Raw genomic sequence first — 57671 nt, 5'->3', positions numbered from 1 at the left:
GGACAAGGTAGAAGCGCTTATGGCTACGAAGAATTTTGGTACGACACTTACCTGATGTGGGAAATGCTTGTTTATGAGAAAGGATATTCCGATGAAAATGTATTTGTGCTTTTTGCAGGTGGACAGGATTTTACCAAACCTAATATGTGGAGTAGATATACTGCGGCAGCACACGGACTGTATCACATTACTGACTTTTCTGCTACAAACTCGAATGTGAATGACGTATTTAACGGATTGGCCAATGGATCAGGCGGTTTTCCGCAAGTAACAGAAGATGATTTTTTGTTTGTATGGACATTTGACCATGGTGGACCCGGACCCGGACAAACAGGACCTGTTTATCTATGTTTGCTTAATAATACTCATATGTGGGATTATGAGTTTGCTGCACTGACCGATCAAATACCTGCTTACAAAAAGGTATTTTGGATGCAGCAATGCCGCTCGGGTGGGTTTTATGATGACCTTGAAGCAATGAATACCGTTTTTAATTCAGCCTGCCAACCTCTTGAATATGCCTACCCTGCTGATAATGTTGATATTAACGATAATCCTGTTGATGAATGGGAACAAGTCAATGGTGAATATTACCGGCATGGTGAGTTTGATTTCCACAATTATTCAGCATCTGTTGGGGAATCGCCTGCATTTGTAAATAATTATAACGGGCAACCATATTCTGAAGCAGATGAAAACAATGATTATTACATATCTGTTCTGGAAAGTTACAATTGGGAAGAAACACATGAATCTATTGATGTTGGTGGAATTTATCCTGGTGAAGACCCATTATATTCTGACCTTGGTAATATCGGAGGAAATACATCCTTGGTATATCCTACGCTGTTGCACACTGATGTAACTACGAATATCAATTATCGCGGATTGATTGGTATTTCAAAAGACATCCATGTAACCACCGGAAAACAGCTTACTTTTAATAACAATGCTGATATTTATTTACTGAATAATGCAAAACTAATAGTTGATCCTGGAGCAAATCTTATCATTGAGGATGATGTCATGTTTCTAGGCAATAATAACAGCAGTATTCAAATCAACGGCAACATTCAAATCGGACAAGGAGTCACATTTGACATTGGCAATTTGATATTAAACAACCAAAACGCGACGGTTACTTTCAACAATGTATCATTCAATAATGGACAACTTATTAATTATTGTGAGGCTCTTGATATTGAAAACTCCACTATCAGCTATACCTATATCGGATCGCACAGGGGCTTTGTCAACCTGGAAAACTCAACTTTCGACCACGTATGGACTTATTTCACAAATACAGTAAATCCTAAACCGTTTTATAGTCTGTCGATCACAGATTGCATCTTTAAAAATGAGGCTCATCCGGGGATAAACATTGACGAATATGGCTGGTATTACATCAACAACAATCAAATATACAACTGCAACGGTGGTGGTATCTCACTTTTCAATAGTGGTCATGGCCCTTCCGGTAATCAGAATATATTATTTAACGATATTTATAATAATGCTTCCAGCGGGATCTCCATATACAACTCCACAGCATCCGTGTCGGGCAATTATATTCATGATAATCAATTCGGCGTAAAATTCTTTAACAACAGCCGTGTCGCCTTTTATGGAAATCCAAACGCTTCGTCATATGATGAAATGAACCTTGTCATGGATAACAGTTCTTACGAAGTGTATTCATCAGGGTATAGCTTCCCCTGGTATTTCAGGTATAATGCCATCATTGATGAAGACAATCTGGGAAATCCAACTGATCCGATGGTTTATTACCAGTGGGCATCGGGCGATCCAATTCCAAAGGACATCAGATACAACTGCTGGGGCAATAATTTCGATTATCACGAAGATCTTTACCCCGATGTTTATTTAGTAAATCCCATATGGTGCCCGGGTGGTGATAACCAGCATGTTCCAGATGCTGCCGAAGATATGCACACAAGCGCCGTCGGTCAGTTTGAAGCAGGTAATTACACTGACGCAAAAAATCTTTTTGAAATGCTCATTCAGCAATATCCTGAATCAGAATATGCCCAGAGTGCAATGAAAGAGCTTTTCAGACTTGAACAATTAGTCAGTAACGATTACAACGGTTTAAAACAATATTACAGAACAAACGATACGATACTTGCAGATACGGCATTGACTAAACTGGGCGATTTCCTTGCAAACAAATGTGATGTAAAACTTGAAAACTGGCAAACAGCCATAGACTGGTATGAAAACATCATTCAAAATCCGGAAACCATGGAAGACAGCATTTTTGCAATTATCGACCTGGGATATACCTATTTTTTAATGGAAAATAGTGGGTCAAGGTACTCATATACAGGAACCATGCCTGAGCATAAACCAAAATCGATGTCTGAATTCAGAATAAAACGCGATGAATTGCTTGCACTGTTGCCAGGTAGCAATCAATTTGAAACACCTAAACAGAATTTAGAAAATCTCAAACCTGGTGAATTGATGCAAAACGTTCCCAATCCGTTTTCAACATCGACTTCTATATATTACAGAATATCTGAACCTGGTAATGTGGTTATAAGAGTATACGACTGTCTTGGAAAAGAGCAAAACTCGATTCGGCAACTAGATATGAACGAAGGCATACACAAGATTGAACTTAATGTAACAGAATTACCTGTAGGTATTTATTACTACTCATTGGAAATAAATGGGAAAATGACAAGCACAAAGAAAATGGTTATTATGAAATAGCCGGATTGAAGATCTAAAATTAAAGCATATTGATTTGAACTATATTGAGAATTGGCTTTACGGGGGAAATACCAGATTATAACATTCTGATTTGATGGTTTTATACCAGATGCTGGTAAAGATATTTTTTATTGATCTGTCTTACAGGGTACCAGACGGCACCCAGGCCAATGATGAAAACGGTCATAAAAGCACACAGTAAATCGATTCATTGCATCTTGAAAGGATAGACGTCAATAATCATTTTGCGACTCATAGCATGTAGCAGTCCCATTTTTTATTTTGTTCATAATTTTTTTGAATAAAAGCATTTAAAATGTTGCATTTCAATGGTATATGTACTATATTCGTGGTACCCAAATCTTATCTGAGATAAGTTGTCTTACCTAATCGTATTGTACGAATTACAATACTTAATGTGTGGAGTGATGATATGGATTATTATCTGGTAATGGATCCCTTATTGGAGAGGGAAATTACTTTATAGAATTAGATAAATAATCGTGGATTGATGATTTTACAGAAAAACTCGCATAGATACTTTATAGAACATAACCAATATAATTGATGCAAAATTTGATCTTGCTAATAACCGGAATATTTATCAGCCTATTTGCTCAATCACAAACAATTTTGCTAAGCGACACAAACTGGTTCAGAAAGGGTCCATTTTGTGCTCATATACAATCCTTGGCAATGGCACCATCAAATCCAGATGTCATTTATCTGGGAACATATTCTGTCGGTCTTTACAAAACAAACAACGGGGGCGAAACATGGACATACTGCTCAACAGAAAACCTTCCTGCGTATAAAGATACACTTAGTTACTCTCCGACTTTGCCTTGCTGGTGGTATGGCGATTATTATCCAATTGATGCTATTGCCATTCACCCACAAGATGCAAATCATTTATGGATAAGTACGTTGGAGAGAGGTTTATTTGAAAGCACAAACGGTGGCAATAGCTGGCAAAAAGCAAATGAAACATTGCCTGATACATTGGCTGTAAATTTTATTAACATAAACCCCCAAAATCCTGATGATATTTTCCTGGGAACTGGTATGTATTTTACACCCGGTTCTCTTCAAAACGGTGGATTATACAGAACTTTAGATGGTGGAAATACATGGAACCTTATCGAAAGTTTACCTCATGGAAACACATATAATATTACTGACATTAAAAGAGATCCGACTGATAATGAACATTTAATTATTGGAATAGGCAGTGCAGGTGAAGCTGGTTTTTCATGGGGAATAATGGAAAGTTTTGATGATGGCAATAGCTGGCAAGAAGTAATGTATGATTTTCCTGTTTACGACATAAGCATTAATCCCGGAAACACTCAAAATATTTGGGGGGTAGTTTATACAGGATATTTAGACTGGTGGTTGGAGTTTTCTGATGACGGCGGACAAAACTGGAGCCTTTACGAAGGATTTGAAGACCCTTACAAATGGGTAACAAGTATGTATGCCGATGCAGATTTTAATTTATATATTGAAAGACACACCGAAAAACCTGATTATACATTCAGTATTTTGAAAAGTACGGATAATGGGGCTTCATGGTTTGAAGTTGATAAGCTTTCCGATAAACTTTCTGAAATTACGCGCACAATCAATTTGAGAAATACCTGTCAGGCAGAAACTTCAAATACCAACAATATTTATTTTGGCACTTATTACGGTGTTTTTCACTCTGAAAATGGTGGTATTACAACGCAATCACAAAATACAAATCTGATGAATTCATACATTTTGGATTTGGAAGTTCATCCAAACAATAGTGATATTGTATATGCTGCAGGTGCTCAGGGATTATGGAAAAGTTTTGGTTCTTGCCGTAGCTGGGAAAGAGTAGTCATTGATCCGGTTTTTTTTACTAAATTCAATCCTCTACAGCCAGATACTATATATTATGGTGGTCGCGATCCTATGCGAAGTTATGATGGTGGCATTACTTTTCAAAGCATCAGGCATAATATAGTTGGGACACCATTTGATATTGCAATACATCCTGTGTCCACTAATATAGTTTATCTTACATCGTGTGTTGACGCGTTCGTGCATCCTCTCTATAAATCAACAGATTATGGTGATAGCTGGACACTTGTTTTTGTCAGCCACAACGATGAAAGTTATACAGACATTTTGATCGATCCTTTACATCCAGATACTGTTTATTTTGGAAGACACAGAAGCCTTAACGGCGGACTAACATGGGAAGAAGATGCACTCGAATTAAGAATTGACGGAATACATCCGCAGAATTCAAATACTTTATTTGGTTCAAGCATGCAAGGAGATGATATACAAATATCTTATGATTGGGGAAGTAACTTTCAATTAATGGACGAATACTTATCCGGTCAATTTCCATATCAAAATATCAGAAATTTTACAATTGCAAAAGACAATCCTGAATATTTATTTTACTGCACTGGAAATGACGGTATTCATTACAGCAATAACTCAGGAAACAACTGGCAGAAATTTGAGGGTTTATATGAAAATCGCACCACGGAAATAATCCCTATCATTAATGAAAACAAATTCTATATAGCTACACATGGCGATGGTGTATGGGTGTATGATACAACTTATACTAATGCTATTGACGACAACCTCCTGGAGGTGAAAGATGATAATTGTTTATTTGTTTCACCCAACCCCTTTACTAATCATACAAGCATCATTTTCAATATGAAATGTTCCGGTTCTGCAAATATCTCAATTTATAATTTGCAGGGGAAATTAATAAATACATTAATAAATGAATATAAAATGAAAGGTAAGTATAGAATAATATGGAATGGTAAAGGCTTAAACGAAAAGGAGGTTATGCCTGGTCTTTATCTCATACGCATGCAGTCAGGTAGGAGCATTCATTCTCATAAAGTAATTTTATTAAAATAGGATTCATTATAAACCAGGTTGATTTCCGGTAAAAAGGGAGTTGATCACCATGAGCAAAAATAAACAAAACTGGCGATCACTCCCAGACACCGGAAACAGCCACAAATTTAAAAATTATGTGGTACAAAAAACTTTAATTCACAAAACACAGTGGCATTCGATCAATAGTTATGCATTCATTATAGAAGATTTATCAAACCTAATTGAAAAGACACTTAACAGGGTTTTGGTGTATGAAAAATCAATAGATTATTGAATGATAATAAAGATCTAAACGAGTTCTTTAACCTCAAATGATAATTTTATCATATTAACATATAAAAACACAAGAAGATGAAAAAATCAATAATAATCTATTTGATGCTGTTTATATTTTTTTTTGTAAAAACTACATTTTCACAAGACTATTGGGAAATTGTTGATACTCCTGATACGGCAGGAATATGTTGTATCCACATTAACAATAACGGGCATATTTATATAGGTGGTTTTGGCCACGGAAATAATATGGGAGGTATTCACCGTTCAATAGATGGAAGTGAAACGTGGGAGTTTTTCAATATAAAAACAAATGTTCCTGTCTATACAATAAAAGAAAATTCACTTGGTCAAATGTTCGCTGGTCTTAGTTTCGGCATATATAAATCATTAGATGGGGGAGAAACATGGTATGAAACACAAATGCCCTTTAGCGTTACAGCTAATATTGTTAGTGTGGAACTGCTTAATGATAGCATTCTCTTTGCGGGAGGACATGCAACTCCTTATATCTTTCGATCGGTAGATTATGGCGAGAGCTGGGATACGGTTTATTGTTTTCCCGGAGGCTCTGGTGAAGAATATGCAAATTGTTTTGCATTTTCGCCTGAAGGTGTAGTATATGCAGGTACCGATAATGATTTTGTTGATAATGAACGGGGTGTTTACAGGTCATATGACTGTGGAGAAACATGGGAATTCGTTGACATGGAAGGTGAAGGATTATTGTCGTTATCATTTGACAACAATGGGGTGTTATGGGCAGGGACAATATATAACGGACTATTTAAGTACGATGAACAAACACAGGAATGGGAATCAGTTGTATACGGCCGTTCAGTTAACGATATTCTGGTTAACAAAAAAAATGATATTTTTTTAGCATGCCTTTCTTATCCTTCTAATACAGGCGGTGTAATGGTTTCTTATGACAACGGGCAAAGTTTTGAGTATATCAATTCGGGTCTGGGCTGGCAAGCTGAAAAATTAGCCATTGATATAAGCGGTTTTATATATACTTGTTTTAGTGTACTCAATCATCCTGATACGTTATATAAGAGCGTTGAATCAACAACTGGTATTAATAAGGATATTCTTAATATTAACACTATCGCTGCACAATGCTTTCCCAATCCTTTCAAGGATAAAACATGTATCGACCTTTCAGTTTTTTACCCTAACTATGGTTGTATTAGAGTAAGTATTTATAACTCAGCAGGTATTTTGGTAAAATATGAAAAGTGCATACGTTCAGATTATTATTTATTCAATGGTCATGGGAAAGAAACAGGGGTATATTATTATAATATAATATCTGGAGATAAATATTATACAGGGAAAATGCTGTTGATAGAATAGTGAAATTAAAAATTAAGACAGAACATTTTAGTGATTAACCAAATTCTTTAAACAATGAAGACATTCACTTACGTAAAAACAGTTATCGGCTTAATTATGTTGTTGCTTATTAAGCAAGCAGGTTTATGCCAGGAAATGAATTTTCAGGGATTTATTGTTGACGATGAAGCGCAGCAGTTATTGAACTCCTTACCCGAATTGCAATTGTCGGAAATTTCACAGGGAATTAATCTACCTATTGAGGTTTTAAATAATGAACAACCTTACTTCCCTACTATTATTATGAATCAGCAAGGATCAGGTATGTGTGCTTCGGCTTCCGGAGTATATTACGCATTTGCATATGAAATGAACCGGGCAAGAAATGTTCCATGGAATAATACCTATAATAGTTATGATCCTAATTTTACATGGAACTTTGATAATGGAGGAAGCTTTACGGGCGGTTCCTGGTTTCCGATTAAACATCTCAAAAACATTGGCGCTGTGAATGAAGAAGTGTGGGGTGGCCTTAATATGCTGGATTATTCACGATGGATGAGCGGATACGATAAATATTATTTGACCCATTTTAACAAGCTTGACGAATCATACCAGTTCAAGGTTGATAATCCAGATGGACTTGATCTGCTAAAGCATTGGCTTTATGATCATAACGCAGGCTCTAATGTTGGGGGAGTGGCCTTAATGGCATGTCACTTTGGCGGACAAGAAGGTAGCTTGCCTCCAGAAAGTGCTCATTCTTCTGATAAGGTAAAATTAAGTTTTGACTATTGGAACCACGGGGTTACAATTGTGGGCTATTGCGATGATGTAAAATACGATTTCAATGGTGACGGTCAGTTTATTAATGGGCAAACTATGTCAGAATGGGAAATTGGGGCACTTAAAATAGTGGATAGCAATGGGCCAAGTTCCGGAACAAATGGTTTCTGGTGGGTTCCTTATCGATTACTTGTAGGTAACGGAATGATGAACCAGAACAAGGTTATTGTTTACGAAGTATTACCCAATTATAGTCCTGAAATAGTGATTAAAATGAAAATTGTTCATACTAAACGTGATAACCTGAACATCTGGCACGGCTGGGGTACCGATGCCAATGATAATTCCATGAACGATTATATTATTTCTCCAATAATATATGCAGGAGGGCCAAATCCTATGCAAGGTATTGGAAAAGATCCATGGATAGAGTTTTCACTTGATTTTGGCCCTGAGTTTATGCAGGAAGATTTTGGTAAAATATTTGTTTGGGTACAAAACCTATCCAATCCGCCTGGCATACTTGAGTCTTGGTCGATAATAGATTACCGTTGGGGCGAGGAGTTTGAATTATATTATCCCGAAACAAACATAGTGCTGGGATATAATACGATGAATACCTTCGGACTACCTTATGATTTAATTCCTTCTACCATAGAAGAAGATTTAAGTTTCAATTCGGATATGGTTTCACGTTTCACATCAACTGTATCAAACAATTCAACCTTAACTATTGAAGACGGTGTAAATATTGATATGTACAATAGCCAAATTGTTATCGAAATAGGTTCTACTTTAATTATCGGGGATAATGTTACAATTACTGGAAAAACAGGGCAAAATGAAATTGTTATTAACGGCAATGTTCAAATAGGCCAGAATGTTACATTTGACATTGGCAATTTGATATTAAATAACCAAAACGCGACGGTTACTTTCGACAATGTATCATTCAATAATGGACAACTTATTAATTATTGTGAGGCTCTTGATATTGAAAACTCCACTATCAGCTATACCTATATCGGATCGCACAGGGGTTTTGTCAACCTGGAAAACTCCACTTTCGACCATGTATGGACATATTTCACAAATACAGTAAATCCCGTACCGTTCTATAGTCTGTCGATCACAGACTGCATCTTTCAAAATGAGGCTCATCCGGGGATAAACATTGACGAATATGACTGGTTTTACATTAACAACAATCAAATATACAACTGCAACGGTGGTGGTATCTCACTTTTCAATAGCGGTCGTGGCCCTTCCGGTAATCAGAATATATTATTCAATGATATTTATAATAATGCTTCCAGCGGGATCTCCATATACAACTCCACAGCATCCGTGTCGGGCAACTATATTCATGATAATCAATTCGGCGTAAAATTCTTTAACAACAGCCGTGTCGCCTTCTACGGTAATCCAAATGCGTCATCATATGATGAAATGAACCTTGTCATGGATAACAGTTCTTACGAAGTGTATTCATCAGGGTATAGCTTCCCCTGGTATTTCAGATATAATGCCATCATTGATGAAGACAATCTGGGAAATCCAGGCGATCCGATGGTGTATTACCAGTGGGCATCGGGCGACCCAATTCCAAAGGACATCAGATACAACTGCTGGGGCAATAATTTCGATTATCACGAAGATCTTTACCCCGATGTTTATTTAGTAAACCCCATATGGTGCCCGGGTGGCGATAACCAGCATGTTCCAGATGCTGCCGAAGATATGCACACAAGCGCTGTCAGTCAGTTTGAAGCAGGTAATTATACTGATGCAAAAAATCTTTTTGAAATGCTCATTCAGCAATATCCTGAATCAGACTATGCCCAAAGTGCAATGAAAGAGCTTTTCAGGCTTGAAAAATTAACCGGTGACGACTATAACAGTTTAAAACAATATTACAGAACGAACGATACAATACTTGCAGATACGGCATTGACTAAACTGGGCGATTTCCTTGCAAACAAATGCGATGTAAAACTTGAAAACTGGGAGACTGCGATAGACTGGTATGAAAACATCATTCAAAATCCGGAGACCCTTGAAGATAGCATTTTTGCAATTATCGACCTGGGATATACCTATTTTTTGATAGAAAACAGTGGGTCAAGGTACTCATTTACAGGAACCATGCCTGAGCATAAACCGAAATCGATGTCTGAATTCGGAATAAAACGTGATGAATTGCTTGCACTGTTGCCATGTAGCAATCAATTTGAAATACCTAAACAGAATTTAGAAAATCTCAAACCTGGTGAATTGATGCAAAACGTTCCCAATCCTTTTTCGACATCGACCTCTATATATTACAGAATATCTGAACCTGGTAATGTGGTTATAAGAGTATACGACTGTCTTGGAAAAGAGCAAAACTCGATTCAGCAAATAGATATGAACGAAGGCATACACAAGATTGAACTTAATGTTTCAGGATTACCTGTGGGTATTTATTATTACTCATTGGAAATAAATGGAAAAATATCAGGTACAAAGAAAATGGTTGTTATGCACTGATTGAATTGCACATTATTATTAAAAAATCTTAAATGAAAAAGGGATGACATCTCAAACGAGATGTCATCCCTTTAATTTTGAATATATTTATTTCAAATGGTTCTGTTTAAGAATATTGTAGAATAATATTTCGTAATACAATTAAAATCAATGCTATAAATCATTTACTTTACTTATCCCTTTGCGCTGTATGCCCTTGGGGTTACAGAACCTACATTATCTTAAAACAGAACCTTTCAAATCAATAGGATTTTTTACTATTTTATCACAAGATTCTTCGTACTCTCATATTTTAAATTTATCAGGATGATCAGACTCATATTATCAGGGTTAATTTTAATTCTTTCATTCAGTTTATCTGCCCAGAATAACTTGATTGTTGAGAATGAAAATGACAATGGACCCGGATCGCTTAGATACCTGATCGATCAGGCCAATGATGGTGATACCATTACTTTTATAGATGTGGTAGATACCGTGCGGTTGACATCAGGGGAATTATTAATAAACAAATCATTAAGCATTATTGGTGGTACAGAAAAGGTCTGTATCATAAGAGATGTAAATCTCACCTTTCTGTATTTCAGAATCATGCATATTGTTTCATCCGGAGGGGACAAGACAGTGTATCTATGTAATTTACAAATTCTTTATGGACATACGCCGGATGCACAAGATATTGACCCCGGTGGGGGGCTTTATATTGAAACTGATCACGTAGTATTAAAGAAATGCCTTATTGGATATAATCATGCTGGTGATTATGTATTTAACGGGGGTCCTTGGAATGAACCCTGTGGCAGAAGCGGTCACGGCGGTGGAATTTACAATAAGGGAAATGTCTCATTATTCGACTGTGAATTATTTGAAAATTACGCAGGTGAGGGAAGATTTGGATATGATGAAAATGGAGAGGGTTGGAGTGCTTGTGCCGGAGGTTATGGAGGTGGAATATTTAATGAAGGCTATGCTTCATTATGGAATTGCCTGATAAGAAATAATTATGCTGGTAAAGGGGGAAATTCAAGTGGCGGGTATCACTCTTACTGCTTTGGTGCTAAAGGTGGAGTAGGAGGTGGAATCTTTAATAAAGGAGAACTGTATGTCGATTATTCGGTTTTTCAGGAAAATCATGCAGGTAATGGTGGTGATGCAAGTGGTGACCATTTCTCATATGGAGCTGATGGAGGCGGCGGAGGCTCATTGTATAATGTAGGAAATTGCGTATTAATTCTCTCAAATATTTTCAATAATCAGTCAGGTGAAGGAGGAACATGGATTGGATCTCCTCTTTATGGACGCGAAAGTGGAGATGGCGGTGATGGCGGAGCAATATACAATTCAGGCAGGTTATCGGCTATTAATTGTTTGATCCATAACAATATGACAGAAGTCGGAGGACCTTATGACGGAAATCCGGGAGACGGTGGTGGATTTTATTGTGTCGACAGCATCACTGAATTAGTGAATTGTACCATCGCCCATAACACCTGCGGTACTGTTAATAATAACTCTGCACTTAATGAAAAGAGCAACGGAAGTGGTGGTGGCCTTGTAGTAGCTAATGCTGTTGTCAATTTAACCAATACGATTATAGCCGGCAATTTAAGTGACAGTGTGCCGGATGGGGATGACCTCTATGGTTCAGTAAATGCTAATTATTCGTTAGTACAAAATTTAACTTATGGTAACCTTAACGGGATTCTCAATATCACAGGAGTAGATCCTGACTATATCAATGATTCCAGTGATTTCCATCTTGATATCCAAAGTATTGCCATTAATGCAGGTACGTGGGATACAACAGGTCTCAATATTCCTGCTTATGACCTTGATTCCTTGCCACGAATTGTTAATCATTGGATCGATATAGGAGCTTATGAGTGCCAGGATACAATTAATAATGGTGGATTATCTTTTTATCCTGAATACGTTGTATTTGACGGCTTCGGTCCTTCTGAACTTTTTATCGACAGCCTTTATCTTTTTAATACAAGTACGGATACACTAACTATTTTTTCAATAAGTACTGATCATCCTTTTTTTATTAAAAGAAAAGGTCAGGTGAATTGGGAAAATACGATAGAGCCTTTCAAACTTGATCCTTTTGATTATGACACCATTTATATCAGATTTCTTCCATCCGACACCGGCTATTTTGAAGGGACTTTGATAATTCAGAGCGATAATCCATACTCTGCTTATCAGTCTGCTTCCCTTTTGGGTAATTATTACAGCTGTTTCCAATTGTCAGGCACTATCACTCATGATACAACCTTTAAAAGTTTATGTGTCTTCATCACAGGAGATGTTACTGTTCCGGAAGGTGTAACTCTTGTTGTTGAGCCCGGATGCCATATTAAATTTGATGGGCCTTATCGAATGACTGTACAAGGGAAGATCAGAGCTTCCGGTACATCCGAACACAAAATCTATTTTACCGGTAAAATGCCTTGGGAGGATGAAAACTTACTGAAATATTGGGCTGGCATGTATTTAGTCGGTGCTGAAGCGATCTCTAATGACTCATCTTCATTTGAACATTGTATATTTGAATACGCATCACCAAATGGAGCACTTCATATTGAGCAGGTATATACTCACATTTCCAATTGTATTTTCCGCTTTAATACCAATTCGGGAGGACAAGGCGGTGCTATTTATGCTGATGATAATTCATTAACTCTCTCGAACAGTGTAATTCATGATAACAAGGCTTCCGCTCTCCAATATTCGTCGGCTTATGGAGGTGGTATTAATGTAACAGGCGCCCAAATATCTAATATTTTGTTTTATAATAACAGGAGTATTGGCTATTACGGCTATGGTGGTGGTGCTTATGCAGAGTACTCAACTATTACAAATTGCACCTTCGTCGATAACTATGCCTCTTACAATGATTCTGGATTATGGGGGTATAGCAATATTATCATTAACTCAATTTTTTCTAATAATTCTGTTGGTGGCGAAAACAGTAATATTTCTTATTCATGCACTTCGAATACTGGGATAGGCAACATTAATGTTTGGCCACAGTTTATTGATTATGAGAACGATGACTTCAGGTTATCTCCTTCATCACTATGCATTGATGCAGGGGATCCGGATACTGCAAATTTTTCTGTTCCGGAGACAGATCTCGACATGCTCCCACGCATAATGAATGGCCGCATCGATATCGGCGTGTATGAGTACCAAGTTGTTACACCACAAAACATTCAAACTTTACCTTCAGGATTTGATTTTGGACAATGCGGCGTTTCACTGACTAAAACCGATACATTACAAATTTTCAATACAGGAACAGAATTACTGTATATTGATTCCATTACTGTTCCGGAGGGGTATAAAATCAAACAGGAAAATGGAGATTTTAATAACATTATTTCAAACATCGGAATCGATGGCAATAGTTCAAATCATTTAATAATATGCTTCTCACCGGAAGAGAGTTCTGAGTACAGCGGATTTATTAATATTTACAGCAATGATCCTGAGGAATCCATACTGTCTTTACCTGTCATAGGTGTTGGTGAGCTTGGAATAGTAGATATTACTATTCTCCCCGTCATTGTTAGCCCAAATCCGACAAATGGCCTTATTAAAGTCACATTTGAATATCCTTTTATCCAACTTGAATTATATGATATAAGGGGGAAGCTTATTAAAAATTTACAAATTGAAGGTGAAAAAACGATCCTGCTCAATACTTCGGATATATTAAAAGGGCTTTATATCTTAAGATTAAGAGATAAAGATTACTTTATCAATAAGAAGCTGATTATCTATTGAAAAAAGGGATGACATCTCATCCGAGATGTCATCCCTTTTTTTGCTTCGTTACTCCTTCTTTATCCGCATCGCAAAGAACGACCTGTAAACAAAGACTAAGCCGACGATGAAAAACGCAAGGCCTATCCACTTTGAAGCTGTTTTGAAACCTCCGAGTATCATTTGAATGGAGATCTCGGCAGCCAGCAATCCGAATAAGGTTGAGAACTTAATGACCGGATTCATGGCAACGGAAGAAGTATCCTTGTAAGGATCTCCGACTGTGTCGCCGATGACTGTGGCTTCATGTAATGGTGTATTTTTCATTTTTAGGTCAACTTCAACGATCTTCTTTGCATTATCCCATGCACCTCCGGCATTTGCCATATATAAAGCCTGGAATAAACCGAAGGTGGCGATGGAAATCAGGTACGCAACAAAGAAGTTTGGATCGATGAATGCAAAGGCCAGTGTCAGGGAAAAGATAACGACAAAGATGTTCCACATGCCGGCCTGTGCATATTTTGTACATATTTTGACCACATTTTTGGAGTCATTGATGTCGGCTTCTTTCTTATCCAGGTTGATGTTCTTCTTGATAAATTCAACAGCCCTGTAAGCACCTGTCGTCACAGCCTGCATAGAAGCTCCTGTAAACCAGTAAATGACAGCACCTCCTGTTACAAAACCGAGGATAACCTGGGCGGAGGTCAACTCAATATGAAGCAATCCATTTTTTGCTAGAAGCAGAATGATTGAGAAAACCATAGTTGTTGCACCGATTACAGCTGTGCCGATGAGGACAGGTTTTGCCGTTGCTTTAAACGTGTTTCCGGCCGAGTCATTCACTTCAAGATGGTATTTGGCACTTTCGAAATTGGGTTCAAAACCGAAATCTTTTTTAATTTCTTCTTTAATGCCGGGCTTGTTTTCAATTTGTGAGAGTTCATATACTGACTGGGCATTATCAGTCACCGGTCCATAACTGTCGACGGCGATGGTAACCGGTCCCATGCCGAGGAAGCCGAAGGCCACCAGCCCAAAAGCAAAGATGGTCGGATAGGTCATGAACTGATCGAGTCCCAGCGTACTTGTTACAAAAGCAATAACCATAAGTGCAACGATGACCATGCCTTCCCAGAATGCACTGAAATTCCCGGCAACCATGCCTGACAGAATGGTGAGTGAGGCGCCGCCCTCACGCGATGCGGTGACGATTTCCTTCACATGGCGTGATTTTGTGCTTGTAAATGCCTTGGTGAACTCCGGTATAAGAGCCGCAGCCAGTGTGCCGCAACTGATAATAATCGCCAGCTTCCACCACAGATCAGTGACCATTGTGTTGCCAATAGTAATTTTACCTAACAGGAGATAGCTGACAATAAATGTAACGATGATTGAAAGGATGGATGTTATCCAGACCAGGTTGGACAGGGGTGTTTCAAAATTGAATTTGTCCGCTTTGCCAAACCTTGCTTTTGCCCATACCAGGTTGATATAATATGCTGCCAGTGATGTGACGATCATTAAAATACGCATAGCGAAAATCCAGACGATAAGATTACTCTGGAATAAAAATGCAGCTTCTTTGTTGGGGAAGATACCCAGTGTTCCGAAATTGATGGCCAGTACGATGAATGATATCAGGGCAACGCCTGTTACACCGTAAGTTTCAAAGCCGTCAGCCGTAGGTCCTACACTATCGCCGGCATTGTCACCGGTGCAATCGGCTATAACTCCGGGGTTCCGTGGGTCGTCTTCTGGCAGTTTAAAGACGATTTTCATCAGGTCAGCGCCTATGTCAGCAATTTTTGTGAAGATCCCACCGGCAACTCTCAGTGCGCTTGCACCAAGTGACTCTCCAATGGCAAATCCGACAAAACAGGCACCTGCACTGGTATAGGGAACAAACAGCAGGATGATCAGCATCATGATGAGCTCAACACAAACGAGCAATAATCCAACGCTCATGCCTGATTGCATCGGTATGGACATGACATTGAAAGGTTTGTTTTTTAAAGCGGCAAACGCTGTGCGGCTGTTAGCCAGTGTGTTTATCCGGATGCCGAACCATGCCACACTATATGATCCCAGGATGCCGATCAGTGTCCAGAATAAGATCAGTAATGTTTTGGGCAGGGTGAGATGCGACAGCACAAGAAAATAATAAAGGATGATTACGGCAATGATCCCGAATAAAATAGCAAGGAATTTTCCTTGCTGGAACAGGTAAGTTTTACAGGTTTCGTAAATGATGTTGGAAACATCCGACATGGACTTGTGTACGCGTATCTTCCGGATAGTGAGATACTGCCACAAACCGAAAAGCATCCCCACAATGATGACAATGAAACCGAAGATCAGCAATGACCATCCCTGGAAAAAATTCTCCTTCAGATTAGGCAATGGTAGATCAGCCTCACTGGCAATCATCAGCACAGGTAAAAATAAAATCGTAATGAGCGTTAATAGTTTTTTCATGCGTATTGGAATTTTTGGATTTGACATTAAGGTGCGCAAATGTCAAAAAAGTATTTAAAAAATCCAATAGTATTTTATTAATGAGACTCAAATTTTACAAACAAAGTGCCGTAAAATTTGTAAGTCGAATTAATCCCGGGAAATTTCCTTTGTATTTCCTGACCTTTAAAAAAAAATCCTACTTTTACCTTTCAAATCTTTTCTGTTGATTTAATCATGATGAATAAGATCAGGCTGAAGATAGTGGGTTTATCCACAAGCCAATCACAGAGCGGAGCTTATGCATTGATACTGGGAGAGGTGGATGGTCGCAGGCGCCTGCCCATTATCATTGGAGGTTTTGAGGCTCAGGCAATAGCCATTGAACTGGAAAAAATGAAACCTACACGGCCTCTGACACATGACCTTTTTAAAACCTTCGCAAAGCAATTCGGTATCAGTATTAAAGAAGTAATCATTAATAAGTTCTATGAAGGGGTGTTTTATGCCAAGTTAATATGTGAGCTGGAAGGCAAGGAAGCAGAAATTGACTCGCGCACATCTGATGCGGTAGCCATAGCATTAAGATTTCATTGCCCGATTTTTACTGTTGAGAGCGTGATGGCTTCAGCTGCAATAATCATGGATGATGAGAATGCGAAAGCCAAACAAGAGAAAGCTGAAGATGTAATAGGTGAGATGGAGTATACCTCAATGACGATTAATGAACTGAAGGAACTGCTTGAACAAGCCATATCCAATGAAGAATATGAAAGAGCTTCGCAGATCAGAGATGAGATAAAAAGAAGAAAAATCCGGGAATAAACGCATAAATTACTAGATTCATCACTTTTAATCCCTGATGATAGTTATGAAGAGAATTGTTGAATGTCTTTTTTTCTTATATGTTTTGACCATAGCCAGTGATGTAAAAGCTGCAGAAAGGAAAAATCAGGGATTAGAAAAGTTGGTTATCAATGAATGGAAAATCACTCTCATTAAAAGCCTGGAAAGTAATGTGTCACTGAATGCCAGCAGCAACGATTTTTTGAAGCTGTCAAAAGTCAATAAATTATTCAGCCTTTCCGTTGAAAGTCAGCACCTGTATAAAACAGGCTCATGGCATATGCAGGAGAATGTAGTGTTTCTGAATTGCGTACCCGGGGATACCTTGACTCTTGTCGATTCGACCATTTTTCGCGTCTTTAGCGGCAGACCCGAGTTGATATACTATACTGACGGACAGCAGGTCAGCCGGATACTTGATGATGGCCTTGCCATTGATTCCCTGGTTTACAGGTACACCATCGACAAATGCACCCCCGACAGTTTGGTGATTACCGGAAATGGATATGTATATACCCTGACGGGTACAAAAAATACTGTAGCACAGCTTACAGGGACTGGTTTCAGCATGAAATCCATGGCCAGAGGAACCCTGGGAATGCTTGTCCTGCTGATGATAGCTTATGTCTTCAGCGCCAACCGCAAAGCTATTTCATGGCGGATCGTCATCCTTGGCATTCTCACTCAGGTCATCATCGCTATTGCTGTTCTGAAACTCCCATTTATGCAAAATGTGTTTGAGTTTCTTGGAATGGTATTTATTAAAATACTCGATTTTTCGAAAATAGGCGGGAAATTCCTGTTTCAATCCTTTTCGTCAGGTCAGGTCGAAATCGGTCTTCTGAATTTTGCATTCCAGATACTCCCAACTATTATTTTCTTTTCGGCTATAACCAGTTTATTGTTTTATTTTGGCATTATCCAGAAAGTGGTTTGGGTTATGGCCTGGCTTTTAACACGGATGCTGAAAATCTCCGGAGCGGAAAGCCTGTCGGCAACCATGAATATTTTTCTCGGTCAAACGGAGGCACCTTTGCTGATCAAAGAATATCTGCCGGGGATGACACGATCGGAAATACTGTGTGTAATGGTTGGCGGAATGGCAACTATTGCAGGTGGAGTGATGGCCATTTACATCGGATTGCTTGGCGGTAGCGACCCCTCGCAGCAACTGCTGTTTGCCAAACACCTGATTACCGCATCAGTCATGGCTGCACCTGGCGCTATTGTGGCAGCTAAGATGCTTTTCCCACAAACTGAACCGGTAGTGGGGGAGGTTAAAATATCAAAGGAAAAAATCGGTGATAATTTTCTTGATGCAATTGCCAATGGCACAGGACAAGGACTCAGACTGGCCGTCAATGTCGCTGCCATGCTGCTGGTCTTTATCGCCTTTATTGCCATGCTGAATTTTATCTTACAGAAGGTAGGTGATTGGACAACTTTGAATGATCAAATCACCCTGTTGACCAAAGGGCAATACCATCATCTCAGCATGCAGTTTTTGCTTGGGTATGCTCTTTCACCCCTGGCATGGACGATGGGTGTGTGTAAAGAAGACATGACCCTCGTTGCCCAGCTGCTGGGAGAAAAAACTATACTTAACGAAATGATTGCTTACATAAGCCTGAAGGATTATATATCCGCTGATGCATTCGTCCAGCAAAAGTCTTATGTAATGGCAACGTATATGCTTTGCGGCTTTGCCAATTTCAGTTCTATTGGCATACAGCTTGGAGGTATTGGTGCTCTTGCTCCAAATCAACGTACCACACTCTCTAAACTGGCATTCAGGGCACTGCTCGGCGGTACTCTGGCATCTTTATTTTCTGCCACCATTGTTGGCATTATCCTGGGATAAAACCTAAACTGTTGATCATTATTGATTAAAACACTATTTATGAAGCAGTATCTGGATTTATTGCAGCATGTAATGGATCACGGTGTGAAAAAAGTCGACAGGACAGGAACCGGCACCATTAGCGTGTTCGGATACCAGATGCGTTTTAACCTTGAAGAGGGTTTTCCCGTACTTACTACCAAGAAACTGCATCTACGGTCGATTATCCATGAGCTTTTATGGTTTATTAGTGGCCAGACAAACATAAGGTATTTAAAGGATAACAAGGTGACCATTTGGGATGAATGGGCAGATGGAAATGGAGAGCTGGGACCTGTATATGGTTATCAGTGGCGGTCGTGGCCGGCATATGATGGAAAACATATTGACCAGCTTGCCCGTGTCATTGAATCGATAAGGACCAATCCCGATTCACGCCGGCATATTGTCAGCGCCTGGAATGTTGCCAACCTCGATAAGATGGCCCTGCCACCCTGCCATCTCCTCTTTCAGTTTTATGTTAGCAATGGCCGGCTGTCATGCCAGCTTTACCAGCGCAGTTGCGATATTTTCCTGGGTGTGCCGTTTAATATTGCCTCCTATTCACTTTTGACCATGATGATGGCTCAGGTCACGGGTCTAAAAGCCTATGAGTTCATCCATACTCTCGGTGATGCACATATCTATCTTAACCATATTGACCAGGTTAATCTCCAGTTTACACGCACACCTTATCCTTTGCCCCAAATGAAAATTAATCCGATGGTCAAAACCATAAATGACTTTAAATTTGAAGACTTTGAGCTTGTCAATTATATTTCACATCCGCATATAAAAGGAGAGATATCGGTTTGATTTTATATTATTATGAAGAATATATCGATCATAGTGGCCATCGCCGAGAATAATGCCATCGGGAAAGACAATCAACTGTTATGGCATATATCTGACGACCTGAAAAGATTCAAAAAATTGACCTCCGGCCATACGGTTATTATGGGGAAAAGGACTTATGAATCTCTGCCTCTGCGCCCATTGCCCAACAGGAGAAATATGGTTATCACGGATATTCCCGGTGAGATAATTGAGGGTTGTGTCATGGCATATTCTATCGAAGACGCCATTGAGAAGTGCGATGGCGACAAAGAGAATTTTGTCATCGGAGGAGGATCGGTTTACAGGCAGTTCTTTGAATATGCCAATAAACTTTACCTGACAAAGGTGCATCAGGCATTTGACGGGGATACATTTTTTCCTGTAATAGACTTCAGTAACTGGAAATTAATGGAAGAGCAACACGTAGATTCTGGTGCTGACAATCCGTTTACTTATACCTATTTGGTTTATGTTAAATGACATAACATTGAGAAAAAATAATTTAGCTGGTTTTTAATATTGTAAGTTATGAAAAGATTTCTGTTTTTAGCGGGTACCATCTGGCTTTTAATTCTTTCGCCGGCATGCAATGATAAGGATAATAACATCAAATATTATAATTTCCAGAGGGTTACTGAAGATTTTATGTTTGCTTTTTTAATCCAAAGTGAAGCCAATTTTATGGTTGATGCTGTTTTAAAGACTTTAGAAGATTCTCTTGCCGCTAATCCGTCAGGTACATACCAATGGGGTTCGGCGCAGGTAACAGTCACGCCTGCCGACGTCAGCACATATCCCAAAAGTTTTACGCTTGATTATGGCACACGGACACTGGATTCTTTGTCGGGAAAGATCACAGGTCAAATGACCGATAAGTATTTCGAATCGGGCTGTGTGGTAAGCTACACTTTTTTAGATTATATCGTTGATTCAAATTCTGTCCAGGGTTTCGATACCATTAGAATAGAGGGACCAGGACCATCATTAAATAGTTTTAAATATTCCATTGCTATGAATGATGTATTAATTATCCGTACCAGGCCTGATGACCATAAAGATACCACCAGCTTTGAAGCAATTGAACATGCCCAGCTTGTTGGGCTGGCCAATCAGGTCGTCATTCCGGAAGCATATATGTCAGGACTCTCCAGCGACAGCATGAGGTTTTCTGTCAGCGTCCATGCCGATTATTCGCTGATAAAAGATGCTGATTGTCACTTCCTGAGTGACGGCATATTTGATTACTACATCAAAGATTTCTATAACAGCAGCATCGGGGAGGGCGCGATAGATTTTGGATACCCTGTTCCGGGTGCCTGCGATAAGTATGCCGGCATTTCAATCAACGGGGATGGATACACAGTGGATATGCAATTCGTCATGGACTAATCACTTCTAAGGATTCTGTCTAATCAGCAATCTGTTTTTATGTTTTTTGCTTCTGCTTTCTGGCTGCCGGAAAAAGGATGTTATTGAGTATTAGCCTGTATCCCGGAGAGTTAGGAAATAAATTCAGGTCTGTCGCCGGATCGCCGACATTATGCCTGTAATCTTCCGGGTCATGGCCGCCGAGAAAAGTCCATGTGCCGTTTCCAAATTCACCATGAATATAGCGTGCTTCACGTGCCGATTTGAGCTCACCCATGATAAGGACGTTGGGTTTGATAAACCGTTCATCAAACGCAGTGGTCTGTCCCATAAATCCATTGATGATCATCTGGTGATTCTGACAGAGCATGGTTGGAACAGGGTCCCATTTGGCTGAAAATTCAAACAGGGTGAAAAAATCTTCATTCTGTGGTATGCGTCTGCGGTCGGTGACATCTATTGAGGATATCTCATACTCGTAAGGATTTGTGCTTAAGGTAAAGTCGGTAAATGCAAAGCAATTCGAGTAGTTCAATTTCGATTGTGCATCCGCGTCGGGCGGATCACCGTCGAACATCACATCGCAGATATCCACACCGTCTGCCGACAGAGCAACATCAAAACTGTCGGGTGCGGAACACATCGCGAAAAGATAGCCTCCTCCGGCAACATAATCTCTGATTTTCCGGGATACTGCCAGCTTACATTCCGACACCTTGGTGAAACCGAGCTTTTGCGCGAGTTCTTCCGAGATACGCACATCTTCCTGGTACCAGGCAATATCTTTGAAGGCTCTCCAGAATTTACCATACTGACCCGTAAAATCTTCATGATGCAGGTGCAACCAATCATACATTGGAAGAGCGCCATCCAGCACCTCTTCGTCATAGACGACGTCATACGGTATCTCGGCGTAGGTGAGCGCCAGGGTGACCGCATCATCCCAGGGCAATTTATTTGGCGGAGAGTAAACCGCTATGCGGGGCGCCTTATACAATTTTACTATATCCATATTCACTTCAGGATCAGCAATATCCTGAAGAATAGCCGTATACTGCGCATCGGCAAGAATTGTATAAGTGACCCCTCTGACTGTACATTCATTCTCTATTAATTCATGATACTGGCTGACAAAACTACCACCCCGGTAGTTTAATAACCAGTCCACTTCCAGTTCCATCTGAAGGATCCAATAAGCAATACCATAAGCTTTAAGATGGTTCTTCTGTGTTTCATCCATGGGAATGAGCACATAGGCCGCTCTGGCATTCAGAAAGAGCATGGATAGCAGGGCTGAAATAAAAACTATCTTTCCTATTGTGAACCTGTTTTTCATCATCGATAATAAACTTGTGCAAAGGTACAAAAGAATCCATAGAGACGGGCCAGGTACTCATTGCATGGATGGCTTTATAATCTTAAATAATGTTAAAGTAATCAGAAAGGCGACTCTTCGTCGGGCATGTCATTCATTTTGGAAGGCACTGTGTAAGTCATGGGTTGGCTTTCCTCATCCAGGTTTATTTTAGCCAGTTTCCACTGCCGTTCTTCAGGGCTCATGTCAACGAACCTGGCATACCTGGAGATAAACCGCAGGGCAATATCAGCAGTAGATCCATTACGGTGCTTGGCAATAATGATTTCTGCATATCCTGCAAGGGAATTACCTTCACTGTCTTCAGTGATCTTATAATACTCAGGTCTGTAAATAAAGATGACCAGGTCGGCGTCCTGCTCTATGGCACCTGATTCACGCAGGTCGGAGAGGATAGGTTTCTTTAATCCGGTTCTTGTTTCAACAGCCCTGCTGAGCTGCGAGAGGGCGATGATCGGAATGTTAAGCTCTTTGGAGAGAGCTTTTATGGAGCGGGATATATTGCTTATTTCCTGTTCTCTGTTGCCACGGCCTTCGGACGGCGACGACATGAGCTGAAGATAGTCGAGGACGACCAACTGTACGTCGTGTTGTGCTTTAAGACGGCGGCATTTGGCTCTAAGCTCAAACACTGACAGGGCTGGGGTGTCGTCAATAAAAAGAGGTGCATCGATCAGTTTCCCTATTTTAACATTTAACTGGTCCCATTCCGACTGATCAAGAGTGCCTTTTTTAATTTTATCTGCCGAGATGGATGTCTCACTCGATATCAACCTTGTCACCAGTTGCAGGGCTGACATTTCCAGGGAGAAGAAAGCCACAGGGCGTTTGAATTCAACGGCCACATTTCTGGCAATTGACATGGCCAAGGCGGTTTTACCCATACCGGGACGGGAGGCTATTATAATCAGGTCGGATTTCTGAAAACCGGATGTGACCCTGTCGAGTTCGGTGAATCCTGATGGCACACCACGCATTCCTTCTTCATGCTCCCTTGCCGCTTGCATCTCACGTATGGCTTCGGCAACAAGAGCCCTCATATCGATATAATTCCTCCGGAGGTTGCTTTCGCTCAGATCGAATAAGTTACCCTCTGCCTTATCCAGAAGATCAAACGGATCGGAGGTGTCTTCGTAAGCATCGCGGATAATGCCTGATGATATGGCGATCAGTTCACGCTGGATATACTTCTGTAAAATGATACGTGCATGGAATTCAATGTTGGCTGCTGATGCCACACGGTTAGTGAGCTGTGTTATAAAATAGGGACCGCCGACAACATCCAGCTCAGCCGATGATTTGAGTTCATTGATGACAGTCAGAATATCGATTGGCTCCGATTTGGAAAAAAGCCTTTGAATGGCAGAGTAAACCACCTGGTGCGACTCCTTATAAAACATCTCAGGCTTCAGGAAATCAATGACCATGGTCAGCGCATCCTTCTCGAGCATCAGCGCTCCGAGAACAGCTTCTTCCAGCTCAACAGCCTGCGGAGGTAGCTTGCCCTGATCCAGAATGTCCTGGGTAACAGCCGCTTTACTATATGCCCTGCGGCGTGTGCTGTTTTGATCTTTTTTGTCTGTCATGCCTCAAAAGTATGAAATTGTATACTCTGTCCATAAGAAGTGACGAGATTATTTTATCAACAAATCACTTCGTCGTCACCGATCCCGACTTGCTTCACAGTCGGGATCAATTCGACTTGCAAATTTTTCAGCACTGTGTTTGAAAAATTTGAGTCTCATTGATTAAATAAAATGGAGTATTTTTGCCGCAAATGTTCTCAAATAAGTATAATGAAACAACTCCAGATCATCTCCATACTTTTCATCACTATTCTGATGGGACAGGCATGCTCCCTGTCATCGCAAAACAAAACCGTGACGATTCAGGGTAGTATGCGGGCAGATACTTCTTTATCTGATATTGTCATTGAAGATTATAGTAAAAAACCGCAAATCATTGCTTCGTGCCCTTTGGGGGATGATGGTACATTTAAATTGACACTGAATGTGAAGGGTTTGGACTTTGTAAAGCTCAAGCTTAGCGAAAATAATTATATGGCTCTGATATTGCTGCCGGGGGAGCAGGTGACGATCACCTCCACGTCAGACCGTATCTATGAAAATCCTGTGATATCCGGTTCACAAAACACAAGTCTGCTCTTTTCCCTTAGCCAGGCAGTTAAAAAATATGACCTGGAGATCGACACTTTGTATAAATCATTTAAAGCCTTGCAGAAGAGTCAGGAAGGAAAGGATAGTGCAACGCTGATCATGATGGATAACGAGTTGAAGAAACTTGATGGGGAAAGAAAGACCTATATAAGGCAGTTTGCTGAAACAAATCCACAATCGCCTGCCAACCTGTATTATCTCAACAGACTTGATATAAAGGAGAACCTTTCTACCTTCATTAAAGTCAACGATGCCTTGTATGCTTTATATCCTGATAATCCTTTTGTTGTCGAGCTTAATTATTCGGTAACCGCTCAAAAGAATATACAGCCGGGGATGCTTGCACAGGACATCAATCTTCCGGATCCGGATGGAAAGATCATCAGCCTGTCGTCACTTCGCGGGCACATTGTGCTTATTGATTTCTGGGCCTCATGGTGTGGACCATGCCGCAGGGAAAATCCTAATGTCGTGAATATATATCGTAAATATCACGACGCAGGTTTTGAGGTATATGGTGTTTCGCTTGACAGCGAACGTAGTGGTTGGATAAAAGCCATTGAAAAAGACAGCCTGACATGGACCCAGGTCAGCGACCTGAAACGTTTTAACTCTGTGGCCGCCAAAGCATATGCCGTGAGAGCTATTCCATTTTCCGTATTGATCGACCGCGAAGGTAAAATCATTACGACTGCTTTGAGAGGATCGGACCTGGCAGCCAAGCTTCAGGAAATCTTTGGATATTGAAAAAGTCATTTGGAAAATATTCGCTAAGTTAGCCAATCATAAACAAAATAAATTCACAATTATACCTGTAATGCGAAAAAAGAAGAAAAGAAAGATTGTCCGGTTTAAGACGGTACAATTTAAAGTTTCTGCCAGGCAAAAGAGGTCGTTAATGAATTATTGTAAGGCACGTGGCACAACGCCAATAAAACTGATTAAGAAAAACATACAGAAATACCTCGATAACTTTGCACTGGAAGTTCCGGAGCACTATTTTGTGACGGAGAAACAGCTCGATTTATTCAGGGAAGCCGGGCCGGCCAAGGATCAAAAATAGCAATGGCAGGTCATTTCATCAATATATTTATATAAGGCGTGCGATTGAGGATTGAGCGTCCCAGTGTCACTTCATCAGCATATTCCAACTCATCGCCGACTGCAATACCACGTGCAATGGTCGAAATTTTTACGTCATGCTCTTTTAAGCGTTTATAAATGTAAAAGCAGGTGGTGTCGCCTTCAATGGTGGTCGGTAGCGCAAGGATGATCTCCTCAACAGGATCCGCGGTCACCTTCATCTCAAGGTCATCAATGGTCAGATCATGGGGACCTATCCCCTCAATAGGAGATATGATGCCTCCCAGAACATGGTAAACACCATTGTATTGTGAAGTATTCTCAATAGCCATTACATCCCGTGTGTCCATAACCACGCATAACTGGGTCTTATTGCGTTTGGGACTCGAACATATCTGGCAGATATCATTGTCGGAAATGTTATGACATATTTTGCAATGCAAGATTTCTTCCCGCATCTTAGAAATAGCCGTCGTAAAGGCTTCCACATCTTTTTTTTCTTCATTAAGAAGAAATAAAGCCAGCCGCAAAGCCGTTTTTCTTCCAATACCGGGCAGCTTTGCCAAAGCATTGACAGCCTCTTCCAGAAGTTTAGACGACAGGGTCATACAAAAACAAACTGTTTATATAACTTTATTTACCTTTGCCGTTGCAAATTTAGTCCAAAAATAATATTAGAATAATTAAAGCCCTTATCTTTTCGTTTAGTGATATTGTTAAATCGGCTAAAGAGAATACTATGATTAATAGGATGATTTTTCCGATCATTTTACTTATATCCGGGTTATGTGTCACCTTAAAAGCACAATCCGTCGATACATTAAACCGGACGGATCAGAATGGCAAAAAGCAGGGCTATTGGAGGAAGTATGAAAAGGATACCCTGAAGTATGAAGGTTTTTTCAAGGATGACAAGCCTGTCGGGGAATTCAAGTATTATTACGGCAATGGCCGGTTAAAAGCGCTGATGTACTACCTGGATAATGATTTCCGCCGGTCGGAGATGTATCATCCCAATGGTATAAAGATGGGCCAGGGTAATTACAGCGGAAATCATAAAGACAGCACTTGGCTCTATTACAATGAGGCTGGTACCCTGGTGTCGGAGGAATTTTACCGGAATGGCATGCGATCAGGTGTCTGGAAAACTTTTTACCCCAATGACACCGTTTCCGAAGAAATCTCCTATGACAATGACCTGAGGCAGGGTCCATGGCGACAATATTATCCTGAAGGTGAGAAGAAACTGGAAGGGAATTATGCCGCCGATAAAAAGGACGGACTTTTTATCATGTTCTATCCAAACAAACAGGTACTTCTTTCCGGCAAGTACCTGAATGATGACCGTGAGGGAGAATGGTCTTATTATATTGAAAACGGTTCCTTACAAAAGAAAAGAATATACAAGGGCGGATTTCTAACTAGTGAGGTGATCTACATCGAAACAGAGGAATGAATGGTTCATCACACTTCGGAATTTTTTTCATTCGTGAGGCGATAAGATCATCCTATCTGATAATATCTTTTATATCCATAAGTTCTTGTAATACCACTCTGCCGGTTTTTATCAGTCGTTCATACGTCTGGTGCCCGTTGGCGATCAGAATGCATCTGCAATTTAAGGCCAAAGCCACTTCGTGATCATGTATCGAATCTCCAATAAGACATATCTCCTGAGGCACTGTTTTTATTGTATTCATCAGATTTCTGGCTATATCGATCTTACCTGCTGCATAATGGTTGCTGATGCCTGCAACGATGTCGAAATAAGGTAACAGACCTCTTTTCGCAATGGAATCCCGGAGGGCATTTTGCTCCATCGCGGAAAGGACAACCTGCAAATAATTTTTTGTATGGAAGTGTCTGACGATATCCAAGGCATTGTGATGTAATGAGCAGGATACAAGTTTTTGAAGATATATATCGATGAACTCAATGGCCACTTTATCCCATGCATCTTTTTCAAAGTCAAAGCCAAGCATACGATAGTAATCCTGGACAGGAAATGTAAAAACCTCCCGGTAATATTGTCTTGTGATACTGCCCATATGACGTTCTGTGAGGATTTGATTCATGGCCTCCACACAAATGTCGGTGTCGTCGAGCAGGGTGCCATTCCAGTCCCATATCAGTGCCTTGGGTTTATCGGACATGCTAAAAAATTACCTTTCCGGTCATCATTTAATTCCAGGATTGCCTGTATCCAGGACGACTTTCCATTTTCCATCGGCATTTTTCTTCCAGATTGACAGATAGGTACCCTTGAAAACAAGACCTGTTGTATCTTTGAGTTTTGATTCCCAGATACCATAGGTGTAACCGAGATCTCCCGATTCTGAGACAACTGCTTTCAGCGGCTCCCATGTCAATATAGAATTTTCATCTGAAAACCTGGCGAAAGTGGCCTCAATGGCTGTTCGACCTTCAATGGGTTTTTGCTGTGCACGCAGCAGGACGCAGTCGTCCGAAATATGCTCAAGGAAAGATGCTTTCATCCCCTTCTCCCTTGAAACGTTGGAGAAGTCTCTGTCGGCCTGCAGCAGGGTTTCAGTCTCTTTCTGAATATCTGCACGGTTCGAGCAGGCTAAAAAAAAGGACAATGAAATGATGATAAAAAAAATCCGTGTTATTAATTTCATACTGTAAGTCATTATAAACGGTAAGCCACTCCGGTCTTTACGACAAATTGGTCAAAATCACTGATGGCATATCTCAGTTCAAGGAATACACCCAGCTGTTCAGATATCGGGTATTCTCCGCCAACACCGAGGTTAAGGCCGAATTTGACATCGGAAGTGGAAAATTCATACACTGGATTTCCCTGCAATGTAGGATCCGTAACCTCGCCTTTGGATGTCAGAAAAGCAATGTTGATACCAGCCAGCGGATATACGTCGAACATGTCGTTATTGACAGGAATAATATAATGAGCATCGAGGTTCAGCTCCCATAGACCGAGTTTATAGGTCCATCCGATGAATTCATCTTTGTGGGGCATAAAAATAGTCAGATTTGGAGCTACCCGGATGTTATCGGTTATATCGTATGTTCCAAGGATATTTAATCCCAGGTTTTTAATCTCACTACCATAGGCGAGGCCGCCTCCGATACGGATTTTCCCGGATGAAGGCCCTTGGGCGAAAGCCAAGCTCAGGATGATACATCCTGTAATGGTCAAAATGATTTGTTTCATAAGTAGAAGATTTATTGTTAAGACGTCCAAAATTATAGAAAATTGCAATAATCAAGGTTTGGATTGAAATTAAATCTTACCTCAAATCCTGCTCACTGACCGATAATGAATTGTTACTTATTAATTACTGAATATTAGCTTATTGTCCTTAATATCAACAACGATTTCCTTTTCTTTATTCACTTTTCCTGACAGTATCATCCTCGAAAGCTCATTAAGTATCTCGCGCTGGATCAGACGTTTCAGCGGTCTGGCGCCGTATTGCGGATCGTAACCATTTTCTGCTATGAGATCCACAGCTTTATTGGTGACCCTTAATCCGATATCATTTTTTGCAAGCATGTGAATCACAGCCTCCAGTTGCAGGACGACTATCTGTCGTATCTCATTTCGGTTCAAGGGATTGAACATGATTATTTCGTCGATTCTGTTCAGGAATTCAGGCCTTATCGAGCGTCTGAGGAGGTCAAATACATTTTGACGGATTTCTCTGATAAGGTCCTCCTTGTTTGTATCGTTCATTCTTTGGAGATTTTCCTGTATCAGTTGCGATCCGATATTCGACGTCATAATGATGACCGTATTCTTGAAATCCGCTGTCCGTCCTTTGTTATCGGTGAGTCGTCCTTCATCGAGAACCTGGAGAAGGATATTAAAGACATCGGGATGAGCCTTTTCAATTTCATCCAGCAGAACGACGGAATAGGGTTTCCGTCTGATCTTTTCGGTTAACTGACCACCTTCTTCATAGCCGATATAACCTGGCGGAGCGCCGATCAGACGTGACACGGTATGGCGTTCCTGATACTCCGACATATCCATGCGGACCATGGAGTTTTCATCATTAAATAGGAATTCTGCCAAAGCTTTAGCCAGTTCAGTTTTTCCGACACCCGTAGTGCCGAGGAAAATGAAGGAGCCTATGGGCCTTTTGGCATCCTGTAAGCCGGCACGGCTGCGGCGGATGGCATCGGAAATGGCACTTATAGCTTCATCCTGCCCGACAACGCGTTTGTGCAGCTCATTCTCAAGATTCAGCAATTTTTCTTTTTCACTTTGTAACATTCTGGTAACAGGTATTCCTGTCCATCGTGATACAATTTCGGCTATTTCCTCGGCGCCAACCTCTTCATTAATCAGTGCAGAATCGACCTGCATCTCATTGAGCGTTTTCTTGAAGTTTTCTAGCTCAAGTTCTGCCTGTTTTATCTTACCATACCTCAATTCGGCAACCTGGCCATAATCGCCATCGCGTTCAGCCCGCTCAGCTTCATATCTATAATTTTCAATCGCATTTTTACACTGCTGTATGTTTTCCACCACTTCTTTTTCCGATTGCCATTTGGCTCTCAGATGTTTGCGTTCATCGTTGAGATTGGCTATTTCGGCTGTGAGATCCTTAAGTTTAACCGGGTCATTTTCTCTTTTGATCGCTTCACGTTCGATTTCAAGCTGGGTGATCTTCCTCTCAATTTCATCTATGGATTCAGGAACTGAATTGATCTCAAGCCTTAATTTTGCCGCCGCTTCATCGATGAGGTCGATGGCTTTATCCGGTAGGAACCGGTCAGTTATATAGCGCTGCGACAATTCGACAGCAGCAATAATGGCTTCATCCTTGATACGGACATGGTGGTGCGTTTCATATCTCTCTTTCAATCCCCTGAGTATGGAGATCGAAGCCATGGTATCCGGTTCATTAACCATGACGATCTGGAATCGCCGTTCGAGAGCCTTATCTTTTTCAAAATACTTTTGATATTCCTTGAGAGTTGTGGCACCAATGGCCCTTAACTCACCTTTCGCCAGAGCAGGTTTAAGGATATTGGCAGCGTCCATGGCGCCTTCACCGGCACCGGCACCAACCAGTGTGTGTATTTCATCAATGAATAAAACAATATCGCCGTCGGATTGTATGATTTCATTTACGACGCTTTTCAACCGTTCCTCAAACTCACCTTTATATTTAGCACCGGCGATCAGTGCGGCCATATCGAGTGAATAGATCTGCTTGGATGTGAGGTTATCAGGTACATCGCCATTGATGATCCTGTGGGCAAGACCTTCAGCGATGGCAGTTTTACCAACTCCGGGCTCCCCGATGAGAATTGGATTGTTTTTTGTCCTTCGCGATAAGATCTGGAGTATCCGCCTAATCTCCTCATCTCTTCCAATAACTGGGTCAAGTTTACCGGAACGCGCCATTTCATTCAGATTACGTGCATATTTATTCAGCGCATTATAGGTCTCCTCCGCTGTCTGGCTTTTAACTGCCGACCCTTTTCGCAGTTCCCGGATAGCCTTTAACAGGTCTTTTTCATTCACACCGGAATCTTTAAGCAGGCGGGCTGCGGTGTCGTGACCTGCCAGTATCCCCAGTAATAAATGCTCGAGCGTTATGAATTCGTCACCGAATTCTTTAAGGTAGCTACCCGATTTCTGGAGTGCTTTGGAAGCATCACCTGATAGATATTGCTCGCCGCCGGCCACCTTCGGAAAAGTGGTAATGGTTTTTTCCAGAGACTGTGCCATCATGGGTAAGTCGACATCCATCTTCTTCAGCAGGAACGGCAGTACAGTGTCATCAACAGCCAGCATGGCCTTTAAAATATGTGCGGTTTCTATCGCCTGCTGCTGGTAGGCTTGGGCAATTTCCTGGGCTTTCTGAATGGCTTCCTGCGATTTTATCGTGAAATTATTGTAGTTCATATGAATTCTCCTTTGTCATTAATACCTTGACGGAGTTGGCAGACATCAAAACATTTGCCACAGGATTTTATCTTTGAGAAACGGAATTTTTGTCAGCATAATAATTGGATAATATGTCATAATGGCATGAATATGAGGCAAATATCTCTTGATACTAATCCTGCGGATGATTATCTGTATAAAATTTATTGAGATTCAGGCTCAGGAAGCAAACAGTTGTACTCACAGATGTATAACAAATTGCGGTTTTTGCCGTTATCTGTCTGTTGAATTTCTGTGGATTTCTGGTGAATTTCCAATTAATGACTATTTTTGCTTTTCAATGATGTCATTCCCATGAAGAAAGTATATCTACTGTTTATTTTGCTTACTGGTTATATATTAACGCAAGGTCAGACTCCCCTTATTGATACGGTTAATATTTACTCCGTCGATACGGCAATGTTCTGTACGACCGACAGTGTGTTTGTGTATGCAGACACCGGTTATGTCTCCTATTCCTGGAATACTGGTGATACTACAAGTGGAATTTGGGTGTTTGAAACAGACACATATAAGGTGACATTTGACAGTGCTGGGAGCGTCGTCAATGATTCCGTATATATCAATCTCATTAGCGGTAGGATCATCCAGAATGATACCCTGATCTGCTATGGTGATTCCATTACTCTTAATGTAAAGCAGAAATTGCCTGATTGCCTGATAGCCTATTATCCATTCAATGGAAACTCAAATGACGAGAGCGGGAATGGTTACCATTTATATCCTTTTGGTGCCGTGCTTGTCACCGACAGGTTCGGCCATCCCAACAGTGCTTTTAGCTTTAACGGGGTCGACAGCTATATGATAGGATCCATCGGTTTGCGCACCGGTAGCCTAGCTTTTGCACTCTGGTTCCGTGCACCTGACACAAGCAACTGGTACCCTGAGAACATGTTCCCTACAATTTTTGATTACAGCAATGGACAATTGCGCACTTCAATATTAGGTTTATATCCCGATTTCATTAATGGTGACAAGGTGGGACGGATAAGTGTGGACCATTATGAAGGCGATGGATCACCAAATAATTTTCAGTTTGAAACGGTTACCAAGCCTGAATTCGCTGAGTGGCATCATCTGTATGTGGTCTATGATACCAGTGCTGCACCCAATGAGATATGGATTGACGGTGTGAGGCAGGCCCAGTCGTGGGATAATCCGATTCTGAATCCGGTGAAGAACCTGATCTATTTTGGCCGCAGCGATAGCATCCAGAAAGAATTTTCCTATTTTGTCGGACGCCTGGATGATATCAGCATTTATACCTGCCCGTTGGATACCAGTGAGATACAGGCTTTGTACCGGACAGGATCTGTTTTTAATTATTATTATAGCTGGAGCACAGGTGATACCATGCCGGCCATAGCCGAGGCTCCCAAAACATCTACCACCTATTATGCTTATGTTACCGACAGTTTAAATTATTGCGTCGACAGCATCACTGTGACAGTTAATCCGGAGTTAAAACTTGATCTTGAACAGATTGACATGGGGTGTCCGGGTGAGAAAAAAGCCACCATGCTGGCTCACGTGAGTGGAGGTACAGCTCCCTATCTTATTGAGTGGGATAAGATGATCCTTTATCTTCAGGGCGACACGCTGGCACTGGGACTTACTGATAGTGTGGATTATTCAATTACGGTGACCGACACCGTACGATGTAAAATAGAAAAGGACTTTCAGGTGGATGCCAAACCGTTACCCCAGGTTGAATTTACCTATCTTCCCGAAGAGGTATATTTCCAGAATCCTGTTGTCACATTCACCAGTAAAACCACCGATGCCAGCACATGGTACTGGACTTTCGGTAAAGACTTGACATCCATCCTTGAGAACCCCGTTCAAACTTTTCCTGCTGTCGATAGCTATGATGTCACACTCAGGGTGACCGGCAATAACGGATGCATCGATTCCCTGACGCAGATCATTGAAGTTAAAGAAGTTCAGCTTGTGATTCCAAATATATTTACTCCCAATGGCGATGGAATAAATGATACATTCGTCATCACTGACCTGGATAAATACCTAGGCAATTCCATTGTCATCTATAACCGGTGGGGTAAGAAGGTCTATGAGAAAAATAATTATATCAGCGGGGAATGGGATGGTGGAAATCTTTCCGATGGCACCTACTACTTTGTGTTGAAATGTATTGGTTATTTCAGTAATGATGAATTTAAAGGCACAATAAATATTTTCAAGGCGCCACTCAGGTGAAATCAATGATCAATGATCAGATAAATGTAATTCTTTTGTGCCCCATTCCCTTATGACAATACATGACTATTCATGACAATACATGACAATTAATGAGGAATGAATATCCAATGAAATATTGGGATTGTCAGGGCAGGGAATTCATTTTAACGAAGTAGGCGGCTTTTTCCAGTGACGTAATCATGTCATATTCTCCAAGATAGATATCTTCATCAACATTAAGAGCAGTGGGAGTGTAATTGATAATACCTTTGATTCCGGCATTAACCATGGTATTGGCCACCGATGCAGCAACTTCGGCCGGTACAGTTAATATGGCAATGCGGATATTTTCTTTTTCAATGATCTCGGCCAGCCTGTCGGGATGATAACAGGGCACGCCGGTGAAGTTGCGGCCAACCTTGTCGGTATTGGTATCAAAGGCAGCAATGATGGATAATTTTGTTCGTTTTCCGCTGAAATAGCGTATAATAGCCCGACCGAGGTTACCGATGCCAACCACACAGGCGTTGATCCCTTCCTCCGTATCAATAATCCTACCGATAAGATCAATAAGTTCTTTTACATCATAGCCTTTCCGCAAAGTCCCTGTATATCCTATTAGCATTATGTCCCGTCTGACCTGTACAGGCGTGATATGCAACAAACCGGCCAGTTCATGCGAAAATATATGCTGCTTATGGCTGGCATTCCATATCAATAATGCACGCCTGTATTGACTAAGGCGTTCCACAGTCTTATCTGGTAATTTCTTCATTATTAAAATAATAGCGTTAAGTTACCGGAATAACATTGTTAACGGAATAACAAAGCAAAGGTATGCGGGCGGTTTGATAAATGCAAATAATTACTCAAAAAAAACAATTTTGTCACATTTAAAGATTAGAATCCCAATATAATATGATGAATATCAAAGCATTACATTACAATGTCATTTTCTTTTTCAGCCAAGCGTACCATTCTTTCATACCCTCACCGGTTCTGGTGGACACTTCGAAAAAGCTGAGGTGATGATTGACCTGCAAGGCATACGATTTTGCCTTTTCCATATCAAAATCAACATAAGGGAGGAGATCGGTTTTATTTATCATGCATATCTGCGATGAGCTGAACATGTTGGGGTACTTCAAAGGTTTATCATCACCTTCAGTGACACTCATGATGACCATGCGATTCGCTTCGCCAAGGTCGAACAGCGCAGGGCACACAAGGTTACCGACATTTTCAATAAACAAAAGGGAATGGCCGGAGGGCTGCAAAATTTTCACGGCATCGCTCACCATATGTGCATCAAGGTGGCAGCCTGTCCCGGTATTGATTTGCACTACCGGGGCTCCTGTAGCTTTTATCCGTAACGCATCATTCATCGTCTGCTGGTCACCCTCAATGATATAGTAGGAGATATCCGTCAATTCCCTGATAGTGCGTTCAAGCAGTGTTGTCTTTCCCGAACCGGGCGAGCTGACCAGGTTGATGGCAAATATGTTTTTTGCCTCAAAGAATCCGCGGTTTCTTTCCGCCAGCAGATTGTTCTTTTGCAATATGTCCTGTTCAACTTTGATTTCCCGGCTATGTGAATGACTGTGATCATCCGGATGATGATCATGGGTATCGTCATGGAGATGATCATGTGTATGGTCATGGGTATGAACGATGTCGCCATGAGAATGTATATGAGAATGTTGATGAACAGGTTCTTCTCCCGGAATATGAATGGTTATGCCGTTATCAGGCTGGCCGCAGCCACAAGTATCACACATTTAATTAGCAATTAAAATTTTTTTATAAGTCACCCATGACTTAAGTCATGGGCTATGGGACAATTAAAGATTTCACCCTCAGCTCCAGCCCCCTGATAATCCGCGTATTAAATCCACAACACAAGGGACAGGGGGTATAAAGATCACTGACAGAAAATACATTTTGGCAATCATTGCATCCAGCCTGGCCTGAAATTTTATGAATGATCCTCTTTGCGCCGTCTAAAACCGTTTCCTTCACTGCCACCTCCAAAGCAAATTCCAGAGCTTCAACTACAACGCCCGAAAGTTCACCTATCTCCAGTTCAATTTCTGCTACAGATACGGCCTCTGCCTTTTTTGTCTCCTCTTCCGCGAGGTCGATAATCCCTAATGCTAAGGACATCTCATGCATATTACCTTTATCTCTTTATAGCACCAACGATTAAGAAAGTACCAAAATTATATAAAATAAGGATGCCAGTTTCCTGGTGACAGAGTAATAATTAATCATCCTGAAACTAAATTTTTGTAGTTGATATTCGTAATTTTACATATCTTTAGCGTTGGAAAGAACCGACAATTAATAATCATATTTACAAGGAGATACAAAATGACCAAGATCATTTCCTTCAATGTTAAATGTCCCAATTGCCATAAATCCCTGATGGACTATAACTATGCGCTGAAAGAGCGACCTAGCATTAAATTGAATATTGAGATTGCCAATAACCGGGGCACCATTCATTTGTGTTCGATCTATGGTTGTTATGATCATGAAAGCGACATTGAGCTTCCAAAGGGTGAAATTGCCAGGATCTATTGTCCTAACTGCAATAAAGAAATGAAAAGTACTGAGCTGTGCAGAGTGTGTGATGCACCGATGGTTCCATTCATCCTTGAGATTGGAGGCCGCGTTAACATCTGCTCACGTAGCGGATGTACACAACACTATGTTGCTTTTGAGGATTTGTCCGATGCAATAAGGAAGTTCTATAAGGAATATGATATTTATTAAATCTTGGATCGCATCAGCAGATACGTGGTAATTGCTCACCTGCCAGCATGTCGAGTATCCTCTTACCGCCTATCACCGTATTGACCCATACAATCCCGTGATGGTTATCCACGACCTCACCAATGATTGAAGCTTCTTTCCCAAGCGGATCATTTTTTAATGTGTCAACAACTGCAGATGCATCATCTTCACTTACAACCATGACGGCCTTACCCTCATTGGCAACATATAACGGGTCATAACCCAGCAATTCGCACATGCCTCTGACATTTTCCCTGACAAGTATGGCAGATTCTTCAATGACAATGCCGAATTTTTTATCTTCGGCCAGTTCGGCGAGCACTGTTGACAGGCCTCCGCGTGTGGCGTCACGCATGAAATGGATCTGTGAAGAGCATTGCATGGCTTTTTTAATAAGATGATTCAGGCTGGCGCAGTCCGACAGGATATCGGTCCTGAAATTTAAAAACTCACGTGCTGCCATAACCGCCATGCCATGATCACCTACACTTCCATTAATAATGATCTTATCGCCTGGCCGAATAAGGTTTCCGGTGCTTATGTGCTTATGTCCCTTATCAATCAGTCCGATGCCGGATGTGGATATGAAAAGTTTATCACATTTTCCTTTGTTGACAACTTTAGTATCGCCTGCCACTATCTTAACTCCAGCCTGCCCGGCTTCCATGGCCATGGATTTGACTATTTTCTCCAGATCATCCAGCGAAAAACCCTCTTCAATGATAAATGATGAGCTAATAAAAAGAGGTGTAGCGCCTGAAACTGCAAGGTCATTGACAGTTCCTGCAACTGCCAGTTTACCGATATCTCCGCCCGGGAAAAAAAGAGGTTCCACCACAAATGCATCAGTGGTGAAAGCCAGGTCAGTTTCACCGGCCTCGATGAGAGCCGAGTCAGTCAGTCTGTTGAGCTCAGGATTGCTGAAATGCCGGAGAAACACCTCCCTGAGCAGCTCATGCGACAGCTTACCTCCACTGCCATGACCCAGTAAAATATATTTATCCTTTGCGGCCATATTTATAAAATGCATGACATGAACCTTCATTTGAGACCATGCAGGTGCCAACAGGATCGGATGGTGTGCAGTCCCTGCCAAATAATTTGCAGTCACCAGGCGATTTCAGACCTTTTAATATCTCACCGCAAATGCATCCCTTTTCTTCCCTGGTTTCTTCAACATCGACAGGAATCATTTGTTCTGCATCCCATTCGCGGTACCTGGGTTTTGGCGCCAGACCGCTATCTTTCAGGATGCCAAGTCCCCGCCACCAGTCATCCCTGTATGTAAAAACCTCATTAAGTATCTCTTTTGCCTTGAGGTTTCCTTCAGGTCTGACAGCCCGGCGGTATTGTATCTCCACTGCAGGTCGTCCTGTTTCTGCCTGTTTCACCAGCATGTATATCGACTGTAGCAGGTCGACAGGTTCAAATCCCGATATGACACATCCCAAACCATACTTGTCTGTGATTTCTTTATACATGTCAGTTCCTGTAATGGTGCTCACATGGCCGGGTGCGATGTATCCATCGATTTTTACACCTTCATGGATAAGGGCTTTCATTGCCGGAGGCATGACTTTGTGTGAACTGAAAAGCAAAAAGTTTTTCACACCCCTATTTGCTGCATTCAGAACGCCGGCAGCACTGCCCGGTGCAGTCGTTTCAAAGCCGATAGCCAGAAAGATGACTTTTTTTGAGGAATTTCTTTCAGCAATCTGAAGCGCATCCAGAATAGAATAAACGATAATTATCTCAGCACCGGCAGCTTTTTCCTTTTCAAGTGAGGACGTCGATCCGGGAACACGCATCAGATCGCCAAAGGTGGTTATGATGGTATTATTGAGACGGCTGTATGCGATAGCTTGATCAATATAGTGCCGTGATGACACGCATACAGGACAACCCGGACCGGATAGAAGTTTGATGTTTTCAGGAAGAAGATAGGGAATGCCGAATTTGTGAATGGCCATGGTATGGCCTCCGCATACCTCCATCAGGGCTATCTCTTTCCGGGATATGCGCCGGATACCAGCAACGATCGTTGCTACAATTTCTTTATCCCGGTATTCATCAATATATTTCATCCTGCCTCTCCTGCTTCCGGTTATTTATTTCGTCTTTTTTTTCTCGCCTCCCGCCATTCGCTCTTCGCCATTCGCTCTTCGCTCTTCGTCTCTCGCCTCTCTGCTTTTTCAATTTCCCTATCAATCGCTATAAGCTCACTAAACAGACTGAGTGTTTCTTGTGCTTCTTCAGCGCTCAGTTTTTGAATAACAAATCCGGTATGGATGAGAACATAGTCGCCTATGTCGACATTTTCAACAATCTGTAAGCTGGCATTGTAAATAGTTCCGCCCACTGATACGGTAGCCATGTCTTCATTGATGGCAATCACTTTTGCCGGTATGCTCAAACACATGACAAACTCCTTCTTTTTGCTGCCACCGCTATCTGTCCGAGTGCAATGCCCCCATCATTGGAAGGTACAGCACTGTGAGTATAAACCTCGAATCCTTTCGCCGACAGAAGGTTTTCAATTTTACCCAGAATATATCTGTTTTGAAAACTTCCGCCAGATATGACCACTTTTTTCAGATGGTGGCTGTTTCGGATCATATTCGCGGCTGCGAAAATAGCATTAATTATTGTATTGTGGAATTTTGCCGAGATGATCGGTACAGGTACGCCATTGCTAATGTCATTGACAATTGCGCGGATCATCTCATGAAATACAATTGTCGAATTTAACGAGAAAGGATAGCTGTAAGTGCAGGTGTGGTCAAGAACTTGCTCAAGACGCATGGGTGCTTCGGCATGAAAGCTCGGCTCAGGGCATAGATTAGTGAGGGCAGCAATAGCATCAAACAGCCTTCCGGCACTGGAAGTCAATGGGCTGTTGATGCTTTTTTCGATCATATTCATCACCATAAATATTTTTTGCTGGTCATATCCTGAAAGAAATGGCAATCCAAGATCAACGAGATGCGTTCCATACGTTTGGTAAAGATATGCAACAGCCATTCGCCAGGGTTCATGTATCACTTTATCTCCACCGGGAGCAGCGACATAATCAAAATGTACAAGGCGTTCATAGTCAGCCAGGTCGCAGACCATAAATTCAGCGCCCCATATACATTGATCATCACCGTAACCTGTGCCGTCAAGGGCAATACCGATAACCTTTTCATCCAGTCCGCATTCTGCCATGCAGGATGCGATGTGAGCATGATGATGCTGGACCTGAATAGTCGGGAGACCCAGCTGAAAGGCATAACGGGTTGACAAGTAATCAGGATGCATATCCGCAACGACCAGTTCCGGCTTGATTCGGAAAAGCTTTTTAAAATGATCTGCGGATTCACTATAGAAATCGAGTGTTTCAAGGTTTTTAAGGTCACCGATATGCTGGCTGAGGAATGCCTGGCGGCCTTTACCGATGCAAAAGCAGTTGACCAGCTCAGCGCCGGCAGCCAGAATGCCATCTACATTGAGGTTTAGCCTGACAGGTGAAGGGACATAGCCTCGCGACCGCCTGATGAGTCTTTCCTTATTGTTTACGACCATCAGCACCGAATCATCGGTCCTGTTGAAAATCTTCCGGTTATAGCACAATAATGCGTCAGCGATGGGCAAAAGGATCTTCTTAGCTTCTTCGTCATCAATAACAATTGGTTCGTCGGAAATATTTCCGGATGTCAGCACAATAGCCGGCAACTGGATCTTTTCGAAGAGAAGCGTGTGCAGAGGCAGGTAGGGAAGCATGGCGCCTATGGTTTTAAAACCGTTGCTGACGCTAAAGGCCAATTGTCTCTTTTCATTGAGGATGACAATCGGTCTTTTCCATGAAGATAGCAATATTTCTTCTTCAACCGAGACGTGGGCAAAATTATTCAGATGGGCAATGTCCCTGAACATGACCGCAAAAGGCTTCCCATCACGATTTTTACATTCCCTCAAACGACCGACAGCTGCCTCATTCTCCGCATCGCAAGCCAGGTGATAGCCTCCCATTCCTTTAACAGCAACGATTTGGCCGTTTTCGAGAAGGGCTGCCACCCGATCAAGTATGGTGTGGAAGTCATGATAAATTTCATTTTTTTGGTACAATATGTATTCAGGGCCACAGTCAAGGCATGCAATAGGCTGCGCATGAAACCGGCGATCCATGATGTCATGATATTCCTTTGAGCAGATATCACAGAGAGGAAAGGGTTCCATGGTAGTTTTATCCCTGTCATAAGGCAAATCCCTGATAATGGTGAACCGTGGTCCGCAGTTGGTGCAATTGATGAACGGGTAATCCTTGCGGTGCAACTGTGTTTTCATGTCGCGGAGACATTCCTCGCAAACGGCAATATCCGGGCTTATTTCGGTTATTTCATCCGAGATGTTTGCACTTTTGGTAATCGTGAAATCAGAAAAATCTTCGTTCCTGATCTCTTCACTATATATTGAAAATATACGCGATGCGACAGGAGCTGAGGTTTCAATCGAATGTATAAAATCATTCACCGTTTTCCAGTCACTGTTTATCTTTATCAAAACCCCGTCATTCCTGTTCTCCACGCAGCCTTTCAGATGCATATCCATGGCCAGGCGGTATATGAAAGGCCGGAAGCCGACACCCTGCACGAGGCCTTCGATTTTTATCTGATACGTATTTACGGGATTTTCTGACATGTGCTTTTCCAAAAGAGACGGCAAAATTACGAAATATGTCGCATGCGGATGAAATGGGACATGAGCGACAAATGGATTAAGTCCCTATAAAGGTTTGTGCGCAATATCTTGATATAATTTATATACATTCTAAATTTTAAACCTGCGTTTGATATATTAAAAAATCGGACTAATTTTGTTCTGTTAATATATTAACAAATATCGGTTAATAAACTGATAATCTGATTTTAAGAAGAAATACTGAGATAACTAACAAAAAATAAATTCATTTTATGAATGCTTCAGTACAAACCATTGTTGGAAAATACCGGAAAGACCCGACACGATTAATTGATATCCTTATTGATATTCAATCGGAGGTGGGATGTGTGTCGGATGAAACGGTCAATTATCTGGCCCAGGAACTTGGGCTTTCTGGTGTCGACATTTTGCAGACGTTATCTTTCTATCATTTTTTCTCGCAGGAATCCAGGGGAAAGTATACCGTTTATCTCAACAACAGCCTTGTTGCCAGGATGATGGGTATGGATGAGGTGGCAAAAGCCTTCGAGAAGGAAGTTGGCTGCAAATTTGGTTCGGTGTCACCTGATGGTCTGATAGGCCTGTTCGAAACATCCGACATCGGTATGAACGACCAGGAACCTGCCGCACTGATCAACAATGTTGTCTTCACAAGACTGACACCATTCAGGGTGAAGGAACTTGTGAAAGATATGAAAGCGGGAAAGCGTGTGGATGAGATGTTCACCGAAGGCTATGGCGATGGAAATAATGGCTCTGTCCTTGTTAAAGCGATGGTGAATAATAACATCAGAAGGGTAGGCCTCATATTGTCAGATGCCGGCAATCCGGGTGATGCCTTGAAAAGAATTATCAGTATAAGTCCTGAGGCGGTAATTGAAATCGTTAAAGATTCGAACCTGCGTGGCAGGGGTGGTGCTGGCTTCCCGACAGGGTTAAAGTGGGAGTTCTGCCGCAAAGCTAGGGAAACGGAGCGTTTTATCTTCTGCAATGCCGATGAGGGCGAGCCAGGCACATTTAAAGATCGTGTCATCCTCACACAATTTCCTTATCTCGTATTTGAAGGTATGACCATTGCTGGTTATGCCACCGGTGCCAGGTTGGGTGTGCTCTATCTCAGGTACGAATACAAGTATCTCGAAAAGTTCCTGAACAATATTCTTTATGATTTGAGAGACAGGAAGTTGCTTGGCAAAGCCATCCTCGGCAAGGAAGGATTTGATTTTGATATTCGTATCCAGTATGGTGCCGGCGCTTATGTTTGCGGCGAAGAATCCGCTTTGCTGGAGTCGGCTGAAGGTAGAAGGGGTGAACCCAGGGACAGGCCTCCTTTCCCCGTTGAAAAAGGATATCTCGATAAACCCACAGTAGTTAATAATGTTGAAACACTCGGCGCTGTTGTCAGGATCATCAATAATGGCAGTGAATGGTATAAGTCAATAGGCACAAAGGAATCTTCGGGATCAAAAGTCCTGAGTATTTCGGGCGATTGCAAATACCCTGGTGTGTATGAAGTTCCCTGGGGTTTCAGTATAAAAGACATGTTGGAAATGACCGGGGCGGTGCATGTTCAGGCTGTTCAGGTAGGTGGTCCCTCCGGAACTCTCATCGGACCCGATGAATTCAACAGGACACTAAGTTATGCCGACTTGGCAACAGGGGGCTCTATGATCATTATTGGCCCTAACTGGGATATATTGAACGATGTGGTACTGAACTTCATGGATTTCTTCATTGAAGAGTCATGCGGCTCATGCTCCACATGCCGTAATTTCCCGGTGATCATGCGGAAAACGTTACTCAGAATCATAAACGGTAAGGGTATCAAAAAAGATATCGATGAGCTTCTTGAACTGGGACAGTTGCTGAAGATCAGCCGCTGTGGCCTTGGCCAAACCGCCGGCAACCCGATAGTCACCAGCATTAAAAGTTTCAGACACCTCTATGAGAGCAAGCTGCAGAAAGATAAGGATTTTATCAGCGAGTTCGACATGAAGGCTGCTGTGCAGGAGTCATGCGACTATGTGGGAAGAATTCCTAACCTTAAAGAAGCGTGAGCGTGAGCAATCTATAATTAATGGATAAAAAAATTACAGTTGTTATGAGCGAGAAAATAGCATTTACGATCGATGGTGTCACCTGCAAGGGTGAAAAAGGGCAATTCCTTGTCGACGCGGCACGCGACAATGGCATTTATATTCCAACACTCTGCAACATACCGGGTGTCAATCCCAAGTCATGCTGCAGAATTTGTACGGTTTATGTCAATGGGCTGCCGATGACTGCCTGTTCACTTCAGGTTTTCGATGGGATGGAAATAATAAACGACACACCTGCTTTGATAGAGCAGAGGAAGATTATCCTCGAGGCTTTATTTGTGGAAGGAAACCATTACTGCCCATTCTGTGAAAAGAGCGGGAATTGTATGCTCCAGGCTTTGGCATACCGCTTTGGAATGCTGGCCCCGCGGTTTCCTTATACTTTTCCCGTTAGGGAAGTCGACGCCTCCCATCCCAAGATCATCAAGGACCAGAACAGATGCATCCTCTGCAAACGGTGTATCAAAGCCATCAAAGATGAGAAAGGTAGGAGCATTTTCGCTTATCATCGCAGGGGCAATAAACTGCGTGTCCATATTGATCCCAAATTGGCTCTCGCACTCACGGATGAGCTTGCCCAGAAAGCCATGGATGTATGCCCTGTTGGCTCTATACTCGTCAGGGAAAAAGGCTACCGCGTGCCTATCGGGCAACGGACTTATGATAAAATGCCAATAGGTAGTGATATTGAAGTTAAAAAATAACATAGGAGACCAGAATAATGAGTAAACCAATAGTAGCAACGGCGTCGCTTGCAGGATGCTTCGGCTGTCATATGTCAATATTGGATATTGACGAACGCATACTTCCCCTGATCGATCTAGTTGAATTCAATAAATCCCCCATTGATGATATAAAGGAATTCACCAAGACGTGTGATATAGGTATCATTGAGGGCGGATGCTGCAACAGTGAAAATGTTCATGTTCTGAAGGAATTCAGAAAACATTGTAAAATTCTTATCTCATTGGGTGAATGTGCCATCATGGGAGGCCTGCCGGCATTAAGGAATGGCATACCCATCGGCGAGTGTCTGAAAGAGGCCTACCTGGAAGGACCTACTGTAAAGAACAATGTTCACAAGATTCTTCCTAATGACAGCGAGCTGCCCATGTTGCTCGACAGGGTATATCCGTGCCATGAAATTGTTAAGATTGATTATTTCCTTCCCGGCTGCCCACCGCGAGCTGACCTGATATGGGATGCTCTTGTGGCATTGATTACCGGTAAAGAAATGAAGCTGCCTTATGAAGTGATTAAATTTGACTAATTGAAAAGGAGAAACGATGTCACGAAAAATAACAATAGAACCTGTAACCCGTGTAGAAGGTCACGGCAAGGTCACCATCCATATCGATCATGAAGGGAATGTCACCCAGACACGTTTACATATTGTTGAATTCAGGGGTTTTGAACGTTTCATACAGGGTCGTCCATACTGGGAAGCACCGGTGCTGGTGGAGCGTCTGTGCGGGATATGCCCAGTAAGCCATCACCTGGCTGCCGCCAAGGCATTGGATGTCATTGTTGGCGCCGGCACCGGCGAGGGATTGACGCCGACGGGTGAAAAGATGAGAAGGCTCATGCACTACGGACAGTTCTTTCAGTCGCATGCCCTGCACTTCTTCCACCTGGCATCACCTGACCTGCTTTTTGGCATCGACGCCGACCCCGCCATTCGCAATGTCATCGGCGTAGCACTTAAACATAAAGATCTTGCTGTCCAGGGTGTGCTCATGCGAAAATTCGGACAGGAGATCATCAAAGCCACTGCCGGGAAGAAGATACACGGTACAGGCGCCATACCCGGCGGCATAAATAAGAACCTCAGCATAGAGGAACGAGATTCCTTCCTGAAAGGCCCAGATCCTCTCAATGCCGATAAGATGGTGGAATGGGCGTCCGGTGCACTGGATTTCTTCAAGACATTTCATAAAGGGCATAAAGAGCTTATCGATAACTTCTCCAAATTCCCGTCAAGTCACCTGAGCCTCGTCAGAAAAGACGGAGCCATGGACCTGTATCATGGCGTTCTGAGAGCCATCGATTCACAGGGCAGGAAGATACTTAATGACGTCGATTACCAGGAGTATACTCAGTATATCAATGAAGAAGTCAGGCCATGGAGCTATATGAAATTCCCATATCTGACTCACCTTGGCGAAACTGATGGCTGGTACAGGGTTGGCCCGCTGGCACGCCTGAATACCTGCGATTTCATTCCCACACCGCTGGCACAGAAGGAATTTGAGCTCTTCAGAGCTTATACCAATGGCAAGCCCAATAACATGTGCATGCATTATCACTGGGCACGTCTCATCGAGACCCTCCATGCTGCCGAAATGATCAGGCAATTGCTGCACGACCCGGATCTGCATGGTAATAACCTAGTTACGATCGGCAAAAAGCAAAAGGAAGGCGTAGGACTTATCGAAGCTCCCAGGGGAACTCTATTCCATCATTACAGGATCAATGATAACGATCAGATTGAAATGGCCAATCTCATCGTTTCCACAACAAATAATAATGAACCTATGAACAGAGCGGTCAATTGCGTGGCGACGAGCATGATGACCGGCAAGAAAGAGATCACCGAAGGCATGATGAATGCTGTGGAAGTGGCCATCAGGGCGTATGATCCCTGCCTGAGCTGCGCCACACATGCCCTTGGCAATATGCCTCTGGAGATCTCGTTATACGATCAAAATAATAGCTTAATTGACAGGAAAAGTAAATAAGGGTAAGGAGAAACCCTTAAAGTTGCTTCTTTACGGGTACGGTAACCCGGGAAGGCAGGATGATGGACTGGGTAATGAGTTCATATACCTTATTGAACGCTGGATTGAAAAGGAAGGGCTCCCAAATATTGAAGTCGACAGCAACTATCAGCTGAACATTGAAGACGCCGATGCCATTGCAAATATGGATATCGTTATATTTGTCGATGCTTCGATCGAGCCTATCAAGGATTTTACACTGACAAAGGTGAATCCGTCTGCAAGCCGTATCGAATTCACCATGCATACCGTATCGGCTTCGTTTATTCTTGATCTTTGTCATAAAATCTATGAAAGATATCCTGAAACATATCTTCTTCATATTAAGGGATATGAATGGGAATTTAAAGAGGGTATCACTGATGCCGCTCAAAAGAACCTCGACAAAGCCATTGATTTTCTGAAGGGTATCCTTAAAAACCCGCAATCGCTGAAACGCTATAATACTTAAAACTTCACCTATGGACCTATCAACGAGTTATATGGGACTGAAACTCAAAAGTCCCGTCATTATCAGCAGCTCACGGCTGACCAGTTCGGTGGATAATATCAGCATATATGAGAAGAAAGGCGCGGGAGCTGTCGTTTTAAAATCCCTGTTTGAAGAGCAGATCATCGCCGATATTGAATCACGGCTTGATGACCACCCTATGTACTTCTGGTATCCACAAGCCGCTGCACATATCACTGAATTGTCGAAGGAACATGGCGTCAATGAGTACCTTCAGCTGATCAGAAGTGCCAGGAAAATGGTTTCAATTCCTGTCATTGCCAGTGTCAACTGCATCACAGCCAAAGAATGGCCGGCATTCGCCGGGAAAATCCAGGATGCCGGTGCCGATGGCATTGAACTGAACATATCCATATTTCCTTTTGATGATAAGATCGAAAGTGTGACCATAGAAGAGATGTATGTTGCCATTGTCAGTGAAGTGAAGAAATACGTGACCATCCCTGTGGCAGTTAAAATGGGACATTTTTTTACCAATATCTCCAGGGTTGTCAAAGCATTGGATCAAACCGGTGTCAATGCCATTGTCCTGTTCAACAGGTTTTTCAGACCTGACATTAACGTCGATGAAGAAACCATTATTTTTGATAATTATTTCAGCTCGCCTGCTGAGATGACCGAGCCTTTACGCTGGATAGGGGCATTGTCAAACAAGGTTAAATGCGACCTGGCAGCCTCCACAGGCATTCATGACCATGAAGGGCTTATTAAGGTCATCCTGGCTGGCGCCGCTGCCGCTCAGATTTGCACGACAGTCTATAAAAACGGACCAGATGTGATCGGCTCGATGCTCAAAGACCTTGAAAAATGGATGGGTGCCCACCATTATAAGAGCATTGCCCAGTTTAAGGGAAATATTCTTAAAGGCAGGGAGAAGACCGGAAGCTTTGAACGGCTGCAGTTCATGAGAAAAACAACAGGATTGAATTTATAACCGGATAACGACTTGAATCCGTTAATGCCCCATCGTTACTTTATCAAACTGTCTTTTAACGGTACCAGATACCATGGCTGGCAACACCAGAAGAATGCCCTGTCGGTTCAGCAGGAAATGGAAAAAGCCTTGTCATTGATTTTACGGACAGAAATCAAGCTAACCGGTGCTGGCAGGACAGATACCGGTGTTCATGCCAGAGAGTTTTACGCTCATTTCGATCATGATGAATTATCCTCTGAACAGCGGCAACAGCTGATATACAAGGTAAACGGTTTTGTTTCGCCTGATATCGTAATCAATGACATTATACCGGTCGTGAAAGATGCACATGCCCGGTATGATGCCTTGTCGAGAAAATATCAGTACTTTATTTGCAGAAGTAAAAATCCATTTAACCAGGACTTTGCATTTCATTTATACACCGACCTTGATATTGCCAAAATGAATGAGGGTGCAAAGGTTCTTTTTGATTATTCCGACTTCACGTCATTTTCCAAACTGCATACGAATGTAAAAAACCACACATGCAAGTTGATTGAAGCTTACTGGGAGGAAAAGAAGGACTTGCTGGTATTTACGATAACAGCCGACAGGTTTCTGAGGAGTATGGTCAGGGCGATAGTTGGCACTCTTCTAGAGTTGGGGCAGAATAAAATATCACTGGAAGAATTCCGGCAGATAATTGAGAGAAAAGACCGTTCCGCAGCAGGATTTTCAGTGCCTGCAAAAGGGTTATTCTTGACGCATATTGAATATCCGGTCGAAATTTTTCAAGACCCACGACTGAAGTCGTGGGTAAGATAATGAATATAGTAATTAGCCCACAGCTTTAGCTGTGGGTTTGCAGGAGTAATTGACCCACAGCTTCAGCTGTGGGATGCGGAAGAATATGAGTAATGTGGAAACCGTTTAAACGGTTTTAAAAAATGCGCAGAAATAATGAATTTGTATCCCACGACTGAAGTCGTGGGTGAGATAAATAGGAAGATTATTTTATAAGTCCGTGCACTTTTAAAAAGAGTTGATACTCCTCCTGGAAACTTGTCTTCTTATGATGCTCAGTCTGATTATAAATATACTCCTTGACTACATCAGCGTTTTTCCTGCCTACTGAAAAAGCACTATACCCCGGTTGCCAGGTGAATTTCCCAGTCATCAAATTCTGACTGTTTATCCAGTGTGATGTCTCGCCCTTTACTTGTTTTACAAGATCCGTTAATGCTATTTGAGGAGGTATTTGAATAAGGAGATGAACATGATTGCTTGTTCCATTGATAGCGATTACGGTGCTTTTACAAAGTTTAAATTCATTTTTAAGATGGCTGTAAAGAGGATCACGGATTTCTGCACCTATAAGTATCTCCCGGTCCTTTGTGACCAAAATAAGATGTATTAGCAATTTCGTATAGGAATGTGACATGGAGGTTTTTTATAATTAATCCGATATAAGGTCAAATGTGACCCTATGTGTGTATATTTTTTATCAAATATTTAACTATCCCACGACTAAAGTCGTGGGTGAGTTATAAATGATTGTAGTAATTAGCCCACAGCTTAAGCTGTGGGAATGCAAATGAATGTAGTAATTGACCCACTGCTTTAGCTGTGGGATGCGGAAGAATAAGAGTAATCTGGAAACCGTTTAAACGGTTTTTATAGAGAGCGTTGAGAATTTATTTCCCGCGACTAAAGTTATTTTCCCACGACTAAAGTCGTGGGTGAGGTATAAATGATTGTAGTAATTAGCCCACAGCTTAAGCTGTGGGAATGCAAATGAATGTAGTAATTGACCCACAGCTTTAGCTGTGGGAATGCGGAAGAATAATATAAATCTGGAAACCGTTTAAACGGTTTTTATAGAGAGCGTTGAGCATTATTTCCCGCGACTGAAGTCATTATCCCACGACTAAAGTCGTGGGTGAGTTATAAATGATTGTAGTAATTAGCCCACAGCTTAAGCTGTGTGAATGCAAATGAATGTAATAATTGACCCACAGCTTTAGCTGTGGGATGCGGAAGAATAATATAAATCTGGAAACCGTTTAAACGGTTTTTATAGAGAGCGTTGAGAATTTATTTCCCATCCCACGACTGAAGTCGAGGGTGAAATATATTGAAAAATTTTAGTTTTTTCTTAATATTAATTTTGTAGTTGCTTTGGCTATATGTTGCGCCTTCATTCCGTATTTCTCAAGCAATTCCTCCGGTTTGCCCGACTCGCCAAAGCAATCTTTCATCCCGATGAAATCCATAGGAACCGGGTGACGCTTTACTATTACTTCTGCCACGGCGCTGCCTAGTCCTCCGGTGACCTGATGCTCCTCAGCCGTCAGAATAGCTCCTGTCTCTTTTGCACATTTGATAATCATCTCCTCATCAATGGGCTTGATGGTATGGACGTTAACAACCCTGGCGTGTATATTCTTTTCTTCTAGCATATAAGCAGCCTGCAAGGCCTCCCAGGTGAGGTGGCCGGTTGAAATGATGGTTAGGTCATCGCCTTCATGAAGCACTTGTGCCTTGCCGACAATGAATTCCAGATCGGCACCGGTAAAATTGGGTACCGGCTCTCTTCCGAAGCGGACATACACAGGTCCCTTCACCTGTTCGGCAGCGGCAATGGTAGCCATAAATGCCTGCTGGGCATCGCATGGCGACAGCACGGTCATGTTGGGCAGGACCCGCATAACGGCCATATCTTCCAGCGCTTGGTGCGTGGCGCCATCAGGACCGACAGAGATGCCTGCATGAGCGCCGCCGATGATGACATGGAGATTGTTGTAACAGATCGACACCCTTATCTGATCTGTCGTCCGCATTGCCGCGAACACGCCATAGGTGGCGAAGACAGGCAGCTTTCCTGCCAAAGCAAGTCCGGCAGCCACGCCGGCACAATTCTGTTCGGCTATGCCGAGGGAGATAAAACGATCAGGAAAAACGTCTGCAAAGAGATTCATGCCAACGGATGCCGTGATGTCGGCTCCGATGCCAATGACATTGGGATGACGCCTTCCGAGTTCGAGAACACCTTCGCCGAAGCCGGTTTTGGTGGATTTATCACCTTTGTTTGACAGCATCAGTGGCGTAGATTTTATTTATCTTTTCCTGCCATTCATCTTCATAGATGATCTGAAATTCAAATTTTTTATCAGGAAAATCCAAATCCAGCTCCTTCCAGGCTTTTTTTGTTCCGAGTTCATTACAAAGTGTAAACACATCCTGTTTATACTTTGTGTCTTCATTTTTCAGATATACACCTTTTGTTTCGAGGACATATATAGCGGTAAAATCATCTTCATCTTCTGCGCCACGGTCCGTGCTTATAAAATCAGGGTATATTTTATTCTTTTTCCAACCCTGGATAAAATAGTCCTGTCTGCTGATATTTCGGTACCACCATAATAACTTTTCCTGTTCATCCAGATAAACGGCAATTGATTTTTCCAGTTCATTGAACTCCTCTTCCGGAACATAATCGAACAAAGACCTTTGAATAGATGAGTTATCATTCCGGTTAAGACTCCGGCTACTTCTGACTTTAAGCCGAGGGGGTATTTTGAATCCCCCTGTTTCAGTAATCAAGAAAAAGAGTAATTTTTTCTCTGCAATTAAATTTTTAAATATCATTTCAGCTAACCGGTCTTTTTCCTTTAAAATCAGCTTTTTAAGTTCTTCGATGATGAAAATAAAGTTGGTGCTGATTTTATCTGAATCAAATTGATCTGATAGCAGATTTAAGGCATCATGACCGATTTGCCAGGCAATCCATGGATTGGGCACAATCTCACTCAGTTGTCTGGCCATAAAGGCTTTATCAATTTCAAGGGTTCCGGTTCTTTCCTGCCGGTCTTTTTCTTTGATCAGCTCGCTGGTAATATCGCTTAAACCAAGAATTAATTCCTGTTCCTTCTCTCTTGTCTCCGTAAGTGAAATGTTTTTAATTTCTTCAATATTAATCTTTTCCCAATCAATATACTGGAGAATATCCATTTCGAAATTCAGGTCACGCCAGGTATTATTTTCCTGCACCACAAACTTAGGCAGGTATATTTTCCCTTCAAATTTCTTAAAACCGGCTCTGAAAGAGGTTTCGCGTTCTTTAATGGTTCCTTCAGCGCTGTCGCCCTCGTCATGTACAATGCGGCCTGCCACGTCGCCAAGACCTTCGCCTTCAAGACCTGCTTTTATCTCCCTGACCAATTGGGCAGCGCTTTGCCGGAAAGTGAAAACATACGATTCATCCAATTCGGCGATTTTGGTTTTCCTGGCGGAAGGTTGTCGGAGTATCCGGCCTATCAATTGGGTTATACCTGTTGCAGAAGAAGGATTTGTCAAAATGGTGAGCACATAGGCGAAGGCGCAATCCCATCCCTCCTGAAGCGCCTGTTTTGTGATGATATACCTGATTCCGCACTCTCTGGCAAACAGATCTAGTCCTTCAATATCGTCCTTCTCACTGCTTTTAATAGCAATATTTTCCTCGGGTACATTACATTGCTTTATGAGATAAGCCTTGACGTCCTCTGAATGGATAAATTCCGTTCCAATCTGATCCCTGCCTGTGCGTTCCACTTGTATTAAACAAATCGGACGGATATACTCCCCGGTATTCTGTTCATATTCTTTTGATTTTCGTTCCAATTCATCCCGTTTCTCCAGGCTGGCAAGCATGGTGTCTTTCCAATCCAGGCTGGTTTTATTGATCAGATGGATATCGAGTTTAATCATCTCTTCCTCATTCAACTCACGTCCGGTAATTTCGACCAGCTTGTTGCTCACTGCCGGTGGAGTGGCTGAAAGCTCCAGTATGAAAGATGGATTGAAATTCCTGATGGTATTGCGTGCCCCTTCACTATAAGCTTTGTGACCCTCATCTATAATGACCAGTGGATTTAATAATCTGAGTGTATTACCCAGGGAAGTTTTGATCTGGGTTGTAAATATTTCACCTTCTATGCTGAAGCAATGGAGGTTTTTGACTGATTTAAGTAATGCTAATTGGGCAGGAAAATTATCTTCCGGAGGAAAAAAATCTGTAAATCCGCCTGCGTCTTGAAATATTTTCAGTGTTTCTTTATTCTGGCGGTTGGCAGACGGAAGCATCAGCATGAGAACCATAAGATTCTCTTCCACATCAAGCCTGTTGAAGTGTTCGGTTTTTTCTTTTATCAATATCCTTCCGCCGCTTGATATATCCAAAACCTGACGGTACGGATGCTCACGGTTTTTCAGCGCAGCAATGGTCTGCCGGTATATTTGTGTGGTGGGGACAATCCAGAGAACAAGTCCGCATTGTTTTTTTAAGTATGACTTATGTATCTGATCAATGGCATGACAGGCCAGAACCGTTTTACCACCGCCCGTCGGCACTTTGAAGTAGAGGTCAGGAACAGGTTGCCCAAGTCCGTTCGTTTTGGAGTAGTAAATTTGCCTGCCTGTCGCTTGCTCCCATGCACGACGCGGGAAATCATAATCTCTGGCAATATCAGGATCATCTTTTACAGCCTTATCATACTTCATTCTGAACGTTGATACAGCATCCAGATAGATCTGAAGTTCATGCAATACCTTTTCCTGATAGTTCTTTAGTCGCATGTTTACCTGATAATTTTATATCCTCTTTCCTCAAAGAATTCTAACAAATTTATGCACCTTACTCCGTAAAACTCCGACACAGCCGGTATCCGGTTATGACTTGTTTTATTCTCTTCAGTAATGATTATGAGGTTATTAACCATGGCTGTTGCAATAAGAAACGGATCAGCTTCCGGAATATATTTTACCTGTTTTTCTTCTTTCAATAATTCCGGATGCTCTTTCATTATTATTTTTCCTGCTGTCCAGACTTCCGATGTTATGTGTAAAATCAATTTATGTTTGTGATGATTGATCCACGAAACCAGGAAGTCATTTTTATCTTCAAACTTATTTAACTCCTCAATCACCAGTTCAATCGTAAAGAAATTCCCTTCCTTGACCATTTCTCCGATATCATCCCAGATAGCTTTAAAAAATGAATCCGGAGGATATTTTTTCTTTAAGTCGATCAACGAGCTGGTATCAATGCAATATGTAGTCTCGAATGAAATTTTCACAGTTCAGTCCGAAATATATTCTTCAACCCGTGACAGTTGATTGGTTCTGACGTCAAGATATTCAGCCATTTCAAGTGTATTGATCTTGCTCTTTTCAAAGGCATCAAATACCATCGATACATATTTAATCCCCCTTTCCTCGACAATTGATTTTACCTTATCAGCTCTTTTTTTGCCATAAGGAATAAACACCTTCATTTGATCAGCCCGCCATTGCTGGTAAACCGGAGTAGTTGTTTTTCCGAGTGTTAAAAGACGTCTTAAAATGACTTCCTTACTCACTTTGAAATGGCCGGCAATTTCTTTAAGCTCATTATTATCCCAGATAAATGAAGTACCATGCCCGGTCACAATTTTATGTGAAAGCAACTTTCGTTCGGGCACAAGAAAAGCTCCTGCGAAATGGTTACATAATTTTTCAATAGCGGTAGCATGTTCTGCTTCAAGCATGTTACAAATCCCGCAATCTCCCAGCAGAATGTGTCCCAGTTCATGAAAGAGAGAGAAAATTCTGGAATTCAGCTCGTCGCTTTTGTTGATGACGATAACCGGTATGCCATCTTCGATAAATGAAAATCCCTTGATTTCTTTTTGAGAAATGGAAAGTTGAAAGATGAAAATTCCTGCATACTCAAGTTGGGACTTCCATAACCGTAAAGCGCCTTGCGAATCTGAAATGGATGTAATATTGAAGTTACCACGTAGAATATCCTGACGTACCGTCGCAGCTACCAGTTCGGGATTATCATGCATCGATGCCTTCAATGTAAAGGGAATTGTCTCAATTCTAAGTTCCTTTTGCAGTTCTATGGCGGAAGCTAACAAGCCGCGTGCTTTCCTGATGACAACACGTGTTCCGGGGGTGAGAGGCTTGAGCGGCTCCGACATGGCAGTGCGGTAATCTGAGGGAACAGACGGCTCAACAGGAGGCGAACTGAAAAGAAACATGGCAAGGGGACGCTGATACACTTTCGCCATCTTTTCGATCTCAGTAAGTTTAGGCCTTTGATGGCCAGTCTCCCACTTTGTCAGCATCGCTTCGGTTACCTTGAGTTTTAAAGCGGCTTCTTTGCGTGAAAAGCCCATGCTATCCCTGGCCCAGGTCATGACAGCAGGCTCCACCGGCACTGAAAATGATCTTTTTCCCATAGTATCACCATTTATTTTTTCATCCGGTATATTTCATAAGGTAACTGGCAAAAATCGATGCGCAGCTCCTGTAATGTCTGATCATCAATATATTTCGCCGGTGCAAAAACCAGGCGTTGTTTTCCTTTTGCAGAAGGAAGGGATCTTGCTATATCCAGTGTAAGGGCATTTTTCTTCAGCCATTCGATATCCGGTTTATAGAAGAGGTAGATTTCATAGTTACGGCTTTCGCCGATGTAGCCGTTATCTTCAACTACTTTACTCTCGTCAAATTCTTCTCCCGTCGCGGTGTAAAACAGATAGCGGGCAAATTCGGTATAGGAGGGCATATTTTCGCCTTTGAGTAAGCTATCGATTTCAATGGGATCTCCCAATTCAAAGAAGCTGAAGGTACCTCCCAATCCATTTCGCAGGTTTTCATTTTTAGCCGTGGGCACACCTTTAATCACTCGCCGCACGCGCTCGGCTGTAATGGTGTTAGCATAATCTTCACACTCTACGAGAATAAACTTCCGGTTGCCACCATCTTCTTTGTTCTGGTCTAAAACCGCATGAGCGGTTGTGCCGGAACCGGCAAAGGAGTCAAGAATTATTGAATTTTTTGCTGATGCACTTATTAATATGTGTTTTATAAGTTCAATTGGTTTTGGATTTTCAAATTTCTTTTGTCCGTCAAAAATTTGCTGAAGTAATTGTGAACCTTTAGTAGTCGTACCATAGTTAGTGAACTTTTCTACCATTTCAATATCAATCTCATTTTCAAGATAGCTTTCCATTGAACCATCACCCCACCAAGAGGTTTCAATTTCTCCATATTCCTTTTTTTCATCCCAAAAAACTTTAAGCTGTGGTCCGCTTTTACCCTGTTTACCAAACAGTATTCGATTATCATTTAAAAAATCAATATAATTCTTTTCTTCTGTCCTCCAATGTCTCCCAAGAGGAGGATTAAATACTTCTCCAGTATTGGGGTTTATTATATCATATTCTAAGTTTTTCCTAACTCCAGGAGCATCAAAGGGATCTGCTTTCCAAGGACCTCTGGGATCGTTGTCAGGATTTAAAAACTTAGACTTTTGTAGCATTAAAGGATAAAAAACGAATCCAGGTAATGAATACCATTGAGCTTCATTGCTTTTCTTAAGTCTTCTTTCTTCTATTCTTCTATTTTTTGCGTAGACTAATATATGATTATGTGATAAACTTATATCTGTATCATTTTGTACTGATTTTCTTGCTTGCCAGACAATGTTGATAACAAAATTATTTTCATCAAAGATCTCATCCATCAACATTTTACATCGATGAATCTCAGTATCATCAAGGGTTATAAAAATTGCACCATCTGCTGATAACAATTCTCTTAGAAGTTTTAATTTCGGCATCATCATGCACAGCCATTTATCATGGCGGGTCAGGTCGTCTTTATCCACAACTTTGCCAAGCCATTCCTGCATCATGGGGCTGTTCACGTTGTCGTTGTAAACCCAGTTTTCGTTACCGGTATTATAAGGTGGGTCAATACATACACATTTAACTCTTCCTCCATAGGTTGGTAAAAGCGCTTTAAGTGCAAGAAGGTTATCGCCATGGATGATGAGATTATCACTTAGCGAAACATTTTCAGTCAAACTTAAGTCCTTCCGGGGCACCAATTGATGGTATTTCACTGCCAGGTGGTGGTTCTGAATGAAGGTTTTGCCTTTGAAATGGAGGGTGGGCATAATAGTACGGTTAAAGCTGATTACATAAGCAAAAATCAAACTCTAAAAATAAGACTAATTTTAGGATTTTTGGTTCCTTTTTTTAATTCATAGTTCGAATAAAAGAGGTAATTTATTTTTTGTTGATAAAATTCTGCGGTTCTGCTGAATTTATGTCGTATATTTGTCACAAAGATATGAAATCTTATTTTGTATTTACTCAAAGGAAGAATTTTGTAACTAATTAATAATAGTTATGGGTACTTCTAAATACTAAAATGTTAATAACTATTTGAATATCAATATTTTGATATATTAATAATGCGTATTTTTGTATAAAACATAGAAAAATGCGTAAAAATAAATCCTACGGACTATTTGATGAGCAATTTCGC

Annotated in this window: 43 protein-coding genes (1 of these 43 running past the window's edge); 22 read left to right on the top strand and 21 right to left on the bottom strand. The window is 41.6% G+C overall.

The window, feature by feature from the left end; genetic code table 11:
- From NT175_03775 to NT175_03755, 5 genes are all read left to right on the top strand, one after another.
- Nucleotides 1-2736: the 3' portion of a right-handed parallel beta-helix repeat-containing protein gene (locus NT175_03775; GenBank protein ID MCX6233828.1), read on the top strand. 141 nt of this gene lie to the left of the window's left edge; the window shows 2736 of its 2877 coding nt (coding positions 142-2877); the start codon falls outside the window, past its left edge; the stop codon is at nt 2734-2736.
- Between the two features lie 696 nt (nt 2737-3432).
- Nucleotides 3433-5658 carry a T9SS type A sorting domain-containing protein gene (locus NT175_03770; protein MCX6233827.1) on the top strand — a complete coding sequence of 742 codons (2226 nt, stop codon included), beginning with the start codon at nt 3433-3435 and terminating at the stop codon, nt 5656-5658.
- A gap of 333 nt (nt 5659-5991) precedes the next feature.
- Nucleotides 5992-7275, top strand: coding sequence for a hypothetical protein (locus NT175_03765; GenBank protein MCX6233826.1), 1284 nt, complete (start codon nt 5992-5994; stop codon nt 7273-7275).
- A gap of 54 nt (nt 7276-7329) precedes the next feature.
- The gene (locus NT175_03760) at nt 7330-10569 is read left to right on the top strand and encodes a right-handed parallel beta-helix repeat-containing protein (GenBank protein ID MCX6233825.1); all 3240 of its coding nucleotides are present in this window, start codon (nt 7330-7332) and stop codon (nt 10567-10569) included.
- Between the two features lie 306 nt (nt 10570-10875).
- On the top strand, nt 10876-14361 hold the full coding sequence (locus tag NT175_03755; protein ID MCX6233824.1) for a T9SS type A sorting domain-containing protein: 3486 nt from the start codon (nt 10876-10878) through the stop codon (nt 14359-14361).
- A 48-nt stretch (nt 14362-14409) separates the two neighbouring features.
- On the opposite strand, the gene NT175_03750 is transcribed toward NT175_03755, so the two are convergent.
- Nucleotides 14410-16821 (bottom strand): sodium-translocating pyrophosphatase, encoded by a 2412-nt coding sequence (locus NT175_03750; protein MCX6233823.1) that lies wholly within the window; start codon nt 16819-16821, stop codon nt 14410-14412.
- A 219-nt stretch (nt 16822-17040) separates the two neighbouring features.
- Here NT175_03750 and NT175_03745 point away from each other — a divergent pair, with 219 nt between their 5' ends.
- The 5 genes from NT175_03745 to NT175_03725 all read left to right on the top strand — a co-directional run bounded on the left by NT175_03745 (nt 17041) and on the right by NT175_03725 (nt 21751).
- Nucleotides 17041-17625 carry a DUF151 domain-containing protein gene (locus NT175_03745; GenBank protein ID MCX6233822.1) on the top strand — a complete coding sequence of 195 codons (585 nt, stop codon included), beginning with the start codon at nt 17041-17043 and terminating at the stop codon, nt 17623-17625.
- A gap of 301 nt (nt 17626-17926) precedes the next feature.
- Nucleotides 17927-19507, top strand: a complete 1581-nt coding sequence (locus tag NT175_03740) for a Na+ dependent nucleoside transporter (GenBank protein ID MCX6233821.1) — start codon at nt 17927-17929, stop codon at nt 19505-19507.
- Between the two features lie 39 nt (nt 19508-19546).
- Nucleotides 19547-20341 carry a thymidylate synthase gene (locus NT175_03735; GenBank protein MCX6233820.1) on the top strand — a complete coding sequence of 265 codons (795 nt, stop codon included), beginning with the start codon at nt 19547-19549 and terminating at the stop codon, nt 20339-20341.
- A gap of 12 nt (nt 20342-20353) precedes the next feature.
- Nucleotides 20354-20842, top strand: coding sequence for a dihydrofolate reductase (locus tag NT175_03730; GenBank protein ID MCX6233819.1), 489 nt, complete (start codon nt 20354-20356; stop codon nt 20840-20842).
- 48 nt (nt 20843-20890) lie between these two features.
- Nucleotides 20891-21751 carry a hypothetical protein gene (locus NT175_03725; GenBank protein ID MCX6233818.1) on the top strand — a complete coding sequence of 287 codons (861 nt, stop codon included), beginning with the start codon at nt 20891-20893 and terminating at the stop codon, nt 21749-21751.
- Between the two features lie 37 nt (nt 21752-21788).
- Here NT175_03725 and NT175_03720 read toward each other — a convergent pair whose 3' ends face one another.
- Nucleotides 21789-23012: an asparagine synthetase B gene (locus NT175_03720; protein MCX6233817.1), complete on the bottom strand. Its 1224-nt coding sequence runs from the start codon at nt 23010-23012 to the stop codon at nt 21789-21791.
- Between the two features lie 155 nt (nt 23013-23167).
- Nucleotides 23168-24691, bottom strand: coding sequence for a replicative DNA helicase (gene dnaB, locus NT175_03715; GenBank protein MCX6233816.1), 1524 nt, complete (start codon nt 24689-24691; stop codon nt 23168-23170).
- A 210-nt stretch (nt 24692-24901) separates the two neighbouring features.
- On the opposite strand from dnaB, the gene NT175_03710 reads away from it, so the two are divergent.
- Together NT175_03710 and NT175_03705 are read left to right on the top strand one after the other, a co-directional pair.
- A complete protein-coding gene (locus NT175_03710; protein MCX6233815.1) occupies nt 24902-26029 on the top strand; it encodes a TlpA disulfide reductase family protein in 1128 nt (375 codons plus the stop codon).
- Nucleotides 26030-26180: 151 nt separating this feature from the next.
- On the top strand, nt 26181-26345 hold the full coding sequence (locus NT175_03705) for a hypothetical protein (protein ID MCX6233814.1): 165 nt from the start codon (nt 26181-26183) through the stop codon (nt 26343-26345).
- 10 nt (nt 26346-26355) lie between these two features.
- Here the strand turns inward: NT175_03705 and recR are convergent, their stop codons facing one another.
- Nucleotides 26356-26973, bottom strand: coding sequence for a recombination mediator RecR (gene recR / locus NT175_03700; GenBank protein ID MCX6233813.1), 618 nt, complete (start codon nt 26971-26973; stop codon nt 26356-26358).
- Between the two features lie 131 nt (nt 26974-27104).
- On the opposite strand from recR, the gene NT175_03695 reads away from it, so the two are divergent.
- Complete coding sequence (locus tag NT175_03695; protein ID MCX6233812.1) at nt 27105-27821, top strand: toxin-antitoxin system YwqK family antitoxin; 717 nt, start codon at nt 27105-27107, stop codon at nt 27819-27821.
- A gap of 52 nt (nt 27822-27873) precedes the next feature.
- On the opposite strand, the gene NT175_03690 is transcribed toward NT175_03695, so the two are convergent.
- From NT175_03690 to clpB, 4 genes are all read right to left on the bottom strand, one after another.
- Nucleotides 27874-28518 carry an HAD hydrolase-like protein gene (locus NT175_03690; GenBank protein MCX6233811.1) on the bottom strand — a complete coding sequence of 215 codons (645 nt, stop codon included), beginning with the start codon at nt 28516-28518 and terminating at the stop codon, nt 27874-27876.
- 24 nt (nt 28519-28542) lie between these two features.
- Nucleotides 28543-29004, bottom strand: coding sequence for a DUF4440 domain-containing protein (locus tag NT175_03685; GenBank protein MCX6233810.1), 462 nt, complete (start codon nt 29002-29004; stop codon nt 28543-28545).
- Nucleotides 29005-29015: 11 nt separating this feature from the next.
- Nucleotides 29016-29558: an outer membrane beta-barrel protein gene (locus tag NT175_03680; protein MCX6233809.1), complete on the bottom strand. Its 543-nt coding sequence runs from the start codon at nt 29556-29558 to the stop codon at nt 29016-29018.
- A 120-nt stretch (nt 29559-29678) separates the two neighbouring features.
- Nucleotides 29679-32267, bottom strand: a complete 2589-nt coding sequence (gene clpB, locus NT175_03675; protein ID MCX6233808.1) for an ATP-dependent chaperone ClpB — start codon at nt 32265-32267, stop codon at nt 29679-29681.
- 336 nt (nt 32268-32603) lie between these two features.
- Here clpB and NT175_03670 point away from each other — a divergent pair, with 336 nt between their 5' ends.
- Nucleotides 32604-34526, top strand: a complete 1923-nt coding sequence (locus tag NT175_03670; GenBank protein ID MCX6233807.1) for a gliding motility-associated C-terminal domain-containing protein — start codon at nt 32604-32606, stop codon at nt 34524-34526.
- Between the two features lie 127 nt (nt 34527-34653).
- Here NT175_03670 and NT175_03665 read toward each other — a convergent pair whose 3' ends face one another.
- The 3 genes from NT175_03665 to NT175_03655 form a co-directional block, all read right to left on the bottom strand.
- Entirely contained in the window at nt 34654-35283 is a 630-nt protein-coding gene (locus NT175_03665) for a redox-sensing transcriptional repressor Rex (protein ID MCX6233806.1), read from the bottom strand.
- Nucleotides 35284-35449: 166 nt separating this feature from the next.
- Nucleotides 35450-36286 (bottom strand): hydrogenase nickel incorporation protein HypB, encoded by an 837-nt coding sequence (hypB, locus tag NT175_03660; GenBank protein MCX6233805.1) that lies wholly within the window; start codon nt 36284-36286, stop codon nt 35450-35452.
- 52 nt (nt 36287-36338) lie between these two features.
- Nucleotides 36339-36671, bottom strand: coding sequence for a hydrogenase maturation nickel metallochaperone HypA (locus tag NT175_03655; protein ID MCX6233804.1), 333 nt, complete (start codon nt 36669-36671; stop codon nt 36339-36341).
- 207 nt (nt 36672-36878) lie between these two features.
- On the opposite strand from NT175_03655, the gene NT175_03650 reads away from it, so the two are divergent.
- The gene (locus NT175_03650) at nt 36879-37283 is read left to right on the top strand and encodes a class I tRNA ligase family protein (GenBank protein ID MCX6233803.1); all 405 of its coding nucleotides are present in this window, start codon (nt 36879-36881) and stop codon (nt 37281-37283) included.
- A 13-nt stretch (nt 37284-37296) separates the two neighbouring features.
- On the opposite strand, the gene hypE is transcribed toward NT175_03650, so the two are convergent.
- Genes hypE through hypF form a run of 4 tightly spaced genes read right to left on the bottom strand, consistent with a single transcriptional unit; the run spans nt 37297 to nt 41984 of the window.
- A complete protein-coding gene (gene hypE, locus NT175_03645) occupies nt 37297-38319 on the bottom strand; it encodes a hydrogenase expression/formation protein HypE (GenBank protein MCX6233802.1) in 1023 nt (340 codons plus the stop codon).
- A complete protein-coding gene (hypD, locus tag NT175_03640) occupies nt 38303-39388 on the bottom strand; it encodes a hydrogenase formation protein HypD (protein ID MCX6233801.1) in 1086 nt (361 codons plus the stop codon). The genes hypE and hypD overlap by 17 nt, the downstream gene beginning before the upstream one ends.
- A gap of 20 nt (nt 39389-39408) precedes the next feature.
- A complete protein-coding gene (locus NT175_03635) occupies nt 39409-39717 on the bottom strand; it encodes a HypC/HybG/HupF family hydrogenase formation chaperone (protein ID MCX6233800.1) in 309 nt (102 codons plus the stop codon).
- On the bottom strand, nt 39714-41984 hold the full coding sequence (gene hypF / locus NT175_03630; protein ID MCX6233799.1) for a carbamoyltransferase HypF: 2271 nt from the start codon (nt 41982-41984) through the stop codon (nt 39714-39716). The genes NT175_03635 and hypF overlap by 4 nt, the downstream gene beginning before the upstream one ends.
- Before the next feature lie 272 nt (nt 41985-42256).
- On the opposite strand from hypF, the gene NT175_03625 reads away from it, so the two are divergent.
- The 7 genes from NT175_03625 to truA are packed head-to-tail and all read left to right on the top strand — an operon-like array spanning nt 42257 to nt 49133.
- Nucleotides 42257-44062 (top strand): NAD(P)H-dependent oxidoreductase subunit E, encoded by a 1806-nt coding sequence (locus NT175_03625; GenBank protein ID MCX6233798.1) that lies wholly within the window; start codon nt 42257-42259, stop codon nt 44060-44062.
- A gap of 44 nt (nt 44063-44106) precedes the next feature.
- Nucleotides 44107-44808, top strand: a complete 702-nt coding sequence (locus NT175_03620) for a 2Fe-2S iron-sulfur cluster-binding protein (GenBank protein ID MCX6233797.1) — start codon at nt 44107-44109, stop codon at nt 44806-44808.
- Nucleotides 44809-44825: 17 nt separating this feature from the next.
- Nucleotides 44826-45374, top strand: a complete 549-nt coding sequence (locus NT175_03615) for an NADP oxidoreductase (GenBank protein ID MCX6233796.1) — start codon at nt 44826-44828, stop codon at nt 45372-45374.
- A gap of 16 nt (nt 45375-45390) precedes the next feature.
- Nucleotides 45391-46842: a Ni/Fe hydrogenase subunit alpha gene (locus tag NT175_03610; GenBank protein MCX6233795.1), complete on the top strand. Its 1452-nt coding sequence runs from the start codon at nt 45391-45393 to the stop codon at nt 46840-46842.
- Complete coding sequence (locus NT175_03605) at nt 46823-47332, top strand: hydrogenase maturation protease (GenBank protein ID MCX6233794.1); 510 nt, start codon at nt 46823-46825, stop codon at nt 47330-47332. Before NT175_03610 ends, NT175_03605 begins: the two co-directional genes overlap by 20 nt.
- 10 nt (nt 47333-47342) lie before the next feature.
- Entirely contained in the window at nt 47343-48326 is a 984-nt protein-coding gene (locus tag NT175_03600) for a dihydroorotate dehydrogenase-like protein (GenBank protein MCX6233793.1), read from the top strand.
- 24 nt (nt 48327-48350) lie between these two features.
- The gene (gene truA / locus NT175_03595; GenBank protein MCX6233792.1) at nt 48351-49133 is read left to right on the top strand and encodes a tRNA pseudouridine(38-40) synthase TruA; all 783 of its coding nucleotides are present in this window, start codon (nt 48351-48353) and stop codon (nt 49131-49133) included.
- Nucleotides 49134-49317: 184 nt separating this feature from the next.
- On the opposite strand, the gene tnpA is transcribed toward truA, so the two are convergent.
- From tnpA to NT175_03565, 6 genes are all read right to left on the bottom strand, one after another.
- The gene (gene tnpA / locus NT175_03590; protein MCX6233791.1) at nt 49318-49749 is read right to left on the bottom strand and encodes an IS200/IS605 family transposase; all 432 of its coding nucleotides are present in this window, start codon (nt 49747-49749) and stop codon (nt 49318-49320) included.
- 703 nt (nt 49750-50452) lie between these two features.
- Complete coding sequence (locus NT175_03585) at nt 50453-51406, bottom strand: transketolase family protein (GenBank protein MCX6233790.1); 954 nt, start codon at nt 51404-51406, stop codon at nt 50453-50455.
- Nucleotides 51387-53924, bottom strand: a complete 2538-nt coding sequence (locus tag NT175_03580) for a DEAD/DEAH box helicase family protein (GenBank protein ID MCX6233789.1) — start codon at nt 53922-53924, stop codon at nt 51387-51389. Before NT175_03580 ends, NT175_03585 begins: the two co-directional genes overlap by 20 nt.
- A gap of 2 nt (nt 53925-53926) precedes the next feature.
- On the bottom strand, nt 53927-54424 hold the full coding sequence (locus NT175_03575) for a DUF4411 family protein (GenBank protein MCX6233788.1): 498 nt from the start codon (nt 54422-54424) through the stop codon (nt 53927-53929).
- A 3-nt stretch (nt 54425-54427) separates the two neighbouring features.
- Nucleotides 54428-55573, bottom strand: a complete 1146-nt coding sequence (locus NT175_03570) for an XRE family transcriptional regulator (GenBank protein MCX6233787.1) — start codon at nt 55571-55573, stop codon at nt 54428-54430.
- 11 nt (nt 55574-55584) lie between these two features.
- Complete coding sequence (locus tag NT175_03565) at nt 55585-57297, bottom strand: site-specific DNA-methyltransferase (protein MCX6233786.1); 1713 nt, start codon at nt 57295-57297, stop codon at nt 55585-55587.
- Nucleotides 57298-57671: the final 374 nt, after the last annotated feature.

It is taken from the genome of Bacteroidota bacterium, from assembly GCA_026391695.1.
Taxonomy (GTDB): domain Bacteria; phylum Bacteroidota; class Bacteroidia; order Bacteroidales; family JAGONC01; genus JAPLDP01.
The sequence above is the reverse complement of the archived record's forward strand: the minus strand, read 5'-3'. Positions and strand labels throughout refer to the sequence as shown.

Coding starts and splice junctions, on each gene's coding strand:
- NT175_03745 (MCX6233822.1), top strand. CDS start 17,041: ATGAATAAGATCAGGCTGAAGATAGTGGGTTTATCCACAAGCCAATCA.
- NT175_03680 (MCX6233809.1), bottom strand. CDS start 29,558: ATGAAACAAATCATTTTGACCATTACAGGATGTATCATCCTGAGCTTG.
- NT175_03705 (MCX6233814.1), top strand. CDS start 26,181: ATGAATTATTGTAAGGCACGTGGCACAACGCCAATAAAACTGATTAAG.
- NT175_03665 (MCX6233806.1), bottom strand. CDS start 35,283: ATGAAGAAATTACCAGATAAGACTGTGGAACGCCTTAGTCAATACAGG.
- NT175_03695 (MCX6233812.1), top strand. CDS start 27,105: ATGATTAATAGGATGATTTTTCCGATCATTTTACTTATATCCGGGTTA.
- NT175_03670 (MCX6233807.1), top strand. CDS start 32,604: ATGAAGAAAGTATATCTACTGTTTATTTTGCTTACTGGTTATATATTA.
- NT175_03765 (MCX6233826.1), top strand. CDS start 5,992: ATGAAAAAATCAATAATAATCTATTTGATGCTGTTTATATTTTTTTTT.
- hypD (MCX6233801.1), bottom strand. CDS start 39,388: ATGAAATATATTGATGAATACCGGGATAAAGAAATTGTAGCAACGATC.
- NT175_03655 (MCX6233804.1), bottom strand. CDS start 36,671: ATGTCCTTAGCATTAGGGATTATCGACCTCGCGGAAGAGGAGACAAAA.
- NT175_03725 (MCX6233818.1), top strand. CDS start 20,891: ATGAAAAGATTTCTGTTTTTAGCGGGTACCATCTGGCTTTTAATTCTT.
- NT175_03610 (MCX6233795.1), top strand. CDS start 45,391: ATGTCACGAAAAATAACAATAGAACCTGTAACCCGTGTAGAAGGTCAC.
- dnaB (MCX6233816.1), bottom strand. CDS start 24,691: ATGACAGACAAAAAAGATCAAAACAGCACACGCCGCAGGGCATATAGT.
- NT175_03580 (MCX6233789.1), bottom strand. CDS start 53,924: ATGCGACTAAAGAACTATCAGGAAAAGGTATTGCATGAACTTCAGATC.
- NT175_03710 (MCX6233815.1), top strand. CDS start 24,902: ATGAAACAACTCCAGATCATCTCCATACTTTTCATCACTATTCTGATG.
- NT175_03750 (MCX6233823.1), bottom strand. CDS start 16,821: ATGAAAAAACTATTAACGCTCATTACGATTTTATTTTTACCTGTGCTG.
- NT175_03615 (MCX6233796.1), top strand. CDS start 44,826: ATGAGTAAACCAATAGTAGCAACGGCGTCGCTTGCAGGATGCTTCGGC.
- hypB (MCX6233805.1), bottom strand. CDS start 36,286: ATGTGTGATACTTGTGGCTGCGGCCAGCCTGATAACGGCATAACCATT.
- hypF (MCX6233799.1), bottom strand. CDS start 41,984: ATGTCAGAAAATCCCGTAAATACGTATCAGATAAAAATCGAAGGCCTC.
- clpB (MCX6233808.1), bottom strand. CDS start 32,267: ATGAACTACAATAATTTCACGATAAAATCGCAGGAAGCCATTCAGAAA.
- NT175_03620 (MCX6233797.1), top strand. CDS start 44,107: ATGAGCGAGAAAATAGCATTTACGATCGATGGTGTCACCTGCAAGGGT.
- NT175_03600 (MCX6233793.1), top strand. CDS start 47,343: ATGGACCTATCAACGAGTTATATGGGACTGAAACTCAAAAGTCCCGTC.
- NT175_03760 (MCX6233825.1), top strand. CDS start 7,330: ATGAAGACATTCACTTACGTAAAAACAGTTATCGGCTTAATTATGTTG.
- NT175_03770 (MCX6233827.1), top strand. CDS start 3,433: ATGGCACCATCAAATCCAGATGTCATTTATCTGGGAACATATTCTGTC.
- NT175_03730 (MCX6233819.1), top strand. CDS start 20,354: ATGAAGAATATATCGATCATAGTGGCCATCGCCGAGAATAATGCCATC.
- NT175_03625 (MCX6233798.1), top strand. CDS start 42,257: ATGAATGCTTCAGTACAAACCATTGTTGGAAAATACCGGAAAGACCCG.
- NT175_03570 (MCX6233787.1), bottom strand. CDS start 55,573: ATGGGAAAAAGATCATTTTCAGTGCCGGTGGAGCCTGCTGTCATGACC.
- NT175_03740 (MCX6233821.1), top strand. CDS start 17,927: ATGCAGGAGAATGTAGTGTTTCTGAATTGCGTACCCGGGGATACCTTG.
- tnpA (MCX6233791.1), bottom strand. CDS start 49,749: ATGTCACATTCCTATACGAAATTGCTAATACATCTTATTTTGGTCACA.
- NT175_03720 (MCX6233817.1), bottom strand. CDS start 23,012: ATGCTCTTTCTGAATGCCAGAGCGGCCTATGTGCTCATTCCCATGGAT.
- NT175_03755 (MCX6233824.1), top strand. CDS start 10,876: ATGATCAGACTCATATTATCAGGGTTAATTTTAATTCTTTCATTCAGT.
- hypE (MCX6233802.1), bottom strand. CDS start 38,319: ATGGCCGCAAAGGATAAATATATTTTACTGGGTCATGGCAGTGGAGGT.
- truA (MCX6233792.1), top strand. CDS start 48,351: ATGCCCCATCGTTACTTTATCAAACTGTCTTTTAACGGTACCAGATAC.
- NT175_03585 (MCX6233790.1), bottom strand. CDS start 51,406: ATGCTGTCAAACAAAGGTGATAAATCCACCAAAACCGGCTTCGGCGAA.
- NT175_03690 (MCX6233811.1), bottom strand. CDS start 28,518: ATGTCCGATAAACCCAAGGCACTGATATGGGACTGGAATGGCACCCTG.
- NT175_03685 (MCX6233810.1), bottom strand. CDS start 29,004: ATGAAATTAATAACACGGATTTTTTTTATCATCATTTCATTGTCCTTT.
- NT175_03735 (MCX6233820.1), top strand. CDS start 19,547: ATGAAGCAGTATCTGGATTTATTGCAGCATGTAATGGATCACGGTGTG.
- NT175_03565 (MCX6233786.1), bottom strand. CDS start 57,297: ATGCCCACCCTCCATTTCAAAGGCAAAACCTTCATTCAGAACCACCAC.
- NT175_03650 (MCX6233803.1), top strand. CDS start 36,879: ATGACCAAGATCATTTCCTTCAATGTTAAATGTCCCAATTGCCATAAA.
- recR (MCX6233813.1), bottom strand. CDS start 26,973: ATGACCCTGTCGTCTAAACTTCTGGAAGAGGCTGTCAATGCTTTGGCA.